General features: G+C 71.5%; 45 protein-coding genes and 1 tRNA gene (1 of these 46 running past the window's edge). 26 read left to right on the top strand and 20 right to left on the bottom strand.

Features of this window, described 5'->3' with window-relative positions:
- A protein-coding gene (gene mutS / locus ABZT49_RS33400) for a DNA mismatch repair protein MutS (RefSeq protein WP_407943628.1) crosses the window boundary here: on the bottom strand, window positions 1-1446 show its 5' portion. Its footprint begins 1338 nt before the window's first position; only the first 1446 of its 2784 coding nucleotides appear in the window; its start codon is at window positions 1444-1446; its stop codon lies beyond the left edge, outside the window.
- 245 nt (window positions 1447-1691) lie between these two features.
- Here mutS and ABZT49_RS33395 point away from each other — a divergent pair, with 245 nt between their 5' ends.
- Window positions 1692-3983 (top strand): NADP-dependent malic enzyme, encoded by a 2292-nt coding sequence (locus ABZT49_RS33395; RefSeq protein WP_355292798.1) that lies wholly within the window; start codon window positions 1692-1694, stop codon window positions 3981-3983.
- Window positions 3984-4181: 198 nt separating this feature from the next.
- Here ABZT49_RS33395 and ABZT49_RS33390 read toward each other — a convergent pair whose 3' ends face one another.
- Window positions 4182-4766, bottom strand: coding sequence for a metallophosphoesterase (locus ABZT49_RS33390; RefSeq protein WP_355292796.1), 585 nt, complete (start codon window positions 4764-4766; stop codon window positions 4182-4184).
- Between the two features lie 165 nt (window positions 4767-4931).
- Window positions 4932-5195: a hypothetical protein gene (locus ABZT49_RS33385; RefSeq protein ID WP_355292795.1), complete on the bottom strand. Its 264-nt coding sequence runs from the start codon at window positions 5193-5195 to the stop codon at window positions 4932-4934.
- A 224-nt stretch (window positions 5196-5419) separates the two neighbouring features.
- On the opposite strand from ABZT49_RS33385, the gene ABZT49_RS33380 reads away from it, so the two are divergent.
- The 4 genes from ABZT49_RS33380 (at window position 5420) to ABZT49_RS33365 (ending at window position 13676) form a co-directional block, all read left to right on the top strand.
- Window positions 5420-7429, top strand: a complete 2010-nt coding sequence (locus tag ABZT49_RS33380) for a putative bifunctional diguanylate cyclase/phosphodiesterase (RefSeq protein ID WP_407943627.1) — start codon at window positions 5420-5422, stop codon at window positions 7427-7429.
- Window positions 7430-7558: 129 nt separating this feature from the next.
- Window positions 7559-8791: a fumarylacetoacetate hydrolase family protein gene (locus ABZT49_RS33375; RefSeq protein WP_355292793.1), complete on the top strand. Its 1233-nt coding sequence runs from the start codon at window positions 7559-7561 to the stop codon at window positions 8789-8791.
- Window positions 8792-8868: 77 nt separating this feature from the next.
- Window positions 8869-11004: a carbohydrate porin gene (locus ABZT49_RS33370; protein WP_407943631.1), complete on the top strand. Its 2136-nt coding sequence runs from the start codon at window positions 8869-8871 to the stop codon at window positions 11002-11004.
- Window positions 11005-11723: 719 nt separating this feature from the next.
- A complete protein-coding gene (locus tag ABZT49_RS33365) occupies window positions 11724-13676 on the top strand; it encodes an acyltransferase family protein (RefSeq protein WP_355292789.1) in 1953 nt (650 codons plus the stop codon).
- Between the two features lie 7 nt (window positions 13677-13683).
- On the opposite strand, the gene ABZT49_RS33360 is transcribed toward ABZT49_RS33365, so the two are convergent.
- A complete protein-coding gene (locus ABZT49_RS33360) occupies window positions 13684-14733 on the bottom strand; it encodes a PAS domain-containing protein (protein WP_355292788.1) in 1050 nt (349 codons plus the stop codon).
- 340 nt (window positions 14734-15073) lie between these two features.
- Here ABZT49_RS33360 and ABZT49_RS33355 point away from each other — a divergent pair, with 340 nt between their 5' ends.
- Both ABZT49_RS33355 and ABZT49_RS33350 read left to right on the top strand, forming a co-directional pair.
- Window positions 15074-16237 carry an acyl-CoA dehydrogenase family protein gene (locus ABZT49_RS33355; protein ID WP_355292786.1) on the top strand — a complete coding sequence of 388 codons (1164 nt, stop codon included), beginning with the start codon at window positions 15074-15076 and terminating at the stop codon, window positions 16235-16237.
- Window positions 16238-16312: 75 nt separating this feature from the next.
- Window positions 16313-17014, top strand: a complete 702-nt coding sequence (locus ABZT49_RS33350; RefSeq protein WP_355292784.1) for an alpha/beta fold hydrolase — start codon at window positions 16313-16315, stop codon at window positions 17012-17014.
- Window positions 17015-17039: 25 nt separating this feature from the next.
- On the opposite strand, the gene ABZT49_RS33345 is transcribed toward ABZT49_RS33350, so the two are convergent.
- The 4 genes from ABZT49_RS33345 to ABZT49_RS33330 all read right to left on the bottom strand — a co-directional run bounded on the left by ABZT49_RS33345 (window position 17040) and on the right by ABZT49_RS33330 (window position 19760).
- Window positions 17040-17321, bottom strand: a complete 282-nt coding sequence (locus ABZT49_RS33345; RefSeq protein ID WP_355292782.1) for a hypothetical protein — start codon at window positions 17319-17321, stop codon at window positions 17040-17042.
- Window positions 17322-17382: 61 nt separating this feature from the next.
- On the bottom strand, window positions 17383-18273 hold the full coding sequence (locus ABZT49_RS33340; RefSeq protein WP_355292781.1) for an NAD(P)H-hydrate dehydratase: 891 nt from the start codon (window positions 18271-18273) through the stop codon (window positions 17383-17385).
- The gene (locus ABZT49_RS33335; RefSeq protein WP_355292779.1) at window positions 18270-19034 is read right to left on the bottom strand and encodes a histidine phosphatase family protein; all 765 of its coding nucleotides are present in this window, start codon (window positions 19032-19034) and stop codon (window positions 18270-18272) included. The genes ABZT49_RS33340 and ABZT49_RS33335 overlap by 4 nt, the downstream gene beginning before the upstream one ends.
- A gap of 174 nt (window positions 19035-19208) precedes the next feature.
- Window positions 19209-19760: a hypothetical protein gene (locus ABZT49_RS33330; RefSeq protein WP_355292778.1), complete on the bottom strand. Its 552-nt coding sequence runs from the start codon at window positions 19758-19760 to the stop codon at window positions 19209-19211.
- Window positions 19761-20317: 557 nt separating this feature from the next.
- Between ABZT49_RS33330 and ABZT49_RS33325 the strand changes: the two genes are divergently transcribed.
- Both ABZT49_RS33325 and ABZT49_RS33320 read left to right on the top strand, forming a co-directional pair.
- Entirely contained in the window at window positions 20318-20863 is a 546-nt protein-coding gene (locus ABZT49_RS33325) for a (2Fe-2S)-binding protein (protein WP_355292776.1), read from the top strand.
- Window positions 20860-24423: a molybdopterin cofactor-binding domain-containing protein gene (locus ABZT49_RS33320; protein ID WP_355292774.1), complete on the top strand. Its 3564-nt coding sequence runs from the start codon at window positions 20860-20862 to the stop codon at window positions 24421-24423. The genes ABZT49_RS33325 and ABZT49_RS33320 overlap by 4 nt, the downstream gene beginning before the upstream one ends.
- A 46-nt stretch (window positions 24424-24469) precedes the next feature.
- On the opposite strand, the gene ABZT49_RS33315 is transcribed toward ABZT49_RS33320, so the two are convergent.
- The 3 genes from ABZT49_RS33315 to ABZT49_RS33305 form a co-directional block, all read right to left on the bottom strand.
- On the bottom strand, window positions 24470-25555 hold the full coding sequence (locus tag ABZT49_RS33315; protein WP_355292772.1) for an NAD(P)/FAD-dependent oxidoreductase: 1086 nt from the start codon (window positions 25553-25555) through the stop codon (window positions 24470-24472).
- A gap of 99 nt (window positions 25556-25654) precedes the next feature.
- Window positions 25655-27265, bottom strand: coding sequence for a phosphoenolpyruvate carboxykinase (locus tag ABZT49_RS33310; RefSeq protein WP_355292770.1), 1611 nt, complete (start codon window positions 27263-27265; stop codon window positions 25655-25657).
- Window positions 27266-27492: 227 nt separating this feature from the next.
- Window positions 27493-28260 (bottom strand): DUF2470 domain-containing protein, encoded by a 768-nt coding sequence (locus tag ABZT49_RS33305; RefSeq protein ID WP_355292768.1) that lies wholly within the window; start codon window positions 28258-28260, stop codon window positions 27493-27495.
- Window positions 28261-28569: 309 nt separating this feature from the next.
- Here ABZT49_RS33305 and ABZT49_RS33300 point away from each other — a divergent pair, with 309 nt between their 5' ends.
- The 5 genes from ABZT49_RS33300 to ABZT49_RS33280 all read left to right on the top strand — a co-directional run bounded on the left by ABZT49_RS33300 (window position 28570) and on the right by ABZT49_RS33280 (window position 32605).
- Complete coding sequence (locus tag ABZT49_RS33300; protein ID WP_048430384.1) at window positions 28570-29286, top strand: response regulator transcription factor; 717 nt, start codon at window positions 28570-28572, stop codon at window positions 29284-29286.
- 133 nt (window positions 29287-29419) lie between these two features.
- Window positions 29420-31168 (top strand): stimulus-sensing domain-containing protein, encoded by a 1749-nt coding sequence (locus tag ABZT49_RS33295; RefSeq protein ID WP_407943630.1) that lies wholly within the window; start codon window positions 29420-29422, stop codon window positions 31166-31168.
- Window positions 31169-31618: an HPr kinase/phosphatase C-terminal domain-containing protein gene (locus ABZT49_RS33290; protein ID WP_355292766.1), complete on the top strand. Its 450-nt coding sequence runs from the start codon at window positions 31169-31171 to the stop codon at window positions 31616-31618. It begins immediately after the preceding gene.
- A gap of 88 nt (window positions 31619-31706) precedes the next feature.
- Complete coding sequence (locus ABZT49_RS33285) at window positions 31707-32108, top strand: PTS sugar transporter subunit IIA (RefSeq protein WP_355292823.1); 402 nt, start codon at window positions 31707-31709, stop codon at window positions 32106-32108.
- Window positions 32109-32275: 167 nt separating this feature from the next.
- The gene (locus tag ABZT49_RS33280; RefSeq protein ID WP_093570934.1) at window positions 32276-32605 is read left to right on the top strand and encodes an HPr family phosphocarrier protein; all 330 of its coding nucleotides are present in this window, start codon (window positions 32276-32278) and stop codon (window positions 32603-32605) included.
- A 22-nt stretch (window positions 32606-32627) separates the two neighbouring features.
- On the opposite strand, the gene ABZT49_RS33275 is transcribed toward ABZT49_RS33280, so the two are convergent.
- The 4 genes from ABZT49_RS33275 to ABZT49_RS33260 form a co-directional block, all read right to left on the bottom strand.
- A complete protein-coding gene (locus ABZT49_RS33275; protein WP_355292764.1) occupies window positions 32628-33584 on the bottom strand; it encodes a hypothetical protein in 957 nt (318 codons plus the stop codon).
- Between the two features lie 117 nt (window positions 33585-33701).
- On the bottom strand, window positions 33702-34829 hold the full coding sequence (locus ABZT49_RS33270; RefSeq protein ID WP_355292762.1) for a GTP-binding protein: 1128 nt from the start codon (window positions 34827-34829) through the stop codon (window positions 33702-33704).
- A gap of 53 nt (window positions 34830-34882) precedes the next feature.
- A complete protein-coding gene (locus tag ABZT49_RS33265; protein ID WP_355292760.1) occupies window positions 34883-35659 on the bottom strand; it encodes a hypothetical protein in 777 nt (258 codons plus the stop codon).
- A gap of 4 nt (window positions 35660-35663) precedes the next feature.
- Window positions 35664-37169 carry a serine hydrolase gene (locus ABZT49_RS33260; protein ID WP_355292758.1) on the bottom strand — a complete coding sequence of 502 codons (1506 nt, stop codon included), beginning with the start codon at window positions 37167-37169 and terminating at the stop codon, window positions 35664-35666.
- Between the two features lie 384 nt (window positions 37170-37553).
- Between ABZT49_RS33260 and queE the strand changes: the two genes are divergently transcribed.
- The 7 genes from queE (at window position 37554) to recF (ending at window position 44415) form a co-directional block, all read left to right on the top strand.
- Window positions 37554-38186 carry a 7-carboxy-7-deazaguanine synthase gene (queE, locus tag ABZT49_RS33255; protein ID WP_355292756.1) on the top strand — a complete coding sequence of 211 codons (633 nt, stop codon included), beginning with the start codon at window positions 37554-37556 and terminating at the stop codon, window positions 38184-38186.
- A gap of 207 nt (window positions 38187-38393) precedes the next feature.
- The gene (queD, locus tag ABZT49_RS33250) at window positions 38394-38750 is read left to right on the top strand and encodes a 6-carboxytetrahydropterin synthase QueD (RefSeq protein WP_355292754.1); all 357 of its coding nucleotides are present in this window, start codon (window positions 38394-38396) and stop codon (window positions 38748-38750) included.
- Between the two features lie 28 nt (window positions 38751-38778).
- On the top strand, window positions 38779-39459 hold the full coding sequence (locus ABZT49_RS33245) for a nucleotidyltransferase family protein (RefSeq protein ID WP_355292752.1): 681 nt from the start codon (window positions 38779-38781) through the stop codon (window positions 39457-39459).
- 503 nt (window positions 39460-39962) lie between these two features.
- Complete coding sequence (dnaA, locus tag ABZT49_RS33240) at window positions 39963-41459, top strand: chromosomal replication initiator protein DnaA (protein WP_355292750.1); 1497 nt, start codon at window positions 39963-39965, stop codon at window positions 41457-41459.
- A gap of 188 nt (window positions 41460-41647) precedes the next feature.
- On the top strand, window positions 41648-42769 hold the full coding sequence (gene dnaN, locus ABZT49_RS33235; RefSeq protein WP_093570941.1) for a DNA polymerase III subunit beta: 1122 nt from the start codon (window positions 41648-41650) through the stop codon (window positions 42767-42769).
- A gap of 208 nt (window positions 42770-42977) precedes the next feature.
- Window positions 42978-43214 (top strand): hypothetical protein, encoded by a 237-nt coding sequence (locus tag ABZT49_RS33230; RefSeq protein WP_355292749.1) that lies wholly within the window; start codon window positions 42978-42980, stop codon window positions 43212-43214.
- A 49-nt stretch (window positions 43215-43263) separates the two neighbouring features.
- Window positions 43264-44415: a DNA replication/repair protein RecF gene (gene recF / locus ABZT49_RS33225; protein WP_355292747.1), complete on the top strand. Its 1152-nt coding sequence runs from the start codon at window positions 43264-43266 to the stop codon at window positions 44413-44415.
- Between the two features lie 40 nt (window positions 44416-44455).
- On the opposite strand, the gene ABZT49_RS33220 is transcribed toward recF, so the two are convergent.
- Together ABZT49_RS33220 and ABZT49_RS33215 are read right to left on the bottom strand one after the other, a co-directional pair.
- Window positions 44456-44716: a helix-turn-helix domain-containing protein gene (locus ABZT49_RS33220; protein WP_355292745.1), complete on the bottom strand. Its 261-nt coding sequence runs from the start codon at window positions 44714-44716 to the stop codon at window positions 44456-44458.
- A gap of 455 nt (window positions 44717-45171) precedes the next feature.
- Window positions 45172-46203, bottom strand: a complete 1032-nt coding sequence (locus ABZT49_RS33215) for a cysteine synthase A (RefSeq protein WP_355292744.1) — start codon at window positions 46201-46203, stop codon at window positions 45172-45174.
- A 211-nt stretch (window positions 46204-46414) separates the two neighbouring features.
- Here ABZT49_RS33215 and ABZT49_RS33210 point away from each other — a divergent pair, with 211 nt between their 5' ends.
- Window positions 46415-49909 (top strand): indolepyruvate ferredoxin oxidoreductase family protein, encoded by a 3495-nt coding sequence (locus ABZT49_RS33210; protein WP_355292742.1) that lies wholly within the window; start codon window positions 46415-46417, stop codon window positions 49907-49909.
- A 376-nt stretch (window positions 49910-50285) separates the two neighbouring features.
- On the opposite strand, the gene ABZT49_RS33205 is transcribed toward ABZT49_RS33210, so the two are convergent.
- On the bottom strand, window positions 50286-50915 hold the full coding sequence (locus tag ABZT49_RS33205; RefSeq protein WP_355292740.1) for a TetR/AcrR family transcriptional regulator: 630 nt from the start codon (window positions 50913-50915) through the stop codon (window positions 50286-50288).
- Window positions 50916-50982: 67 nt separating this feature from the next.
- Between ABZT49_RS33205 and ABZT49_RS33200 the strand changes: the two genes are divergently transcribed.
- From ABZT49_RS33200 to ABZT49_RS33185, 4 genes are all read left to right on the top strand, one after another.
- On the top strand, window positions 50983-51237 hold the full coding sequence (locus ABZT49_RS33200) for a hypothetical protein (RefSeq protein WP_355292738.1): 255 nt from the start codon (window positions 50983-50985) through the stop codon (window positions 51235-51237).
- 199 nt (window positions 51238-51436) lie between these two features.
- Window positions 51437-52555, top strand: a complete 1119-nt coding sequence (locus ABZT49_RS33195) for an efflux RND transporter periplasmic adaptor subunit (RefSeq protein ID WP_355292736.1) — start codon at window positions 51437-51439, stop codon at window positions 52553-52555.
- Complete coding sequence (locus ABZT49_RS33190) at window positions 52552-53622, top strand: efflux RND transporter periplasmic adaptor subunit (RefSeq protein WP_355292735.1); 1071 nt, start codon at window positions 52552-52554, stop codon at window positions 53620-53622. The genes ABZT49_RS33195 and ABZT49_RS33190 overlap by 4 nt, the downstream gene beginning before the upstream one ends.
- Before the next feature lie 64 nt (window positions 53623-53686).
- The gene (locus ABZT49_RS33185; protein ID WP_355292733.1) at window positions 53687-56758 is read left to right on the top strand and encodes an efflux RND transporter permease subunit; all 3072 of its coding nucleotides are present in this window, start codon (window positions 53687-53689) and stop codon (window positions 56756-56758) included.
- Here the strand turns inward: ABZT49_RS33185 and ABZT49_RS33180 are convergent.
- Both ABZT49_RS33180 and ABZT49_RS33175 read right to left on the bottom strand, forming a co-directional pair.
- Window positions 56749-57555, bottom strand: coding sequence for a LysR family transcriptional regulator substrate-binding protein (locus tag ABZT49_RS33180; protein ID WP_355292732.1), 807 nt, complete (start codon window positions 57553-57555; stop codon window positions 56749-56751). The two genes, ABZT49_RS33185 and ABZT49_RS33180, sit on opposite strands and share 10 nt — an antisense overlap.
- Before the next feature lie 37 nt (window positions 57556-57592).
- Window positions 57593-57669, bottom strand: a tRNA-Met gene (locus ABZT49_RS33175).
- Window positions 57670-57671 lie beyond the last annotated feature (2 nt).

Raw genomic sequence — 57671 nt, 5'->3', positions numbered from 1 at the left:
CGCCCGGTAGCCCTCGCGCACGAAGCCGCCGTCGCGGCGCTGGAGCGGCAGGTCGTCGGCGAGCGCCCCGGCCAGTTCGTCGGCGAGCCCCTCGTCGAGCCCGGCGAGGATGCGGGCGGCCTTGCCGATCTCGCCCGGCAGCGCCCCGGCCCCAGCCAGCGCCGTCGCGATGCCGCGGGCGGCGAGCAACCCGTCGCGGAGCGCCGCGAGATCGCGGGGACCGGCGCGGCCGAGTCCGATCCGGGTCAGCGCCCGGGCCATGTCGGGCGCGCGGGCGAGCTCGGCCCGGAGCTCGGCCCGCAGGCCACCCTCGCCCACCAGGAACTCCACCGCGTCGTGGCGGCGCCGGATCAGCGCGAGGTCGGTCGAGGGACCGGCGAGCCGCTCGGCGAGCAGACGCGCGCCGGCCCCGCCCACCGTGCGGTCGATGGCGGCGAGCAGGCTGCCCGCCCGCTCGCCCGAGAGCGTGCGGGTGAGTTCGAGGTTCTGGCGCGTCGCCGCGTCGATCATCAGGCTCGCGCCGGCCGCCTGGCGGGCCGGCGGGCTTAAGGTCACCTTGGCGCCGAGCTGGGTGCGGGCGATGTAGTGCAGGACGGCGCCCGCCGCCGCGATCTCGACGCGGCTGAAGCTGCCGAACCCATCGAGGGTCTGGACGCCGAACTGCTCCTTCAACGCCCGCTCGGCGGAAGCCGGATCGACGTCGCCGCGGCCGACCGGCGTCACGGCGGCGCGGGTGTCGCGCCACAGGCGCGCGAGGTCGGGATCCTGGTGGATGGCGTCGGCCATCACGATCTCGCGCGGGTCGAGCCGGGCGATCTCGGCGGCAAGCCCCGCGCCCTCGACCTCGCCGAGGGAGAAGCGCCCGGTCGAGATGTCGACGGCGGCGAGCCCGTACGTCCAGGCCGAATCCGAGGCGCGCCGGCGCGAGAGCGCCAGGAGCACGTTGGCCCGGCCGGGATCGAGAAGGCGGTCCTCGGTGATGGTGCCCGGTGTCACGAGGCGCACCACCTCGCGCCGCACCACCGACTTTCCACCGCGCTTCTTCGCCTCGGCCGGATCCTCGGTCTGCTCGCAGACCGCGACGCGATGCCCGAGGCCGATCAGGCGCTGCAGGTAATCGTCGGAACGCTCCACCGGCACGCCGCACATCGGGATGTCGGCGCCGCCATGCTTGCCGCGGCGGGTGAGCACGATGCCGAGTGCCCGCGAGGCGATCTCGGCGTCCTCGAAGAACAGCTCGTAGAAGTCCCCCATGCGGTAGAACAGCAGGGAATCGGGATTGGCCGCTTTGATCTCGATGTACTGCGCCATCATCGGCGAGACCTTGGCCTCGTCGTCGGGCGCGGACGCGCGCCGGCCGCGAGCGGGCGGCGGCGGCGGCGCCGCCTCGGCGAGGTCGTAGGGCTCGTCGCGCAGGAGGCGGCCGGTGTCGCTGTCCATCGTCATGAGATCTCGGGCCGGTGACCTTGGGGCTGTCGTCGGATCCGCGGCGATCCTGGTCGGCAAGACTAACAGAGGCCGGCGCCCACGCTCCAGACCGGCATTGCGGGGAAGATGGGGATGGTCGTCCCCGCCGAAAATGGCGCCAGACTGCTCGTTGGCGCCGCAGCTCCGCTTGAGCCGGCCGGATCATGGCCCTAAGGGACGGGTCCCGCCGTCAGCGTGAACCGTCGTCGAAAGAAGAGCTTGGCATGAGCGAGTCCCGCCCCGTCACCCGCCGCAAGCGCCCGACCTTCACCGACCAGGAGGCGCTGCAGTTCCACCAGCACGGCCGCCCGGGCAAGCTGGAGGTGGTGGCGACGAAGCCGATGGCGACGCAGCGCGACCTGTCGCTCGCCTACTCGCCCGGCGTCGCCGTGCCGGTGCTCGCCATCGCCGACGATCCGGCGCTGGCCTACGACTACACCGCCAAGGGCAACCTCGTGGCGGTGATCTCGAACGGCACCGCGATCCTCGGCCTCGGCAACCGCGGCGCGCTCGCCTCGAAGCCGGTGATGGAGGGCAAGGCGGTCCTGTTCAAGCGCTTCGCCGACATCGATTCCTTCGACCTCGAGGTCGGGACGGAGGATGCCGAGGCGTTCATCAACTGCGTGCGCTACCTCGGCCCCACCTTCGGCGGCATCAACCTGGAGGACATCAAGGCCCCCGAGTGCTTCATCATCGAGGAGCGCCTGCGGGAACTGATGGACATCCCGGTCTTCCACGACGACCAGCACGGCACCGCGATCATCTCGTCGGCGGGCATCATTAACGCCCTGCACATCACGGGCCGCGACATCGCGGAGGCCAAGCTCGTCGTCAACGGCGCGGGGGCGGCCGGCATCGCCTGCATCGAGCTCGTCAAGGCGCTGGGCTTCCGCTCCGAGAACGTGATCCTGTGCGACACCAAGGGCGTGGTGTTCCAGGGCCGTACCGAGGGCATGAACCAGTGGAAGTCGGCCCACGCGGTCGCGACCTCGAAGCGCACGCTGGCCGAGGCGATGGACGGCGCCGACATCGTGTTCGGCCTGTCGGTCAAGGGCGCCTTCACGCCTGAGATGATCGCCTCGATGGCGCCGCAGCCGATCATCTTCGCGATGGCGAATCCCGATCCGGAGATCACCGTCGAGGAAGTCGGCCAGGTGCGCGACGACGCCATCGTGGCGACCGGGCGCTCGGATTACCCGAACCAGGTCAACAACGTCCTCGGCTTCCCCTATATCTTCCGCGGCGCGCTCGACGTGCACGCGACCACGATCAACATGGAGATGAAGATCGCGGCGGCGCAGGCGCTGGCGGCTTTGGCCCGCGAGGACGTGCCGGACGAGGTGGCGGCGGCCTATCAGGGCGCCCGGCCGCGCTTCGGGCGCGAGTACATCATCCCGGTGCCGTTCGATCCGCGCCTGATCCACACCGTGCCGCCGGCCGTCGCCAAGGCCGCGATGGAGACCGGCGTCGCCCGCAAGCCGATCGACAACATGGACCGCTACCGGGCCCAGCTCTCGGCGCGGCGCGACCCCGTCGCCGGCACCCTCAACCGGGTGTTCGAGCGGGTGCGCAAGTTCCCCAAGCGTGTCGTCTTCGCCGAGGGCGAGGAGGAGGTGGTGATCCGCGCCGCGGTCTCCTTCGTCAACCAGGGCCTCGGCACCGCGATCCTGGTCGGCCGCGAGGACCGGGTGATGGCCAATGCCGAGGCCGCCGGCATCGATCTCACCGGCCGCGACAACATCGAGATCCACAACGCCGCGAAGTCGCATCGCAACAGCGTCTATGCGCAGTTCCTCTACGCCCGGATGCAGCGCAAGGGCTACCTGTTCCGCGACTGCCAGCGCCTGATCAACCAGGACCGCAACCACTTCGCCGCCTCGATGGTGGCGCTCGGCGACGCCGACGCGATGGTGACCGGCACCACCCGCAACTACTCGATCGCCCTCGAGGACGTGCGCCGGGTCATCGACCACAAGCCCGGGCACCGGGTGATCGGCATCTCGCTCTGCCTCGCGAAGGGCCGCGTGGTGCTCGTCGCCGACACGGCGATCCACGAGATGCCGAGCGCCGAAGAGCTCGCCGGCATCGCCATCGAGGCGGCGGGCGTGGCGCGGCGCCTCGGCTACGAGCCACGGGTGGCGATGCTGTCCTTCTCGACCTTCGGCTTCCCCAAGGCCGAGCGCGCCGAGAAGGTGCAGGAGGCGGTCAAGATCCTCGACGGCATGCGGGTCGACTTCGAGTATGACGGCGAGATGGCGGCCGACGTGGCGCTGAACAAGGACCTGCTCGCGCAGTATCCGTTCAGCCGCCTCAAGCAGCCGGCCAACGTCCTGGTGATGCCGGCCTTCCACTCGGCCTCGATCTCCACCAAGATGCTGCAGGAGCTCGGCGGCGCCCAGGTTCTCGGGCCGCTGATCGTCGGCCTCGACAAGGCGGTGCAGATCGTCCCGCTCGGGGCGACCGATTCCGACCTCGTCAACATGGCGGCTCTGGCGGCGTACAACATCGGCGGGTGATCGCCGTCCCGGAGCCCGATGGGCTCCGTTTCCCCCCAACCACCCCCCTCATCCTGAGGTGTCAGTCGGTCTGCGATCGACTGACCTCGAAGGAGGCCTCCAGGGATCGCCGAGGTGTCTGGAGGCCTCCTTCGAGGCCGCTGCGCGGCACCTCAGGATGAGGGCGTGGGTGGGACAAAACTCTTTGTCTCGACGCTCTCAATCCCCGCCCGCCGCGCGGGCGGCCTCCTCCCGCGCCCGGTCCCGGGCCAGTTCCTCCGGCACCAGCGTCGCGGCGTCCTGGCGCGCGGCGAGCGCCGCCAGCCGCACCGGGCGGTACTCCCAGGCATCGACCCCGACGTCGCAGGAGCGGATGGTGTCGGGCAGCGTGCCGTGGGTATGGCCGTAGAGGTGGCGGGTGCCGCGCCACAGGCCCGGCCAGGCCCGGTGGGCGTAGTGCGCGAGGAACAGCCGCCACTCCCGGCCCTCCTCCCGCAGGGTGATCCGCGCGCTCTCGACCGGAGGGTCGGCCCAGGGCAGGTCGAGGACACGGTTGCTGTCGTGGTTGCCGCGCACCAGGCGCTTGACGCCGTTCAGCCGGGAAAAGACCGCGGCGCAATGCTCGCGCTCGGCATGGGCCGCGAAATCGCCGACGTGCCAGACCTCGTCCTCGGGTCCGACCACGGCGTTCCAGTTCGCCACCAGGGTCTCGTCGTGCGCCTCAAGCGAGGCGAAAAGCCGGCCGCGCTGGCGCAGGATGTGGGCATCGCCGAAATGCGTGTCGGCGGTGAAGTAGACGGCCATGCGTGTTCGCGTTCGCCCGCGTGACGGATGCGGGATCAGATGGGGCGAGCGGACGCGCCGGCACGGGACGGATCGCCGCGCCGGCGGATTCGCCGCTCGTCCATCGAGGGCTAGGCCTCCGGCGGTCGGGAGACCGCCGGACGCCGAGCCTCGGTAATCCTGGCCTCAGTAATTGTAGCCCCGGGCCTGGCCGTAGCCGTCGCGCGGGCGCACGCGGGCGCCGTAATCGACGTCGCGCTGGGCGCGGCGCTTGGCGAGCGCCCGGCCGGCGAGGCAGCCCGCCACCGCACCGACGACGCCGCGCTCGGCGAGGTAATGCCCGGCGATGCCGCCGATGATCGCGCCCTTGATGCAGCCCTTCGCCTCGGCCGCGCCGACGCCCATCAGCGTCACGACCGCCACTACAGCCGCCTTCGCCACGTTCCGCATGATGTCTCCTCGCGCTCTCGCGATGCAATTAACCGCCAGGCTCGGACACCGTTCCGCCACGGCAGCGCGCGACGGGGAGCGGCGGGAGCGGGCTGCGCTCGGGTACCACGACCATGGATGCCATGACCTTGGCCGTCTTGACCCCGGCCGGCTTGACCCGGACCGTGGTCAGCGATTCTTTACCATCCGCTGTTACGGCAGCAGGGCTGACCCGCCGAGGTGACATGTCAGGACCAGGCAGCCAGGGACCGGGCTCCGACATGCCGGGCGACGGCCCGGATCTGCGCGCCTCGATCCGGCGCGATCAGCTCGATGCAGTGCGCCGCAGCGTGCAGCACGCGATGCCGGTCAACGCGATCCTCGGCGCCACCAGCGCCCTCGTCGCCGCGCAGGCGGGACACGCCGCCGCCGGCCTCGCCTGGTTCGCGGCATCGTCGGTCGTCAACCTCACTCGCTTCGGCCTGTGCCGGGCATCGTGCGCCGGCCTCGCCGTCCCCGAGGACGCGCCGCCCGAGCAGGCCCGGGCCGGCGCCCGCGCGATCGACCGGCACCTGCGCCTCGCCACCCTGGCGGCCTTCCTGTCGGGTCTGGTCTGGTCCCTGGTGGCGCTCCTGTGCGACGGTTACACCGCGCCGCAGACCCTGTTCTACCTCGTGGTCGTGTGCGGCATCACCGCCGGCGCCGTCACCCACGGCATGGCCTATGCGGCGATTCCCGCGAGCTTCATCACGCCGCCGCTCCTGACGGTGGCGGGCTGCCTCGCCTATGCCGGCGGGATCGACCGGATCGGCCTCGCCTTCACGGTCCTGCTCTACCTGGCGGCGCTCCTGCGCAGCGCCGTCGAGACCGAGCGGGGCTTTCGCCGCACCTCCCGGTTGAAGAACGAGGCGACGGCGCTCGCCCGCGCCCGCCAGGAGGCGCACGCGGCGGCGAGCGCGCTGGCCGACGAGATGCGCCGGCGCGCCACCCACGACGCCCTCACCGGGCTGATGAACCGGGCCGGCTTCGCGCAGGGAGCGGAGGCGCGGATCCGGCATCCGGGGCCGGCGCCCTGCCTGATGCTGCTCGACCTCGACGGCTTCAAGTCGGTCAACGACGTCTACGGCCACTCGACCGGCGACCGGGTGCTGATCGAGGTGGCGCGGCGCCTGCGCCGGACCCTGCCGGCGGAGGCGCTGGCGGCCCGCTTCGGCGGCGACGAGTTCGCAATCCTGTACGATCCGGCCGCCGGCCAGGCGCCCGCAGACCTGGCATCGGCGCTGATCCAGGCGGTGGTCGAGCCGTTCGAGAGCTTCGATACCGGCCGCCTCGGCATCAGCATCGGCCTGTGCCACGCCCACGGGCCGAGCCTGACCGAGATGCTGACCTGCGCCGACGAGGCGCTCTACGCCGCCAAGGCCGCCGGGCGGAACCGCGTCCGGATCTTCGACGAGGGCCTGCGCGGGCGCCTGGAGATGCGGCGCGACAGCGAGCGCGACCTCTCCCACGCGCTCGCCGAGAACGGCCTGGCGGTCTGGTTCCAGCCGATCTTCGGCGAGGGCGGCGGCCGCGTCGCCGGCCTCGAGGCCCTGGTGCGCTGGAACCACCCGGTCCACGGCTGGATCCCGCCCGGCGAGATCGTCGCCGCCGCCGCCCGGGCCGGCCTGACCGAGTCGCTCTTGCGCTTCATCCTGGAGCAGGTCTGCGGCGCGATGCAGGCCCTGCGGGCCAGCGGCGTGCCCGACATCCGGGTGGCGATGAACGTCTCGCCGCGGGAGATGGCGCAGATCCCGGTCGACGAGATCGTGCTCGACCGCCTGCGGGCGCTGGGCTTAGGCCCCGCCCTCCTCGAGATCGAGATCACCGAGGAGACCGCCCTCGACATCGAGGCGGTGCAGGGCAAGCTCGCGGCCCTCTCCCGCGCCGGGATCCGGGTGGCGCTGGACGATTTCGGCATCGGCTACTCGTCGCTGGCGTCCTTGCGCCAGCTGCGGGCCGGCCGGGTCAAGATCGACCGCAGCCTCGTCACCGGCCTGTCGGAGTCCGACGACAAGCGCGGGCTGGTCCAGGCGGTGCTGGGCCTCGGCCGGGCGCTCGGCCTCGAAGTGGTGGCCGAGGGCGTCGAGACCGCCGAGGACCTCGCCACCCTGCGAACTCTCGGCTGCCCGTTCGTGCAGGGCTACCATCTCGGCCGCCCGGTCCCCGCCGAGCAGGCGCTCCGGCAGGCCCTGGCCTGCCGCCCGGACGCGGCCTGACCGCGAAGCGTCGATTCCATCGGGCGAAGCCGGCAGGATCCGCTTTCCCGCCGCACCCGATCGGCTTAGGTCTCAACCCGACGCCGCGCGCCCGCCGAACGGGCGCCGGCCCCGGGAGGAGACCAGACCATGCAGCCGATTCTCGACGCTTACGACGCCCGCGCCATCCTGCCGGAGGACGGCCTCGCCGGCGCGCTCGCCGGCCGCGTCTGGCGGCCGGAGCTGAACGGCCCGAGCACCGTCGCGGTGCGGCCGGGCGCCGACGGGCAGCCGGAACTCGTCGACATCACCCGCGCCTTCCCGACCATCCGCGACCTGTGCGAGACGCCCGACCCGGCGAGCGCCCTGCGGGGCGCGGCGGGCGAGACGATCGCTCCCCTCGACGCGGTGCTCGCCAACACGCCGCCGGACACCCGCGACGCCGCCAAGCCCTGGCTCCTGGCGCCGATCGACCTTCAGGCGGTCAAGGCCGCCGGTGTGACCTTCGCGGTCTCGATGCTGGAGCGGGTGATCGAGGAGCGGGCCCGCGGCAACCCGGACGCCGCGGCGGCGATCCGGGTCGAGGTCGGGCGCCTCGTCGGCAACGACCTGCGCCGGCTGAAGCCCGGCTCGCCCGAGGCGATGGCGCTGAAGAGCGTGCTGGTGGCGCAAGGCGCCTGGAGCCAGTACCTCGAGGTCGGCATCGGTCCCGACGCCGAGATCTTCACCAAGGCGCAGCCGCTCTCCTCCGTCGGCTGCGGCCAGGAGGCGGGCCTGCATCCGGGCTCGCAGTGGAACAACCCGGAGCCGGAAGTGGCTCTGGTGGTGGCCTCCGACCAGCGCATTGTCGGGGCGACCCTTGGCAACGACGTCAACCTGCGCGACTTCGAGGGCCGCTCGGCCCTGCTGCTCGGCAAGGCCAAGGACAACGCCGCCTCCTGCGCGCTCGGGCCGTTCGTGCGGCTGTTCGACGAGACGTTCAGCCTCGACCATGTCCGCCGCACGGTGGTGAGCCTGGAGGTGACGGGCGAGGACGGGTTCCGGCTCGCCGGCACCTCGCCGCTTTCCGAGATCAGCCGCGACCCGGCCGACCTGGTGGATGCGATGATGGGCGGGACCCACCAGTACCCGGACGGCGCGGTGCTCTTCCTCGGCACGATGTTCGCGCCGGTCGAGGATCGGGGCGCCCCGGGCCAGGGCTTCACCCACAAGGTCGGCGACCGGGTGGTGATCCGCTCTCCTAGCCTCGGGGCGCTGGTCAACCGCATGCGCCACTGCCAGGATTGCGAGCCCTGGACCTTCGGGGCGGCGGCGCTGATGCGCAACCTCGCCGCCCGCGGGCTGCTGAACGGTGAGAATCCGGTCATGACGGCGCGGCCGTGACATTACCGTCACGGAAACCGTAGACGCCATCCCCAGACAAGCGTGGCCGGTTGCCAGGAATATAGCATTGGCTATACCTGGCCCCGGAACGACGGGGGACGTGGGCGATGCGGCGGACGGGCGGAGCGGGAATCGGGGTGGCTCTCGGGTTGTGCGCGGGCCTCGCGCAGGCGGCCGACCTGCGCCCTCCCGCTCTCTCCACCCCGGCTGCTCCTGCCACCCCGACCTTCGTCGACTGGTCCGGTCCGTATCTCGGGATCGAGGGCAGCGCCGGCGCCTCGTTCGGCAATTACCGCTTCGGGCCGAGCACGATCGGCGGCCAGCCGATCCCGGCCTTCCAAAGCGGTGACTCGACGCGGCGCTCGGATACCGGCCGCACCGCCACCACGGCGGTCGGCGGGCTGTTCGGCGGCTATAACTGGCAGACGGGGCCGTATCTCTACGGCCTGGAGGCCGACCTCTACGGCGCCAACCTCAAGCGCCCGGTGCCCTCGAATGCGGTCGGCTTCGGTTACGAGGACGTCGATCCGCCCTTCAGCGTGATCCGGGGGAAGACCGACCTCTACGGCGCGCTGCGCGCCCGCCTCGGCTACTCGTTCGAGAGCTATCTCGTCTACGCCACCTTCGGGCTCGCCGGAGCCAATGCGCGGGTGCTCGCGACCTATCCGGACCTCGCCACGGGCGCGGTGGCGAGCGCGCGACGCGACCTGTCGTTCCTCGGCTTCACCCTGGGTGCGGGCGTGCAATACGCCATCACCCCGAACCTCGCGCTCGGCCTCGATTACCGCTACGTCGATCTCGGCCGCTCCGGCCGCTTCGACTTAGGGAACGTGCCGGGCCTCGGCCCGGTGACGACGCAGGCCGCCTTCTCCTCGCACCAGATGATGGCGCGGCTGTCCTGGTACCCCTACGGCCTGAAGCTGCCGGCGGAGGTGGCCGAGGACGCCCCGGCGAGCCGCGACACCGGCCGCTACTCCTTCCACGGCCAGACCACCTTCGTGATGCAGGGCGTGCCGGGCTTCCGCGCGCCCTATCGCGGCGAGAACAGCCTGGTGGGAAACCAGGTCCAGTCCACCACCACCGCGACCCTGTTCCTCGGCGTGAAGCTGACCGACAGCACCGAGCTCTACTACAACCCGGAGTTCTCCCAGGGATTCGGCCTGTCGCGCACCCTCGGCGTCGCCGGCTTCGTCAACGGCGAGGCCCAGAAGGCCGGCGCGCCGTTCCCGAAACTGCGCTCGAACCGCTACTTCATCCGCCAGACCTTCGGCCTCGGCGGCGCCACCGAGGACGTGCCGGACGGTGTCAACCAGGTGGCGATGACCCGCGACGTCGAGCGGATCTCGGTGGTGGCCGGCAAGTTCGCGCTCGGCGACTTCTTCGACGGCAACGTCTACGCCCACGACCCGCGGGTCGACTTCATGAACTGGTCGATCTGGGGCTCCTCGGCCTGGGACTTCCCGGCCAACCTCCCCGGATTCACCCAAGGCGTGATGGTCGAGTACAACCGGCCGGAATTCGCCATTCGCGCCGCCTACACCCAGGTGCCGAAGGAGCCCTCGAACGACGTGCTCGACCCGCGGGTGTTCGAGCGCGCCGGCACCAACATCGAGTTCGAGGAGCGCCACGTCCTCCCGGGGCTCGACCAGCCGGGCAAGCTGCGCATCGGCCTGTTCAGCAATGTCGGCAACACCGCCAATTACCGCCAGGTCGTCGGCCTGACCCAGAGCGGGATCTACGACGACATCAACGACGCGGCGGCCGCGACGCGCCGGCCCCGGCGCAAGACCGGCGCCTACATCAACCTGGAACAGGCGCTGACGCCGGATCTCGGCCTGTTCGCCCGGGCCAGCGTCTCCGACGGGCGCAACGAGAGCCTGTCCTTCACCGACGTCGACCGCAGCCTGTCGGGCGGGCTCTCGCTCAAGGGCACCGCCTGGGAGCGGCCGGGCGACACGCTCGGCATCGGCGCGGCGATCAACGGCCTGTCGCCGTCGCACCGGGCGTTCTTCGCCAATGGGGGCTTGGGCCTGCTGATCGGCGACGGGCGCCTGAACTACGGCACGGAACGCGCCCTCGAGACCTACTACGCGCTCAGCCTCACCAAGGCGGTGACGGTGTCGTTCAACTACCAGCTGGTGGTGAACCCCGCCTATAACCGCGACCGCGGCCCCGCCAACTTCTTCGGCACCCGCCTGCACGCCGATTTCTAAGCAGAGTTGCACAGGGCAACTCTGCTTAGTTCCTTATTTTTGCATCATTTTCGTCGCCGAACCGGTGACCACTTCGGCGAATGATGCTTAGAGGCCTTGCGCCTTTCGGGGGATGAGCGCGCGGGCGGCCGGTTCCGTCCGGCCGCCCCGCGCAATTCCGTCCCCGTCCGAGTCCGCCGCGGGACGCCGGACCGCTCAAGCTCGTCGATCGCGACGTGCCGCAAGATGTCCTCGTCTTAACCGAAGCGGGAAATCGGGAGCGAAGATCCCGCGCGGGGACCGCGACGGCCCGGACCAGACCTCGACCGGCGCGCGTCTGGCGCACCAACCTGAGCTTTACTGCACGAGGACCCGGCTCCCGGTCCCGAATGCCGCCGCGCGGACGAGAGCGGGCCTGTTTCGCTGCCAGGCCAGTACCGCCAGGAGTCCGAATACTCCGCCTCGTCGCAAGCGGAGAGACTCCCGACCGGCGCCTCCGGCCCCGCCTCAACGACGATCGACAGTCGCCGCAACCCCTACCCACAAAGGATGCACTGCATCCTGTCCGCGTTTTTTCTAAATTGTGACTGTCGAGGGATGGAAAAACGTCCGCACACGTCAGAAACCTGCTCGAACAACTTCGCTCGACCAGAGCGAGCGTCATCATCCATGGCAGGACGACGATCACGGGCCGTCATTCGGGGGCGCGAACCATGCAAACTGCTGTGAGCGGGCAGGCGATGGCCGCGGGCTATCGGCCCGACATCGACGGCCTGCGCGCCGTCGCCGTGCTGGCGGTGATCCTCTACCATGTCGGCGTGCCCTGGATGCCGGGCGGCTTCGTCGGGGTCGACGTGTTCTTCGTCATCTCCGGCTACGTCATCGCCCGCGGGCTGATGCGGGAGGCGGCCGGCGGCGGCATCCACCTCGCAGATTTCTACGCGCGGCGCATCCGGCGCATCCTGCCGGCCCTGGTCGCGACCCTCGCCCTGACCTCGCTGGCGGCGTACTGGCTCCTGCTGCCGCCGCAGCTCGAGGATTACGCCGGCAGCGCGGCGGCTTCGGCCTTGTCGGTGGCGAACCTCTATTTCTGGCGCGCCTCGGGCTATTTCGATGCCGCGGCACTGTACCGGCCGCTGCTGCACACCTGGTCGCTGTCGGTCGAGGAGCAGTTCTATTGCGTCCTGCCGGTGTCGCTGCTGCTGCTGGTGCGCCTGCGGATGCGGCCGCTCTGGCTGCCCTTCGCGGCGGTCGCCCTCCTGTCGTTCGGTCTGAGCCTCTATGCCGGCCGTTACGCGCCGACGGCGAATTTCTACCTGCTGCCGACCCGGGCCTGGGAGCTCCTCGTCGGCACCCTGCTGGCGATGGCGCCGCAGGGCACGGCGCGCCCGCTGCCGCCGCTCCTTGGCCATCCGGTCCTGCGTCAGCTCGCCGGCCTCGCCGGGCTCGCCGGCATCCTGGCGCCGTCGCTCCTCTACACCGACGCCACGCCCTTTCCCGGCGCCGGCGCCCTGCCCCCCTGCCTCGGCACCGCCCTGCTGATCCGCCTCGGCGAGACGCGGGGGTCCCGCCCCGCCGCAGCGTCCCGCCTGCTGGCGCTCCCGCCCCTCGTCGCCGTCGGGCTGATCTCCTACTCGGCCTACCTGGTGCACTGGCCGCTGATCGTGCTCGGCCGGATCGCCCTGATGCGCGACTTCACCACTCCCGAGACCACCGCGGTAATCGCCGCGACGCTCGCCCTCGCCGCCCTGTCGTACCGCTTCGTCGAGCAGCCCTTCCGGCGGCCGCACCGGCCGGTCCCGGCGCGGCCGCGGCGGCTCGGCCCGGTCTTCGCATCTAGCCTCCTCGCCACCCTGGCGATGGCGGGCCTCGGCTGGGCCGGGGTGACGAGCGGCGGCCTGCCCGGGCGCTTCCCGGATTTCCGCCTCCGGTCGATTCCCGGCACAGAGACCTGGAACCACCGCACCTGCTTCCTGTTCGCCGACCAGACCTGGCAGGCCTGGGACCCCGAGGGCTGCACCCGCACCGCGGGCGGGGACGGCATGGCGCTGAACGACCGCGTGCTGCTGTGGGGCGACAGCTTCGCGGCGCATTACGTGCCCGGCCTGATCCACCACGCCGACCGGCTGCCCGGCCGCCTCGTCCAGTACACGGCGGCGGGGTGCCAGCCGATTCTGGGCACCGCCTCGCACGTCGTGCCGCATTGCCGCGCCTTCAACGATAACGCCCTGGCGCTGATCCGCCGGCTCGGGATCCGCCACGTGGTGCTGGCGGCCCGCTGGGGGGCGCAGCGCGACCGCTCCGTGCCCGAGCGCCTGCGCGAGACGGTGGCGCAGGTCGCCGCCCTCGGGGCCCGCGTCCACGTCGTCGGGCATTCGCCGGAATTCCCCCTCGACCCGGCCTTCATGGCCTATCACCAGCGCCGCGACCCGCCGCACGCCGCCGGCCGCTGGCGCCCGGTCGAGACCGGCTCCCTGAACGACGCCCTGCGGGCGGCGCTGCCGGCGGGCGCGACCTTCGTCGATCCGCGCGCCGCCCTCTGCGCGGGCGACACCTGCCCCTTCGCCCAGGGCGACACGTTCCTCTATGCCGATACCGGCCATTTCTCCTCGGCCGGCGCAATGCTCGCGGTCGAGCGCCTCCTCGGGGCCGGGCTGCTCGCCCCGCCCCGCTCCGCCGCGGCCGCCCCCTGACGCGAGATCACGACCGCGCGACGGCGACCTCGCCGTCGTCGAGGACGACGAAGCGGATGCCGGCGCCGCGCAGGGCCGCGATCGCCTTGTGGCGGGAGCGGGCGCCGTTGCCCTCGGCGTCCTCCTCGAGGCGCCGCACCGTCGAGAGCGACAGGCCGCTCGCCTCCGCCAGCGCCGTCATCGACCAGTCGAGCAGCGCCCGGGCGGCGCGCAGGTGGTGGCCCGCCACCGCCTGTTCCAGGCCCCCGCGCAGGGGCTCGGGCGCCGTCAGGGGGGCGGCGAGGGCGGCGGGGTAGACGAGCCCGTGGCGCTCGACCAGGCGGCCGCGCTCGTCATGGACCGGGACGGACAGCACGCGGTACCGCTCGGGCTGCCGGTTGCGGTGGTGGAGCAGCGGCGCGGCCTGGAACACGCCTCCGGCGGCGCGGCGCGCGACGCTCTCGCGGAACGCCGCGCGCTCCTCCGGCACCACGTCGGCGAAGGGATCGGCGTCGAGCTCCTCGATCGGGCGTCCGGCGAATTGCGCCGCCTCGGGCGGGAAGCGGAAGCGCCCGTCGAGGTCGACGGGGACGAACAGCACGCGGGCCGCGGCGAACCAGGCGCTGCGCTGGCGCTGGTCGATCCGGCGCAGCCGCATGAGGGCCGCCGAGTCGGTCACGTCGAGGACGAGGCCGGCGGCCGCCCGCGGCCGACCCTCCGCGGTCAGGTGCAGCTCGGTGCGCATCGTGAGCGTGCGCAGGGTCCCGTCCGGCCGCACGATCCGGACCTGGTGCTCGGGCAGGGCGTGGCCCTGCACGAGGTCGGCGGCGCTCGCCAGGTTGGGGCGGTCGTCGGGATGGGCGAGCGCGGTGAGCAGGTCGTAGCTCGGCCGCGTCCGCGCGGGGTCGAGCCCGAGCAGGCGAAACAAGCCGGGCGACCAGCTCTGCCGGTCCGAGGCAAAGTGCCAGGCCCAGCTTCCGGTCAGGCCGGCCGTCTCGGTCAGCCGGAGGAAATCGGCCGGGGCGAAGAACGGATCGGCCGCCCGCATCGCCTGGTGCCGCATCGGGTCCTGCCGCATGGATCCTCGCCGGGTGGGTCCTCGTCCGATGGCTCGCCGCTTCGCCGCGCCGTGGCCCGCAGGAATAAATACAAGCCATGCCGCCCCGCGGGGCAAGGCCGCCCGGCATGGACTGTCGTCGCAGACTTGGTCGGTGACGGACTTGGCCGTCGACGGACTCGGCCGGTGGCAGACCTGGCCGGTGGCAGACTCGGCTGATGGTGGCAGGCTCGGCCCGTGATAGCAGACAGGCCCTCACGGCATGACACCCGCGGCCGCGGATTGTGTAAGCCTGATGGCGACGAACCGACGAGACGGCGCCCGCGCGAGCGCCGCGCCAGGATCAGGATGGAGACGCCCGATGACCGAGACCGACGCCCTCCGGCACCCCGAGATCCGCGAGGAGGTCGCCAAGCTCTGCGCCCGCTTCCCCGACGAGTACTGGCGCCGGCTCGACGCTGACCGCGCCTACCCGACCGACTTCGTGAACGCCCTGACCGAATCCGGCTACCTCTCGGTGCTGATCCCGGAGGAGTATGGCGGCTCCGGCCTGCCGCTCTCGGCCGCTGCCGCGATCCTGGAGGAGGTGCAGCGCTCCGGCTGCAACGGCGCGGCCTGCCACGCCCAGATGTACACGATGGGCACGGTGCTGCGGCACGGCACGGCGGCACAGAAGGAGCGCTACCTGCCCGAGATCGCCGCCGGACGCCTGCGGCTTCAGGCCTTCGGCGTCACCGAGCCGACAAGCGGCACCGACACCACGGCGCTCCGCACCACCGCGCGGCGCGAGGGCGACAAGTTCATCGTCAACGGCCAGAAGATCTGGACCAGCCGGGCCGAGCATTCCGACCTGATGCTGCTCTTGGCCCGCACCACGCCCCGCGACCAGGTGGCGAAGAAGACCGACGGGCTCTCCACCTTCATCGTCGACATGCGGCAGGTGCTCGGCCGCGGCCTGACCATCCGGCCGATCCGCACGATGATGAACCACAATTCCTGTGAGGTCTTTTTCGACAACATGGAGGTGCCGGCCGAGAACCTGGTCGGCGAGGAGGGCAAGGGCTTCCGCTACATCCTGTCGGGCATGAACGCCGAGCGGCTGCTCATCGCCGCCGAGTGCATCGGCGACGCCAAGTGGTTCATCGCCAAGGCGTCGGCCTACGCCCGCGAGCGCCAGGTGTTCGGCCGGCCGATCGGCCAGAACCAGGGCATCCAGTTCCCGATCGCCAAGGCCTACGCCAACATGCGCGCCGCCGAGCTGATGGTGCAGGAGGGGCTTCGCCTCTACGAGGCCGGGGCGAATCCCGGGGCGGAGGCCAACATGGCCAAGATGCTCGCCGCCGACGCCTCGTTCGAGGCGGCCAATGCCTGCATCCAGACCTTCGGCGGCTTCGGCTTCGCCGAGGAATACGACGTCGAGCGCAAGTTCCGCGAGACCCGGCTCTACCAGGTGGCGCCGATCTCCACCAACCTGATCCTGTCCTACATCGCCGAGCACGTGCTCGGCATGCCGCGGTCGTACTGATCGGGCGCCGCCGGGCTCGCTATCCGAGAAAAAGCCCGGTGGCGCCGAACCGGAGATCCGGCCATAGGGGCGAGCATGACCCCGGATCTCGCCCCGCTGCTGTTCCTGCCCGGCCTCCTCAACGACGCGGTTCTGTGGCGCGCCCAGATCGACGCGCTCGCCGACCGGGCCGCCGCCGCGGTGGCGGACCTGACCCTCGACGACAGCGTCGCGGCGATGGCGCGGCGGACCCTCGCCGCCGCGCCGCCGCGCTTCGGCCTCGTCGCCCTGTCGATGGGCGGCTACGTCGCCTTCGAGATCCTGCGCCAGGCGCCCGAGCGCGTCACCCGCCTCGCCCTGTTCGATACCGCCGCCGCGCCGGAGAACGAGGAGCGCGCCGCCACGCGGCGGCAGGGCATGGACCAGCTCAAGGTCGGCCGCTTCGCCGGGGTGACGACGCGCCTGCTGCCGCGGCTCGTCCACGCCTCGCACGTGCACGGGCCGGTGGGCGAGGCGGTGAAGGCGATGGCCGAGCGGGTCGGCGGCGCCGCCTTCCTGCGCCAGCAGCGCGCGATCCTCGACCGGCCCGACAGCCGCCCGGTCCTGGCGACGATCCGGGTGCCGACCCTGGTGGCGGTGGGCGCCGACGACGTGCTGACGCCCCCGGCGCTCGCCCGCGAGATCCATCAGGGTATTGCCGGCGCGCGCCTGCACGTCCTGCCGGAATGCGGGCATCTGCCGCCGCTGGAGCGGCCGGACGAGACGAGCGCGCTGCTGCGGGGGTGGTTGGAGGCCTGAGGCGCGGGGCCGTCGGTCTCCGGCCTCAGCGGTTCCCCGCCGCCGGCCCGCCCGCGGTGCCGCCCGATCCCGGCGGGCCCGCGGTCGGGCTGCCGCCGATCCACACGCCCGGATTGGTGCCGGGCACGGAATTGCCGCTCGGGTTGCCCGGCAGGTTGGTGGTCGGGCGCGAGGTGGGTGGCTTCGTCCCGATGCCGGGGCCCGGCGCGCCGACGGCGTCGCTCGCCGGCGGCACCCGGGCGGTCTGGGCCGCGGCGGCGCCGAGGGCACCCAGCGTGAGGGCGAGCGCGAGGGTGAGTCTGATCATCGGCCTGTCCGTGCGGAAGCGGTCGGCCGTCAACCCCCGGGCGGCGTCCCGGTTCACCCGCTCAGATCGCCCCCTCCGCCACGTCCCGCATCAGCCCGGGCACCTCGCCGGACAGCTCGCGGGCCAGGAAGCCGATCGGCCCGCCCCTCTGCGCTAGGCGCCGCCCCGCCTCGCCGTGGAGGAAGACGCCCCAGGCCGCGGCCTCGGCGGGCTTCGTGCCGCGGGCGAGCAGCCCGACGATGATCCCGGCGAGCACGTCGCCCGAGCCCGAGGTGGCGAGCCCGGCGCCGCCGCCGCGATAGTGCCGGACACCGCCCGCCGGATCGACGATCCAGGTCTCGGCCCCCTTCATCACCACGACGGCGCCGAGGAGGTCGACGGCCCGGCGCGCCGCCGCGAGCGGATCGGCCTCGACGGCGTCGCGCTCCCAGCCGAGGCAGCGGGCCATCTCGCCGGCATGCGGCGTGATCACCACCCGGCCGCCGCGGGCGCGCACCGCGTCGGCCTGCTCGCACAATCCGTCGATGCTCGCCGCGTCGAGGACGAAGGGTCCGTCCGCCGGACCGGTCAGGAGGGCGGCGGTCAGCGCCCGGGTCGGCTCGCCCGCGGCCATGCCGGCGCCGATCAGGATTGCGGCGGCCCGCTCGGTGCGCGGCAGCAGCACCTCGGCGGCCTGCGCGTGGTCGACATGGCCGCCCTCCCCCTCCGGCAGGCGCACCACCAGGGCCTCCGGCACCGCGAGCGCGGCGTGCGGCGCCGTGCTCGCGGCGATCGACATCTGCAGCTTGCCGGCGCCGGCCCGGAGCGCCGCGGTGCCGGCGAGGATCGCCGCTCCCGGCACCTCGACCGAGCCGGCGACGACGAGGGCGCTGCCGCGCGCCTCCTTGCTGCCACCCGACGGGTCCGGCAGGGGCAGGCCGCGCAGGACCTCGGCGGTGATCTCAATTGTCATCGGGCGGCTCCCGTGGCGTCGGGCTCCGCCGTCACCGGGGCGCCGGCCCGGGTCAGCGGCGCGACGAAGTTGTAGCGCTGCAGCACGAGCTTGCCGCTGCTGCCGCGGTTCGGGTCGAAGGCGTATTCGGTGACCGAGCAGTTCGCGACATCGCCCTCGCGGTCGATCTGGAGAATCTCGTCCTCCGTCATCCCCTCGAGCAGGTAGCGCAGGCACAGCACCACGACCTGATGGCCCACCACCAGCACGCGCCGCCCACCATAGTGCAGCGAAACCGTGTCGAGAGCGCTGCGCAGCCGCAGGATCACGTCGCACCAGCTCTCGCCGCCCGGCGGCCGGTGGTAGAACTTGCCGAGGAGGCGGCGCAACTCGGCCTGCTCGGGATGGAGCTGGGTGATGCCCTCCCGGGTGAGCCGGTCGAGAATGCCGAACTCCTTCTCGCGCAGGCGCTCGTCGGCGACGTAGTCGAGCAGGGGGTCGGCGACGCCGCCGGCATCGCGGATCAGCCGGGCGGTGGACTCGGCCCGGCGGTAGGGCGAGGTCAGCACCACGTCGGGCCGCTCCGACAGCGGCTTCTCGGAGAACCATCGCCCGACCGCCGCGGCCTGGCGCTCGCCGAGCGGACTCAGCGGCACGTCGACGTCGCGCTCGGCGATGTCGATATGGGTGTGTCCCGCCGCATCCGCGGCGTCCCGGGCGACGTTGCCGGCGCTCTCGCCGTGCCGCACGATCCAGATCCGGTCCGGCCAGCGTTGCTGCATCGACATACCCCCTCAAGTCTCGGGGAGGTAGCGGAGGCGGGGCGCTCCGCAAGCGCCCGCGGCCTGCGGCGTCTTTCGCCCGCGGCCTGCGGCATCGTCCTGCGCGGGGAGACCGTCGGCCGCGGCGGTCTCCCCGCTCCCCACCCCGGCGGGATCAGCGCCGGAGCGAGGGCATCAGGCGGTCTCGTCGGCCGCCAGGGTGACCTCGTCGCACAGGCAGACCTCCTCGTGCACCGGATCGAGGCCGTACCCCGTCCCGACCTCGGACGGATCGCCCGACCACATCGCCGCCCGGTCGCCGAACAGGTTGGTGCCGTCGGCCAGGACCTCCGTCGGCGCGAGGGCCGGCGTGCCGCCCTCCACCTCCGCGACGGGGCCCGTGGTGCCGGTGTCCTGCGGCTCCGACGGGCCAAGGATCAGGGCCTGGTCGGCCGCCGCGTCCGGCTCGGTGCAGGGCGCGGCCTCGTTGTCGACGGGCGCCACCGGCATCAGCGGCCGCGGCGCGACGGGCGTGCCGACCTCCGAGGCCGAGGCGCCGACGTCGCGCATGGTCGGGCGGAACATGCTCGGTGGCGCCGGGTCGGGGACGCTCTCGGCCTCCGCGACCGAGACCGCGACGCCATCCTCGCCGACGGCGATGCTGCCGGTCCCGGCATCGCCTGCATCGGGTGCAGCGACGTCGGACTCGCCTTCCGGCATACCGCTTTGGGTGAGTTCGCTGGACACTCTCTATCCTCCAATATCATGATGATTGATTGTTTTTATGAAATTTTACATTGATTTAACTGTAAATCATTAACAAATTTAAGTCGCAAATTGGGCTCAAGACTATGGTAAAATCAATTTTATATTTTTTAGATGTCAGAAGCTAATTTGATCGGCTGCGACAGGATGAATAATCTCAGGGTCATTCCGGTGCCGCGCAGCGGAGCCCGGAATCCAGAACCGCGGATGGCTCAGAATCATGCGGAGGACGTTCCGCGTCGTTCTGTTTCTCCTGCGTGTCTGGATGCTGGGCTTCGCTGCGCGGCCCGGAGTGTCCCGGAGGTGATCAATACTGTTGGGTGAACCACGCGGACTCGCAGCTTGCGAACGATTGCCTTTCGTACCAACGGGCCGCCGCGACGATCCGCCATCCCGCAGCCGTCGTCCCCTTGCTCGGCCCGTCTGGCCAAGCTCTTGCAAGCCGCGACGGGCGCGGCGGGGTTCCGGTCCCCGCCGAAATCTGTGAGAACAAGCGGCAGCCGGCGGGACAGCCGGGGCCGGGGCGGGACAGGCACCTCATGCAGGACGATCGGCGGCCGATCGCCAACGACGCGCGGCTGGCGGCGAGTCGCCACGCGCTCACCGTCAACGGCCGGAGCGTGACGGTGGAGGCCGCCCCCGGCACCCGCCTCCTCTACGTCCTGCGCAACGACCTCGCACTGAACGGCCCGAAATACGGCTGCGGCCTCGGCCAGTGCGGCAGCTGCACGGTGCTGGTTGACGGCCGGGCCCTGCGCTCCTGCGCGATCCCCTTACGCGCCGCCATCGGACGCCGGATCACCACCCTGGAAGGGCTGGCGCAAGGCGGACGGCTGCACCCGGTGCAGGAGGCCTTCATCGCCGAGAATGCCGCGCAATGCGGCTACTGCCTGAACGGCATGATCATGACGACGGTGGCGCTCCTGTCGGCCAACCCCGACCCGAGCGAGGCCGAGATCCGAGCTGGCCTCCAGAACAACCTGTGCCGCTGCGGCACCCATATCGAGATCCTGCGCGCCGTGCGGGCCGCAGCCTCGCGGATGCGAAACCACGCACGATCCGGATCCCAGGGAGACGAGGCATGACCCGGGATCCCGCAGCCGACCGTCGCCGCTGGCAGGAGGCGAACGACCTGCTGCTGGTCTACCGCGAGACGATGGGCCGCCCGCCCCGCCTCGGCGACGCGCCGGGTGCTGCGCTGGCCGTGGGACCGCAGCGTGCGCTCTACCTCGCGGTGGATGCCGAGGGCCGGGTCACCGCCTTCAACGGCCACGTCGATCTCGGCACCGGCATCCGCACGGCCCTGGCCCAGATCGTCGCCGAGGAGCTGGACGTGCCGCTGTCCTCCGTTGCGATGGAGCTCGGCAGCACCGCCACCGCTCCCGACCAGGGAGGCACCATCGCGAGCGAGACGATCCAGATCGCCGCCATTCCCCTGCGCCAGGCCGCCGCTACCGCCCGCCGCCACCTCGTCGAGGCGGCCTCGCGCCGGCTCAACCGCGGCGTCGCCGAACTCGTCGTCGAGGCCGGCACCGTCCGGGTCGCGGCGGAGCCGGACTTGAGCGTCGCTTACGGCGCGCTGGTGCGGGGGAACCGGACCGAGCTGACCCTCGATCCCGACGCGGCGGTGAAGCCGGTGGCCGACTACGCCATCGTCGGCCGGCCGGTGCCGCGGGTCGACATCCCGGAGAAGGCGGTCGGCGCCTGGACCTACGTCCACGACGTGCGGGTGCCCGGCATGGTCCATGGCCGCGTCGTCCGGCCGCCCTGTGCCGGCATCGAGACGGGTCTGGGCGGCATGCTCGTCTCGGTGGACGAGGCTTCGGTCGCCCACATCCCCGGCCTCGTCGCGGTGGTGGTCGTCGGCGACTTCGTCGGCGTGGTCGCCGCGCGCGAGGAGAACGCCGCGGAAGCGGCGCGCTGCCTGTCCGTGACCTGGCGGCCCGGAGAAGACCTCCCCGACCTCAACCGGCCCGAGGCGCCCTTGCGCGCCAACCCCGCCACGGCGCGCAGGCTCCTCGACCGCGGCGACGTCGAGCGGGCGCTGACCCACGCCGAGGCGCGGCTCGACCGGACCTACGTCTGGCCCTACCAGATGCACGGCTCGATCGGCCCGTCCTGCGCCGTGGCCGAGTTCCGTGACGGCGATCTCGTCGTGTGGTCCGGTACCCAGAACCCGCACGTCCTGCAGAGCGACCTCGCGCTCCTCCTCGACATGCCGGAAGAGCGGATCGCGATCGAGCGCCACGAGGCGGCGGGCTGCTACGGCCGCAACTGCGCCGACGACGTCGCGGCCGATGCCGCCCTCCTCGCCCGGGCGGTCGGCCGGCCGGTACGGGTGCAGCTCACCCGCGAGCAGGAGCATGCCTGGGAGCCGAAGGGCGCGGCGCAGGTGATGGACGTGCGCGGCGGCCTCGACGCCGAGGGCGGCCCGGCGGCCTACGATTTCGAGACCCGCTACCCCTCGAACGGCGCGCCGACCCTCGCGCTGATCCTCACCGGCAAGGTGTCGGCGACGCCCGCCGTGTACCCGATGGGCGACCGCACGGCGGTGCCGCCTTACGCCTTCGGCCACGCCCGGGTGACGGTGCACGACATGCCGCCGATCGCCCGCGCCTCCTGGATGCGCGGCGTCTCGGCCCTGCCCAACACCTTCGCGCACGAATCCTACATCGACGAACTCGCCACCGCCGCCGGCGTCGACCCGATCGCGTACCGCCTGCGCTACCTGCCCGATCCCCGGGCCGCCGACCTCGTGCGCGCCGTGGCCGAGCGGGCGGGATGGGTGCCGCACACGGTGCCCGGCAGCCATGGCGGGTCCGGCGACATCCTCTACGGGCGGGGCTTCGCCTACGCGGTCTACGTCCACGGGCCGTTCCCCGGAAAGGCCGCGGCCTGGGCCGCCTGGGTGGCGGATGTCGCGGTCAACCGGGTCACCGGCGAGGTCGCGGTGACCCGGGTGGTGGTGGGCCAGGATTCCGGGCTGATGATCAACCCGGACGGAGTGCGCCACCAGATCCACGGCAACGTCATCCAGTCGACGAGCCGGGTCCTCAAGGAATCGGTCGGCTTCGACGCCACCGGGGTGACGAGCCGCGAATGGGGCAGCTACCCGATCCTCGCCTTCCCGCAGGTGCCCGAGATCGACGTCCTGATGCTGCCGCGCCAGGACCAGCCGCCGCTCGGGGCCGGCGAATCCGCCTCGGTGCCGAGTGCGGCGGCGATCACCAACGCCCTGTTCGACGCCACCGGGATCCGGTTCCGCGAACTCCCGCTGACCGCGGAGACGGTCCGCGCCGCCCTCAACCCGCCGCGGATCGCCGGGCCCGACGATTCGCGCGAAGATTCTGCGGCACCGCGCCGCCGCCGCGGCTTCCTCGCTGGCCTGTTCGGGGCCGGCGCCGGGGCGCTGGCCCTTGCCACCACCCTCCTGCCCTGGCGCCCGGCTTATCCGTCGATCGAGCGGCCGGACCCTGCGGCCTATTCCGCCGCCACCATCGCGCAAGGCCGCCTCGTCGCGGCGGCGGGCGCCTGCCTCGTCTGTCATGTCGGGCCCGACGGCCGGTCCTTCGCCGGCGGGCGCGGGCTGGAGACGCCGTTCGGCCTCGTCTACGCCTCGAACATCACGCCGGATGTGGGCCTCGGCATCGGCGCCTGGTCCTACCCCGCCTTCGCGCGGGCGATGCGGGAGGGCGTGTCGCGGGACGGGCACCACCTCTACCCGGCCCATCCCTATACGAGCTTTTCGGGCATCTCGGAGCGCGACCTTCAGGCGCTCTACGCCTACCTGATGGCGCAAGCGCCGGTAGCGGCGGCGGTTCCCGAGACCGCCTTGCGGGCGCCGTTCAACCTCCGGCCGCTGATGGCGGGCTGGAACGCCCTGTTTCACCGTCCCCCGACCTTCGCCGATCCGGCCCGCGGCCCGGACTGGAATCGCGGCGCCTACCTCGTCGAGGCGCTCGGCCATTGCGGCGCCTGCCACACCCCGCGCAACGCGCTCGGGGCGGAGAGCCGGGGCGGGGCGCGCCTCACCGGCGGCTACGCCGATGGCTGGGAGGCGCCGGCGCTGGCGGGTCTGTCCCGCGCGCCCCTGCCCTGGACCGAGGACGACCTCTTCGCCTACCTGCGGACGGGCCGCTCGTCCCGCCACGGCAGTGCCGCCGGCCCGATGGCCGACGTGGTCGCCTCCTTGAGCCCCCTGCCGGATTCAGACATCCGCGCCATGGCGAGTTACCTCGCGAGCCTCGCCCGGGCGGCACCCGGCCCCATCGCGGCAGCCGCGACCGCACTGCCGGCCAGCGCCTCGTCCCTGTTCCAGGGCGCCTGCGCCTCCTGCCACGAGGGCGGGGTCGGCGGGGAGCTGGTGCCGCTCGGCCTCGTCACGGCGGTCCACAGCGCGCATCCGGACAACCTGATCCAGGCGGTGCTCAACGGCGTCGCGGCCGCCGCCGAGCGCTTCCCCACTCCCGACCCCTCGGCGGCGCCCGCCGCGATGCCGGCCTTCCGCGACACCCTCACCGACCGGCAGGTGGCGGAGGTCGTCGCCTATACCCGCGCCCGCTACGCGCCGGACGCGCCGGCATGGCCGGAGTTGGAGTTGGCGGTGGCGCGGGTGCGGGGGCTGAAGCCGCACGCCGCGTGGTGATTGCCTGCCGCGCCGCGGTGGCGGGCCGTCACCACGACAGGCCGCCTCACGCCCCCAGCCGGTCCGCCACGTCCTGCGCCAGCGACAGGCTCGAGGTCAGCCCCGGGCTCTCGATGCCGAAGAGATGCACCAGCCCCGGCAGCCCGTGCTCGGCCGGCCCGTCGATGAGGAAGTCGGCGGCCCCCTCCCCCGGGCCGGACAGTTTCGGGCGGATGCCCGCATAGTCGGGCACCAGGGCGCCATCGGGGAGCGCGGGCCAGTAGCGGCGGATCGCGGCGTAGAACAGGGCGCCGCGGCCGGGATCGACCTCGTAGTCCGGCGCGTCGATCCACTCGACGTCGGGGCCGAAGCGCATCCGGCCGGCGAGGTCCAGGGTGAGGTGGATGCCCAATCCCCCCTCGACCGGGGCGGGGTAGATCAGCCGCGAGAAGGCCGGGCGCCCGGTGCAGCCGAAGTAATTGCCCTTGGCGAGAACGAGGCGCGGCACCCGCGCCTCCGGGTAGCCCTCGGTCGCCCGGGCGAGGGTCTGCGCGCCGAAGCTCGCGGTGTTGACGACGGCATCGACCGCGAGGGCGTCGTCGCCGAAATGGGCGGTCCAGCCCCCGTCCGAGCGGGTCAGGCGGGAGATCGGGGTATTGAAGGCGAGCGCCCCGCCCGCATCCTCGATGTCGCCCTGCAAAGCCAGCATCAGGGCATGGCTGTCGACGATGCCGGTCTCGGTCGAGAGGAGCGCGGCGTTGCAGGTGAGGTTCGGTTCGAGGCGCCGCGCCTCAGTGCCGTCGAGGAGCGACAGGCCCTCGACCCCGTTCTCGACGCCCTGAGCGTGGATCGCCGCGATCTTGGCGCCCTCGGGCTCGGTCGCCGCGACGATCAGCTTGCCGATCTTCGCGTGCGGCACCCCGTGGCTCTGGCAGAAGGCGTAGAGCTGGCGCCGCCCCTCGACGCAGTGGCGCGCCCGGGACGAGCCGGTCGGATAGTACATCCCGGCATGGATCACCTCGGAATTGCGCGAGGACACGCCGGTCCCGATGCCGCCCTCCGCCTCCGCGACGATCACCTCGTGGCCGCGCAGGGCCAGTTCCCGACCGATCGCGAGGCCGACCACGCCGGCACCGACGACGAGCACCATCATCGGCCGCTCCTCCCTCTGGTTTCTTCGTTAGGGCTTATACGACGAAAAAGGGCCCCTCTCCGGGGGGAGAGGGGCCCTCGTGATGATCGCGCGGGTTTATTACGCCGCGATCGACATGGTCGGCTCGGCGGCGCGCACGTCGGCGTCGACATGGGCCTCGAAGCGCTTGAAGTTGTTCTGGAACATCTCGACCAGGCTCTTGGCCGTCTCGGCGAAGGCGGCCTTGTCCTGCCAGGTTTTCACCGGGTACAGGATGTGCGGCTCGACGCCCGGCACCGAGGTCGGGACCGCGAAGCCGAAATACGGGTCGCGGCGGAAATCCGCCTTGGCGAGCGAGCCGTCCAAAGCCGCGGTCAGCAGCCGGCGGGTGACCCGGATCGGCATGCGCCGCCCGGTGCCGACGCCGCCGCCGGTCCAGCCGGTATTGACCAGCCAGCAATCGACGTGGTGGCGGGCGATTAGGTCGCGCAGCAGGTTGCCGTAGACCGAGGGGTGACGCGGCATGAACGGCGCGCCGAAGCAGGTCGAGAAGGTCGCCTCCGGGCCCTTCAGCCCCTTCTCGGTGCCGGCCACCTTGGCGGTGTAGCCCGAGAGGAAGTGGTACATCGCCTCGGCGCCGGTCAGCTTGGCGATCGGGGGCAGCACCCCGAAGGCGTCGCAGGTCAGCATGACGATGTTCTTCGGGTGCCCGGCCTGGCCCGTGGCGCTCGAATTGCTGATGAAGGGCAGCGGGTAGGCGCAGCGGGTGTTCTCGGTGCGCGAGGCGTCGTCGAAGTCCGGCAGGCGGGTGACCGGATCGATGACGACGTTCTCCATCACGGTGCCGAAGCGCTCGGTGGTGGAGTAGATCTCGGGCTCGGCCTCCTTCGACAGGCGGATGGTCTTGGCGTAGCAGCCGCCCTCGAAGTTGAAGATGCCCTTCGGGCTCCAGCCGTGCTCGTCGTCGCCGAGCAGCACCCGGTTCGGGTCGGAGGACAGGGTGGTCTTGCCGGTGCCCGACAGGCCGAAGAACAGGGCCGAGTCGCCCTCGTGGCCCACGTTCGCCGAGCAGTGCATCGGCATCACGCCGGCCTTGGGCAGCACGTAGTTCAGGTAGGTGAAGACCGACTTCTTCATCTCGCCGGCGTAGGAAGTGCCGCCGATGAGCACGATCTTGCGCGAGAAATCGACCGCGATGACGGTCTCGGTGCGGCAGCCGTGCCGGGCCGGGTCGGCGCGGAAGCTCGGCAGGTCGATGATTGTCAGTTCCGGCTCGAAGGTCGCGAGGGTCTCGCGCTCCGGGCGGATCAGCAGGTTGCGGATGAACAGCGAGTGCCAGGCATATTCGGTGAACACCCGGGCGCGGACCCGATGTCCGACCTCGGCGCCGCCGACGAGATCCTGCGCGAACAGCTCACGCCCCTCGGCATGGGCCAGGAAGTCCTCCAGCAGGGTCTCGAACTGGGGCCGGGTGATGCCGCCGTTGTTCTCCCACCACACCTCGTTCTCGGTATCCGCGTCGCGGACCACGAACTTGTCCTTGGGCGAGCGGCCGGTATGGATGCCAGTCTCGGCGACCAGGGCACCGCCGGCGGCGAGCTGGGCCTCGCCGCGCTGCAGCGCGTGCTCGTAGAGGCTCGGGGCCTCCAGGTTCCAGTTGACGCGTTTGAGGTTGCGGAAGCCGATCTTGTCGGCGCCGAACGCCTCGTTGAATACGCCGATGTCGTTCACGCCTGTTCCTCCTGGCGCCGACCTTGGAAAACCCGGCGTCGCCGGTCCGGATCGGGCCGAATGACTTCACGCTCGCGTCCGGTGCGGTGACCGTGCCTGTCCTAGCAGGTCGCGCGCCTCCGCGCCGAGGCCGATCAAGGGGCCTCGATGGGCTGCTTTAGTAGGTGGCGAACCTTCACGGTTCAATCGAATTCGCCGTGAGCGCCCCTGACAGGCTCGACTTTGTGTCAGGAACCGGGAACGGCGCGCGCCTGCGCTGCCATCGCCACGAGGGTGGGGCGCAGGGCGGCGGGGCTCGCCAGGCGCTCCGGAAACGCGACCCGGGCGGTGCGGTCTCCGGCCATCAGGTCGAGCCCCTCCGGGTCGAACCCGGTCAGGCGCCACGGCCCGGGCTCCTCCCCGGCGAGTTGCGTGGCGTAGAGCGCGACGGCGTCGGCATGGTCCTCGTTCATGTGGGCGACGGCACCCGGCTCGGATTCGGCGAGCGCCTCCAGCCCGGACAGGTCCGTGAGCAGCTCCCCAGCCGTCAGCATCGCGGCCTTGGCAAAGCCCCCATTGAGGTGGCCGGCCCGGACCGCGAGGCGGAAGAACGCGAAATCCGGGAAGTCGGCGTAGAGCGCGGCCTTCGGATGGCGGGCGAGGAAGCGCGTCCGCACCCGCGTCTCGGCGCTCCGCTCCGCCAAACCCGTCACGGTCAGGCGCGGATGGGCGAGCGGGTCGCCCTTGCCGCCCGGGCTCAGCAGCAGCGAGCAGCGCGGATCGGCTTCCAGGTTGAGGGTGTGGGCCGAGAGGCGCGAGAGCAGCAGGAGCGGCGTCCCGTCGGCATCCGTCGCCACGGTGACGAGCGACGCGAAGGGGGCGCCGCCCTCCCGCTCCAGGGTCGCGAGGGCGCCCGAGCGCACTTTTCGCAGCAGGGACTTGGCGAGGCCGATCGCGTCGAACGGCGCCTCGGCGGCCGGCAGCGGCGCGGCCTGCTTCCTCTCTCCCTCCGCCATACCGTCCCTCTCGCCCCGCTTACCTCGTGCCCTACCTTGGCGTCGGCGGACGGGCCCGTCCAGGCCGCGCGACGCCGCGGCCCGCGAGGCTGGAATCTGCCCTGCCTGTGGCCGCCTCGCCACGGGTGCTCGCTTTTTCGGCGGGATGGCCTTAAGGGAGTCCGAATCGTGGCGTCGCGGCCACTGTCCAGCCTTTTTCCCGGACGGGGGCCGCGCACGCGAGATCTGCCCCGGAACCGGTTTCAGTCGGGTGGCGTTCAGCAGGGCCGGTATGTCCTGCGGGCGACGCCCGCGCCCCAGGAAATGCCCATGCCGACCATCGCCCTCGTCGATGACGACCGCAACATCCTGACCTCCGTGTCGATCGCCCTGGAGACCGAGGGCTACCGGATCCAGACCTACACCGACGGGGCCTCCGCCCTCGACGGGCTGAAGCATTCGCCGCCTGACCTCGCGATCTTCGACATCAAGATGCCGCGGATGGACGGGATGGAGCTCCTGCGTCGCCTGCGCCAGAAATCCGACCTGCCGGTGATCTTCCTGACCTCGAAGGACGAGGAGATCGACGAACTGTTCGGCCTGAAGATGGGCGCCGACGACTTCATCCGGAAGCCGTTCTCGCAGCGCCTGCTGGTCGAGCGCGTCAAGGCGGTTCTGCGCCGCTTCGCCGCCAAGGAGGCCGGGCCCGGCGCCTCGGCCCGCGAGGCGGAGGCCGCCGCCGCCCGCTCGCTGGAGCGCGGCCAGCTGATGATGGACCCGGAGCGCCACACCTGCACCTGGAAAGGCGAGCCGGTGACGCTGACCGTGACCGAATTCCTGATCCTGCAGGCTCTGGCCCAGCGCCCCGGCGTCGTGAAGAGCCGCAACGCCCTGATGGACGCCGCCTACGACGACCAGGTCTACGTCGACGACCGCACCATCGACAGCCACATCAAGCGCCTGCGCAAGAAGTTCAAGGTGACCGACAACAGCTTCGACATGATCGAGACGCTGTACGGCGTCGGCTACCGTTTCAAGGAAATGTGAGTCGCTTGACCAGCAGAGATGTGACCGCGTGAGCGACGGATCGGCTCTCGGCGCCGTGCGCCGCCTGCTCGCCAACAAGGGATTGTCCCGGGGCCGCCTCCTCGGCGGTTCGGGTCCGAGGCCGTCGAGCGAGATCGACCCCGACGCCGAGGCCGCGCGCGAGCCGTTCGGCCTGCGGACGGTCCGGCGCTGGATCGCCCAGCGCTTCGCCTCGAGCCTGACCCGGCGCATCGTGGTGCTGAACCTCGCCGGGCTGATCGCGCTGCTCCTCGGCTTCCTCTACCTCAACCAGTTCCGCCAGGGCCTGATCGAGGCGCGGGTGCAGAGCCTGCTCACGCAGGGAGACATCATCGCCGGCGCCATCGCGGCCTCGGCCACCGTCGACACCGACGCGATCACCATCGACCCCGACCGCCTGCTCCAGCTCCAGGCCGGCGAGGCCGGGGCCTACGGCGACGAGGCGCCGTCGGGCCTCGAATTCTCCCTCAACCCGGAGCGGGTCGCCCCGCTCCTGCGCCGCCTGATCACGCCGACCGGCACCCGCGCCCGGGTCTACGACCGCGACGGCACGATGCTGATCGATTCGCGCGGCCTCTACATCCGCGGCGACCTCAGCCGCGACCCGCCGCCGGCCCGCAAGGACAGCCCGAACCTGATCGAGCAGGCCTGGAACACGGTGCGCACCCACGTGCCGGGCCTCGGCCGCCCCTCCACCGCCGACGAGCCGGGGCCCGCCGACGGGCGCACCCTGCCGGAGGTGCAGCGGGCGCTGACTGGGGCCCGCGGCACGCTGGTGCGCCGCAACGGCCCGGGCGAGACCATCGTGTCGGTAGCGGTGCCGATCCAGCGCGGCCGCACGGTGCGAGGCGCCCTGCTGCTCTCGACCCAGGAAGGCGACATCGACAAGATCATCGCCGCCGAGCGCTTCTCGCTGCTGCAGGTCTTCATCATCGCGGCTTTGGTGATGGTGGTGCTGTCGATGCTGGTCGCCGGCCAGATCGTCGGCCCGGTCGGGCGCCTCGCTGAGGCCGCGGAACGGGTGCGCACCGGCATCAAGTCGCGCCAGGAGATCCCCGACTTCACCCGGCGCACCGACGAGATCGGCCACCTCTCGGGGGCTTTGCGCGACATGACCCAGGCGCTCTACCGCCGCCTCGACGCGATCGAGAACTTCGCGGCGGACGTCTCGCACGAATTGAAGAACCCGCTGACCTCGCTGCGCAGCGCCGTCGAGACCCTGCCGCTCGCCAAGACCGATGAATCGCGCGGCCGGCTGCTGCAGGTGATCCAGCACGACGTGAAGCGCCTCGACCGGCTGATCAGCGACATCGCCGACGCCTCGCGTCTCGACGCCGAACTCGCCCGGGCCGAGGCCGGCCGGGTCGACCTGAAGAAGCTGATCACCACGGTGGTGTCGGTCGCCAACGAGCGCCGGCGCCGGGGCGACGCGGCGATCGACCTCACGGTCGAGCCGGCCCCGGCCGGCCTCGACGACCCGTTCGCGATCCTCGGCCACGACAGCCGGCTCGGCCAGGTGGTCAACAACCTGCTCGACAATGCCCGCTCGTTCTCGCCGAAGGGCGCGAGCGTCCGGGTCGCCCTGCGGCGCCGGCGCAACGCCGTCGAACTGACCGTGGAGGATGACGGGCCGGGCATCCCGCCCCACGCCCTGGAGCGGATCTTCGAGCGCTTCTACACCGACCGGCCGGAGCAGGGTTTCGGCCAGAATTCAGGCCTCGGCCTCTCGATCTCGCGCCAGATCGTCCAGGCGCACCGCGGCACGATCCGGGCCGAGAACCGCCTCGGGCCGCTCGGGGAGGACGGCGAGCCTGCCCTGCTCGGCGCCCGCTTCATCGTCCGCATCCCGGCCCAGAGCCGCTGAGTGGGCACCGTTCACGCCAGCTGCGTGGTGCTGGGCGAGGACGGGATCCTGATCCGGGGGGCGGCGGGGAGCGGCAAATCGACCCTGGTGCGTGACCTGTTAGGGCTCGGCGCTATCTCTGGCGTCTTCGCCGCCCTCGTCGGCGACGACCGCGTGACCCTGACCCAGCGGCACGGGCGCCTCGTCGCCGCCCCGCACCCGGCGCTCGCGGGGCTCCTGGAGATCCGCGGCCTCGGCCTGCAACCCGTTGACGCCACGATGCCTTCCGCGGTCCTGCGCCTCGTCGTCGACCTCGAGGGGAGCGCCCCGCGGATGCCCGAGGAGGGGGCGGAGACGATTCGTCTCCAGGGGGCGGCCCTGCCGAGAATGGTCCTGTCGCCGGACCCCGGCCGGGCCGCAACGGTGATGTGGCGTTGGCGCCGCCTCCGTGTCATGATGATGACCGATTGATGCGGATTTCGCCGCATTGCTCTTGCGCTCGCCTTTGCGCTGCACAAAATGGCGGCTCGGCTCCAACGGGGCGTCGGAACTCGTGTCGATGATTGGAATGGTGCTCGTCACCCACGGCCTGCTCGCGACGGAATTCAAGGCCGCGCTGGAGCACGTCGTGGGGCCGCAGGATCAGCTCGAGACCATCACCATCGGCCCCGAGGACGACATGGAGGTCCGGCGCAAGGACATCATGTCGGCGGTGTGCCGGGTGAATACCGGAGACGGCGTCGTCGTGCTGACCGACATGTTCGGGGGCACGCCCTCGAACCTCGCGCTCTCCTGCATGAACGGCGGCTCGGTCGAGGTGGTCGCCGGCATCAACCTGCCGATGCTGATCAAGCTCGCCAGCGTCCGCGACGAAGAATCCCTGGGCGAGGCGGTGCTCCACGCCCAGGAGGCGGGGCGCAAGTACATCAACGTCGCCTCGCGGGTGCTCGCCGGCAAGTAGGCTGGGCGAGCGTCCGAGCGCTCGACGAAGCGCTCGATTCCCGCGCCATCCGCTCTAGCTTTCTGCAAACGTCCGGTTACCGTAACCGGCCGTTTCCCGATGATGCGCGCGAGAGCCGGACGACCGCCAGGCAGGTCCGAACCGGGTCCGAGCAGGTGCCCCCCACGATGACGCCCTTTGCCGACACAGACGACGAGGACGGCGAGCTGCCGCCGATCCCCGAGGGCGCCAGCGCCCGCGACCTGCCGATCATCAACCGCCGCGGCCTGCACGCTCGCGCCTCCGCCAAGTTCGTGCAGACGGTCGAGAAATTCGGCTCGGAGGTCACGGTGAGCCGGGGCGGCGAGACGGTGGGCGGGCGCTCGATCATGGGCCTGCTCACCCTCGGCGCGGCGCAGGGCACCAGCATCCGGGTCACGGCGCTCGGGCCGGACCAGGATTCCTGCATGGAGGCGATCGCCGCCCTCCTCGCCAACCGCTTCGGCGAGGACGAGTAGGCGAGCAGCCGGTCCGGCCTGCTCAGGCCCGCAGGCGCATCAGGCGGCTCAAGGCCGTCGGCTTCGGCCGGGCAGCTGCCAGCGCCTCCACCGTCACCACGGCCTCGACGCGTGCGGGCGCCTTCATCGGCGCCGGGCCCCGCGCCAGGCACAGGCCCGCCTGGCGCCAGATCGTGTCATGCCGCCCGGTCGCGAGGTGCACGGCCGCCGCCACCACCTCCCCATCCCGCCGCACCAGATCGACGCAGGCTTGCCGGCGGTGGGCGAAGCGCCGGGTCACCACCCGGAACGCCGTCGCGGCCGCGGGCTCGGCGAGCAGGCTGCCGGCGCCGCGCCGCGCGTCGAGCACCAGGAAATGCTCGACCGCGTCACGCAGGCGCACCGGATCGCGCACCCGCTCCAGCGAGGTCCGGCCGGCCGGCAGGGTCAGGGGGGCCGGCTCGGGCAAGGGCGCCTCTGTCTGGTCGGCGATCGCGAGGCGCCGTCCGGTCGCGCCCGCGGCCTCGCCGAGGGCGACCGCCAGCCCCGAATCCGGCCGCAGGTCCGGCCAGTGCAGGTCGACGAGGCGCAGCCGCGACCCGCGCAGGTGATCGAGGGCGGCGCGCAGCACCGCGGCGGCGTGGCCGGCATCCACCGCCGCCTCGGCGGTGCCGGCGAGCGGCAGGCGCCAGAGCCGGGCGCTTCCGGCGAGGCCCTGGCGCGCCGGCAACCGCAGCGGCAGCACGCCGCGCAGGACCGGGGCGCGCAGGCCGTCCTGCCAGACCATCAGCAGGGCCAGGGTCTGCCCGTCGGCGAGGTGCTGCGCCATCGTCAGGGTGAAGTCGGGATCGGCGTAGACGCTCGGCTCGAGGGCCCGGGCCATCAGGCTGCGCCACGCCTCGACCTCGGTCTCGCGCAGGGAGGCGGGGTGGCGCAGCTCCGCCCGCAGGCCCACCGCATCGGCCAGCCCGCCCTCGATCAGCGTCAAGGAAGTGCCCATCGCAGCCTCGTTCCGGGTCACCCGTCCCGGAACGGGACGGTTAAGCGGCCCCTGCGGCCGCGCCGGGCGGGACGCTTCAAGCGCCATGCCGGCTCGGGGCGGGATCAGCCTCCTCGGTCAGCCGCCCGGAATCGCCAGGGGGTTGCCGGTCAGCGCCGCGGCGTCCGGCGCGTCGACGCTTGGCCGGCCCAGGAAGGCGTCCCAGAGCCGGCGCACGAAGGCGGGATCGAGGTCGCGCACGATCAAGACCAGCCGCGAGCGGGTGTCGCCGTCGGGCCAGGCCGGCAGGGTGGCGGGCGTGTGGACGACGTGCTGCACCCCGTGCACCACCACCGGGCGGCCGGGATCGTCGGCGAGCGCCACCAGGCCCTTCAGGCGCAGGAGCTTGGGCCCGTGGGCCGACCGCAGCAGGTCGAGGAACATCTCGAACGCCACCCGCGGCACCGGCTCGTCGCTGACCAGATGGAAGGCCCGGATCGCCGCGTCGTGCCGGTTGACGTCGTGATGGTGGTGGCCGTGATGATGGTCGTGACCGTGGTGATCGTGGCCATGATGATGGTGATGGTCGTGGTGCTTGTCCTCAGCCCCGAGCCAGGCCCGCACGTCGGCCACCTTGCCGTCGAGATCGAAGAGGCCGCCGAGCAGCGCGTCCGCCGGCGCGTCCGGCGCCAGGATCGTGGCGCCCGGGTTGATCCGGGCGAGGCGCGCGCGCAGGGCGTCGGTGCGCTCGCCCGCCAGATCGGCCTTGGTCACGACCAGCCGGTCCGCCACCGCGGCCTGGCGCAGGGCCTCGGGATGGGCGTCGAGGGTGCCGTCGCCGTTGACCGCATCCACCACCGTGACCACGCCCTGGAGCGCGTACCGCATCGCCACGTAGGGGTGGTAGAGCAGCGCGTGCAGGATCGGCGCCGGATCGGCGAGGCCGGTGGTCTCGATCACCACCCGGCGAAAAAGCTGGATGCGGCCGTTGTCGCGCTTGCGCAGCAGGTCTTCCAGCGTCGCGATCAGGTCGCCCCGCACGGTGCAGCACAGGCAACCGGCGCCGAGCAGCATCATCCCCTCGTCCACCGTCTCGATCAGCAAGTGGTCGAGCCCGACCTCGCCGAACTCGTTGACGATCACCACCGTGTCGGCGAGCTCCGGCGCGCGCAGCAGCCGGTTGAGCAGGGTGGTCTTCCCCGCACCGAGGAAGCCGGTGAGGATCGTGAGCGGGATCGGGGCCGGGCGGCCGGGAGCGTCGGTCATGGGTGGTCTCGTCGGACTGTGACTCCGCGAACTGCGCATCCGGCCGCGGAACGTCAATCCCGGTCCGCGGTACCGGTGAGCGGCACCCACTCCAGCACCCCACCATCGAGGACCTGGTCGTCCGTGGCCCACAGCAGCCACAGGGCGTCGAGCGTCAGACGCAGGATCGGCCGGTCCCACCAGCGATCGATGAGCGCGGCGAGGCTCGCGGCCTCTCGCGGGTCGAGGTCGTCGGTCAGGGCGTGCAGGCCGACGACGTAGAGACCGTTCGGCGGGCGGCCCATGATCCGCTGGATCTCCGCCAGCTGGTCCGTCCCGTCGCGGCATTCGGGATAGGCCCGCAGGTAGAGCCGCCCGACATTGATATGACCCGAGAACAGGCCGCGTAGCTCGACCGTCACCGGGCCGAAGCCGGCGAGCGCCGCCCGCTGCGCCGGCGTGAGCACCGGCTCCGCTTCGGGACCGACGGCGAGCGAGCCGCACAGGGTCGCATGCAGGCGATCGGCACGGCGCGCGGCGACCTCCCAGGCGATCTTGTGGGCGAAGGGCGCGGCGCGCAGTTCCCGCTCCAATTCGGCATGGGCCGGGGCGGCGGCGAGGGAGGCCTGCGGCACCGGCAGCACCAGGGACACGACCCGGGGATGGCGCCCGCGCGTGTAGTATCGGCCCTCTCGCGCCGGGATCACGGCCGGGTGGTCGGGGGCAACCAGGGGCAGGTGCGCGAGGCGGTAGGCCTCGTCGAGGACGAGGCCCTCGCCCGGCACGAACCGGGTCCGGCTGCGGCGATAGGCCAGGGCGTCGTCGGAGCAGAAGACCGGCGCCGCGGCCACCGGCTCAGTCGTCCTTCTTGCGGGCCGATTTCACAGTCTGCTTGGCCGCCTTGGCCTCGGGCTTCGCCGCCGGCTTCGCGTCCTTGGCGGCCGGCTTCGCCGCGGGCTTCGCGGCGGCCTTGTGGGCGGGCTTCGGCTCGGCGATCACCGAGGTCGCCGGGCCGGTGGAGGCGAAGGCGGAAGCCGAGGCCGGCGCGGCGCCCTTCTGGCGAGCGAGGAGCTTGGGCTGCGGCACGGTGGCGCCGGTCGCCGCGATGCTGCGGCTCGGGGCGGGCTTGTGGGGCGCGGGCTTTTGGAGAACAGGCTTGGCCACCTTCACCCGCGGGGTCGCGGGCTTGGCCGGCGCCGCCTCGTCGGTCGCCGCGATGGCGCTCTCGGCCGGGTCGCGGCCGGTCCAGACCAGCACCGGCTGCAAGGGCGCCCGGGGCGGCAGGGCGCGGTTGCGCAGGGCCGCGCTGTTCATGGTGGCGAAGGCCAGGGCCGAGGAGGGCTGCGCGCCCACCGCCATCAGCTGGGCGTTGGCGTTGTCGGCGTTGCCCCCGGCGGCGGCGCCCGCGGTCACGGCGGAGGAATCCGAATCCGCCGGCATCGGCCGGCGCTTGTCGCAGATGTAGGGCCGCATGTCGGGCGGGCTCGCGATGCTCGACGTCGGCATCTCGTTGAGCGTCTGGCCACCCCAGCCGAAAGTCGATTGGCCGAAGCCGTAATCGAACAGGTCGGCGGCCTTCAGGTCGCGCTCGCGGGCGCTCGCCTGGCCCATCACCACCGTGAGGATGCGCCGGCCGTTGCGGTTGGCGCTCGCCACCACGTTGAAGCCGCCCGAGCAGATGAAGCCGGTCTTCATCCCGTCGACGCCGGCGTAGCGGCCGAGCAGGCCGTTGTGGTTCGGCATCACCGCGCGGCCGAACTGGATCGCCGAGATCGAGAACAGGTCGCGGTTCTCGGGGAAGTCGCGCAGGAGCGCCCGGCCGAGGACCGCCATATCCCGGGCCGAGGTCCATTGCCGCGGGTCGGGCAGGCCGTTGGGGTTGTACCAGTGGCTGTCGCGCATGCCGAGGCGCTGCGCGGTCTCGTTCATCCGGTCGGCGAAGCCCTCGATCGAGCCGCCGAGATTCTCGCCGATCGCCCAGGCGACGTCGTTGGCCGACTTCACCATGATGATCTTGAGGGCGTTGTCGAGGGTGAGCTGGGTGCCGGGCTTGAAGCCCATCTTGGAGGGCGGCTCGGCCGCAGCGGCCTCCGAGATGGTGAGCAGCTGGTCCATCGAGGCGCGGCCCTGGCGCACCATGTCGAGGGCGACGTAGGTCGTCATCAGCTTGGTGATCGAGGCCGGGAACCATGGGTCGGTGGCGCCCTGGCTGAAGATCACCTTGCCGGAATCGACGTCGACGACCAGCATCGGCGCGGTGACCGCCCCCGCCGTTCCGGCGGCAAAGGATCCGGCCGCCACGAGGGCGCCGAGGCCGAGGAGGCGTCCGGCGAGGCGCGGCAGCAGCGCAGCTGTGAACATTCCGATGGGTTCCCGTCGTGCCGGTGCCGTCCCGCAGCGCCTCTCGCGACCGTCCGGCCTCGGCTTATGAGACCGTCCGGTCACGCCGCCCCGGGCACCGCATGGCGGACCGACCGTGATTGTAGGGCAACGGCACAGCTTTTGACAGCGCCGCGCGACGCCCCCATGAACGCACCATCCGTGGCGGGAGCATGGCGGCGCTGCCATCCCGTGCCCGTCAACAGGCCCGTCCACAGCGGTGTGGGGACCTTGTTTCATGCGGAGGAGGCTTGCGCCCGGTGCCCTTGCTGGCGCGATCCCCATCTGACACGGCAGGACGACAGCAGGCACCGACAGGGAGCACCGCGCCCGCCACCGACCGGTGCCGCGCGACGACACGACATCATGAGCTACGCCGTCAAGGAGATCTTCCACACCCTCCAGGGCGAGGGCGCCCAGGCCGGGCGCGCCTCGGTGTTCTGCCGCTTCGCCGGCTGCAACCTGTGGAGCGGGCGCGAGGCCGACCGGGCGGAGGCCGTCTGCCGCTTCTGCGACACCGATTTCATCGGCACCGACGGCATCGGAGGCGGCCGCTTCCCCGACGCGGAGGCGCTGGCCGAGGCGATCGAGCGGACCTGGAACGGGGCCCGCGGCCGGCGCTACGTGGTGTTCACGGGCGGCGAGCCGCTGTTGCAGCTCGACGAGGCGCTTCTCGCGGCCGTGCATGCCCGGGGCTTCGAGGCGGCGGTGGAGACCAACGGCACCCAGGTGCCGCCGGTGGGGATCGACTGGGTCTGCGTCAGCCCCAAGGCCGGCGCGCCCCTGCACCTCACCCGCGGCGACGAGCTGAAGCTCGTCTTCCCCCAGGCCGGCCTCGACCCTGATGCCCTCGCCGAACTCGATTTCCGCCACCTCTGGCTCCAGCCGATGGACGGGCCGGACCGGGTCGCCAACACGCAGGCCGCGGTGGCCCATTGCCTGCGCGACGCCCGCTGGCGCCTGAGCCTGCAGACCCACAAGCTGATCGGGATCCCGTAAGGCCCGCGTTTCCTGTCGGGCTCATCCCACCCGCGACCTCAGGATGAGGTCGCGGGTGGGATGGTTTCAGAAAAAAAGCATCCTCAGCCGCTCTCGATCGCCGACTTTGCTTCAGGACGCCGCCGCGCACCCGTCGCACGAGGGTTCGCCCGCCGGGCCATCGGTGCTAAGGGGCGACTCGACCCTAATCCCCAGAACCCTGCACAGATGAAGATCACCCAGGCCTTCACGTTCGAGGCGGCGCACCGGCTGCCGAACGTGCCCCCGACCCATCGCTGCCACCGCATGCACGGCCATTCCTACCGGGTGGAGCTGACCCTCGACGGGCCGGTCGATCCGGAAACCGGCTGGGTCGTGGATTTCTTCGACGTCGAGGCCGCCTTCGGGCCGGTGCTCGAGCGCCTCGACCATTACTGCCTCAACGAGGTGCCGGGCCTCGAGAATCCCACCGCCGAGCACATCGCGGTCTGGATCTGGGGGAAGACCCGGCCGGCCCTGCCGCTCCTGTCCTCGGTCAAGGTGTTCGAGACGCCGATGTCCTGGGCCGAGTACACCGGCGCATGAGCGCCGGGCGGGCCGAAGATACCGGCGCGTGACCGACGCGGACGCGGAACACCACCGGCGGCTCGCGGCGATCATCCGGGCCGATCCGGACCTGATGCGGCTGCTCGACGCCGCCCGCTTCCTCGCCCTGCCGCAATGGCGCCTCGTCGCCGGCTGCCTCTACCAGACGGTCTGGAACGTCCTGACCGGCCGGCCGCGCGGGCACGGCATCCGCGACTACGACCTGATCTACTTCGACGACGCCGACCTGTCCTGGGAGGCCGAGGACGCAGTGCTGCGCCGCGCCGCCCCCGTCCTCGCGCCCTGCGTCGGCCCGGTCGAGATCCGCAACCAGGCCCGGGTCCATCTCTGGTTCGAGGGCCGCTTCGGCTCGCCCTACCCTCCCCTGCCGTCGGCCGACGCGGCGCTCTCCCGCTACGCGGCGATCGTCCACGCGGTCGGGGTGCGGCTGGAGGCGGATGACGGCCTCTCGATCGCCGCACCCTTCGGCCTCGCCGACCTGTTCGGCCTGGTGCTGCGCCCCAACCCCGTGCTGGCCAACGCGCCAGCCTACGACGCCAAGGCCGCGCGGATGCAGGCGCTCTGGCCCGAGCTGACGGTGCTGCCCTGGCCTGGGGCAGACGGCGCCCCTGTCAAGTGCGCGCACGACACGGCGGCGGTTTCCACCGGCCTGTCCCCGGCGCCCTCCCCATTCTCGACAAGCCGTTGAACTCGCTGGCGTCTTTCGCAGGCTGAACGCGCACTTCAACGAAACGGTCACGATTCCAGGATCTTGTCGCCGGACAGGCTGTGGACCGAGCGTGGGCGGGGGAACGGCGTAACGATCGCTTTACCGTGCCGCCGATCGTTCCTGTTGCGAAGCTTCCCCCGAAGGCCATACTTTTCCTCATGCCCGCCGCTCGCGCGGGTCTCGTCCCGCTCTCGATCGACGAACCGGCTCGGCTTCTCGGCGCACCCGCCGCGGAGACGGCCGCGACCTGCCGCCAACCCGCGGCGGCGCCTCGCGGATTTCGCAAAGCCCGGGGGTCCTTAAGAGAAACGAGACCAGTTGTTGATAGACCGGGACGAACCACGGGGAAAACGGCCGGGACGGAGTTGACTTCCCGGGCCTTCGACCCGGCCGCCGACCCCTCGTCCGGGGTCATGGCGGCAAGCGTATCTGCGTACGGGCCGGGAGCGGGCAGCCGCCACCGGGCCGAGAAGGGACCAGTCATGCGTGTGGACGGCAGCTTGGCGGAAGGGGTCGGCTCCGGCCGTGGCGGCAACGGCGATGACGGCCGGGGCGAAATCACGGGAGCCTGGCAACGGGTGAAGCGCCGCCTGCGGGCGGAACTCGGCGAGGACGTGTTCGCGAGCTGGTTCGCCCGGCTCGAATTGCAGGAGGTCTCCGGCGGCGTCGCCCGCCTGACGGTGCCGACGCGGTTCCTGAAGAGCTGGATCGAGTCGCACTACCTCGACCGGGTGCTCGCCACCTTCCGCAGCGAGGCCGACGGCATCGAGAGCCTGGAGGTCGGGGTGCGCGGCGCGATGGCGCCGGCCCGTCCCGGCGCCGCGGCGCTGACGAAGCCCGTCCCGAGCCCGCGCCCGGCCGCGAGCCCCGCCAGCCCGACTACCGAGGCCTCCGAGCCCGAGCGCGTCGCCCGCGGCGCAAGCGCACCCGAGGGCGATCTCGGCGGCGCGCCCCTCGACGCGCGCCTGACCTTCGAGAGCTTCGTGGTCGGCCGCTCGAACGCGCTGGCGCATGCCGCCGCCGAGCGGGTCGCCCGGCACGACGGTGGGCCGGCGCTCTACAACCCGCTCTACTTCCATGCCGGCGTGGGCCTCGGGAAGACACACCTTCTCCACGGCATCGGCCACGCGGTGAAGAATGCCGGCCGCCGGGTGATCTACCTCACCGCCGACCGCTTCATGTACGGCTTCGTCAACGCGCTGAAGACCCAGAGCGCGCTGGCCTTCAAGGAGAAGCTGCGGGCGATCGACGTCCTGATCCTCGACGACGTGCAGTTCATCCAGGGCCGCTCGATCCAGGCCGAGTTCGGCCACACCCTCAACGCCCTCATCGATGCCGGGCGCCAGGTGGTGGTGGCGGCCGACCGGCCGCCGACCGAGCTCGAAGCCCTCGACGAGCGGGTGCGCTCGCGCCTCGCCGGCGGCCTCGTGGTCGAGATCGGCACGCTCGACGAGGCCCTGCGCGCCTCGATCCTGCAATCGCGCCTGGAGGCGGTGCGGGCCTCCCACCCGGCCTTCGAGGTCGGCCCGGCGGTGGCCGAGTACGTCGCGAAAGCTATCACCGCCAATGGCCGCGACCTCGAAGGCGCGGTCAACCGGCTGCTCGCCCACGCCACCCTCACCGGGGCGCCCGTCACCCTCGACACCGCCGAGACGGCGATCCGCGACCTCGTGAAGAACCGCGAGCCGAAGCGGGTCAAGATCGAGGACATTCAGAAGCTGGTGGCGAGCCGCTACAACGTCTCGCGCTCCGACATCCTCTCCGAGCGCCGCACCGCCGCGGTGGTCAAGCCGCGCCAGATCGCCATGTACCTCTCGAAGGTGCTGACGCTCCGCTCGCTGCCGGAGATCGGCCGCCGCTTCGGCGGGCGCGACCACACCACGGTGCTGCACGCGGTGCGCAAGATCGAGAAGGCGATCGGCGAGGACACGGCGCTCTGCGACGAGGTCGAGCTCCTGAAGCGCATGCTCCAGGATTGAGCACGCGGGCTCGGCCTCACCCTTGAGTCTTGCACAGGCGGCGGAGGAGCGCACGACCGCGCCGTCCGCCGCCGGCTTGCCTTCGGGATGCGCCTTCGCCAAAGTTCCGGTCCCGTGCGTGCACGGGGCAACGTTTGCCTTTGCCGGCCTTCGCGGGAGGCCGGCCGTACGAGACACGGATCACCCTGATGAAAGTCACCGTCGAGCGCGCGGCCCTTCTTCGGTCGCTCGGCCACGTGCACCGCGTCGTGGAGCGGCGCAACACGATACCGATCCTGTCGAACGTGCTGCTGCGCTCCGGGCCGGACGGCCTCCAGCTCAAGGCCACCGACCTCGACATCGAGGTGACCGAGACGATTCCCGCCGACGTGGTCGATGGCGGCGCCATCACGGTGCCGGCCCACGTCATCTACGACATCGTGCGCAAGCTGCCCGACGGCGCCCAGGTCTCGCTCGAGACCAGCGGCGAGACCGGCCAGATGCTGATCCGCTCCGGCCGCTCGCGCTTCACCCTCGGCGCCCTGCCCGAGGCCGATTTCCCCGATCTCGCCGCCGGCGAGTTGCCGCACCGCTTCGAGCTGCCGGCCGTCGACCTCAAGCGCCTGATCGACAAGACCCAGTTCGCGATCTCCACCGAGGAGACGCGCTACTACCTCAACGGCATCTTCTTCCACACTATCGAGGCGGAAGGCTCGCTCAAGCTGCGGGCTGTAGCCACCGACGGCCACCGCCTCGCCCGCGTCCAGATGGAGGCGCCGGAGGGCAGCGGCGGCATGCCGGGCATCATCGTGCCGCGCAAGGCCGTGGCCGAGATCCAGAAGCTCGTCGAGGATGGCGGCGAGACCGTCGGCGTCGAGATTTCCTCCGCCAAGGTGCGGTTCAGCTTCTCGTCGGGCGTCACCCTGATCTCGAAGCTCATCGACGGCACCTTCCCGGACTACCAGCGCGTCATCCCGACCGGCAACGACAAGCGCCTGACGGTCGAGCGCGACCAGTTCGCCAAGGCGGTCGACCGCGTATCGACCATCTCCTCCGAGCGCGGCCGGGCGGTGAAGCTCGCCATGACCGACGGGCGCCTGTCGCTCTCCGTCAACAACCCGGATTCGGGCTCGGCGACCGAGGAGCTCGACGTCGATTACGAGTCCGGCCCGCTCGATATTGGCTTCAACGCCCGCTACCTCCTCGACATCACGGCCCAGCTCGACGGCGACACCGCGCTCTTCCGCCTCGCCGATCCGGGCTCGCCGACGGTGATCCAGGACCGCGAGGGCGCGCCGGCGCTCTACGTGCTGATGCCGATGCGGGTGTGAGGGGTGGTGCACATCACGGCCGATGACGAATCGGCCGACGTCACCGACAACACTCCACGTCATCCCGGGGCCGCGCAGCGGAACCCGGGATCCATAACCGCTGACGTTGGAGATCATAGCGGCCCGCGTTCCGCTGCTTTCTGAAGCGTCAGCGGATATGGATCCCGGGTTCCGCTTTCGCGGCCCCGGGATGACGTGGAGGGTGACAATGCCGGACGATCCATCGAAGCCTCCCTTCCACGCTCCGTCGGCCGATACTCCCGTTGCTCGCGGCGATGACCTGGGATGGGATCGTCCTCATTCGAGCGGCGATGACTCGATCCCGGACATCCAGCGCCTCCGCCGAGCGTGGCGCGAAGGCGTCGAGAGCGGCGACTACCAACCGGCCGAGGCCGTCTTCGCCCGTCTGCAAGCCCGCTACGAGACGTCACAGAACGACGCGTGAGGCGCGCACCACCGCCGGCCAGCGCCCCGACCTGTGATATGGCCCGGGGATGACCGAGCCCACCGCCTTACGCGTCACCCGCCTGATCGCCCGCGACTTCCGCAACCACGCCGACCTCGACCTCGCGGTCGGGCGCCGCTTCGTCGCGCTGGTGGGCGAGAACGGGGCCGGCAAGACCAACATCCTGGAGGCCCTGTCGCTGTTCGCCCCCGGTCGGGGCCTGCGCCGGGCCGACTTTTCGGGGATGGCGCGCGAAGGCGGGGCGGGCGGCTTCGCGGTCTCCCTGACGGTGGAGGGCCCGAGCGGCGACCACCGCATCGGCACCGCCTGGGAGCCGCCGCGGGGGCGCGACGAGCGCGGCGGCCGGCTCTGCCGCATCGACGGGGCCACCGCCCCCTCCCCCACCGCCTTCGCCGAGCAGGTGCGGGTGGTCTGGCTCACCCCAGACCTCGACGCACTGTTCCGCGGCCCCGCCGGCGACCGGCGCCGCTTCCTCGACCGGCTGGTGCTCGCCGTCGATGCCGGCCACGGCGCCCGGGTGAGCGCGATGGAACGGGCCTTGCGCTCGCGCAACCGCCTGCTGGAGGAGCGGCCCGACGACGGGCCCTGGCTCGATGCCGTCGAGCGCGAGGTGGCGGAACTGGCCGTCGCCGTGGCGCTCGCGCGCCGCGAGACAGTCGAGCGCCTCGACAGCCTGATCCTATCGACCCGCGACGAGGCCTCGCCCTTCCCCTGGGCCGGGGTGCGGCTCGAGGGCGACATCGACGACCTCGTGGCGGTCTGGCCCGCGGTCGATGCCGAGGACCGCTACCGCGCCACCCTGCGCCAGAACCGGTTTCGCGACCGCGCCGCCGGCCGGACGCTCGCCGGCCCCCAGGCCTCCGACCTCGTGGTGCGCCACGGCCCGAAGGACGTACCCGCCGCCACCGCCTCGACCGGCGAGCAGAAGGCGCTGCTGATCGGCCTGGTGCTGGCCCATGCCCGCCTCGTCACCGGGATGAGCGGCCTTGCCCCCCTGGTGCTCCTCGACGAGGTCGCGGCCCATCTCGATCCCCGCCGCCGCGCCGGCCTGTTCGACGCGCTCGAAGCCCTGCCCGGCCAGGTCTGGATGACCGGGGCCGACCCGGTGCTGTTCGGCGAATTGGGCGAACGGGCCGACCTGGTGCAGGTGGCGGACGGGAGCGTGCACGGCGCGGCCTGAGGCGGAACGGCCGGCCGCGCGAGCGCCGGGTGAGGCCTCTTCAGGCCCCCAGCTCGACCGGCGCCGTGAGCAGACCGGCCTCCTCCGGCGAGTAATCCCCCTCCGGCCAGTCGGACCAGACGACGTCGCGGTAGATCGGCAGGCAGACGCCGATCCTCCGGTACTCCGCGATCCGGTTGCGTACCGTGCGGACCGAGATGCCGAGCATCTTGGCGGCGTGGGTGCGGTTGCCGCGGCAACGGATGAGGGTCTCGATGACGAGCTTGCGCTCGGCCTCCGCGAGTGTGGTCGCTGGCGCCATGCTGCTGTTCCTCCTGGTGACGAGGTCCCCTGGGCGTATTTGTTCTTGCGACAGGGAAAAGCTGGACAATCAGGGTTAACAAGTGGTTAACGGCGCGATCGACAGGGTCGCGGATGGGCCTGTGCTTGGCTCATCCCATGACAATGGGCAGGCAATACAGTTCTGACGCCATGGATGAACCGGAGTTGTCGGCAGGAGGAACGGCCTCCCGGGCCGGCATTCGACGGCGGCCGGCCGGCGTTATGGAATGCTGTTCGGCCGGGCGCCCAGGATCAGGCGGGCTCAAATCCGCGCATCATCGCCGGGTCGGATCGCCGAAACCGCGACGCGGCCCGGCGGTGAAGGCCGATCCGGCGCGGGGGGACGACGACGGCGCCCGCTCTGCGCCGTCTCACCTCGGTCACACCGGCCGGGAATCTTGGCCGTGCCGGCTCGGAAAAATTTTCGTGATGCGCTCAGGCCACGAGCCCCGGATCGATCGTCCGCGGGCTCGCGAGCCAGTGCGGCACCGGCAGGTCGCGGGCGCGCAGGAAGCCCGGGTCGAACAGCTTCGAGGCGTAGCGGGTGCCGTAATCGCACAGGATCGTCACGATCGTGTGGCCGGGGCCGAGATGGCGGGCGAGGCGGATCGCCCCCGCCACGTTGATGCCCGACGAGCCGCCGAGGCACAGGCCCTCCTCCTCCAGGAGGCCGAAGACCAGCGGCAGCGCTTCCGCATCGGGGATGGCGTAGGAGATGTCCGGCCTGAAACCGTCGAGGTTGCCGGTGATGCGGCCCTGGCCGATGCCCTCGGTGATCGAGGTCCCCGAGGCCTTCAGCTCGCCGGTGGCGTAGAAGGGATGGAGCGCCGAGCCGTCGGGATCGGCGAGCCCGATTGTCACGCCCGGGTTGCGGGCGCGGAGCGCGGCGGCCGTGCCGGCGAGCGTGCCGCCGGTGCCGGCCGCGCAGATGAAGCCGTCGATGTGTCCCCCGGTCGCCTCCCAGATCTCCGGGCCGGTCGTCGCGATATGGGCCTCGCGGTTGGCGAGGTTGTCGAACTGGTCGGCGAAGAAGGCGCCCCCGGGCTCGGTCTCGGCGAGGCGCGCGGCGAGGCGGCCGGCCACCTTCACGTAGTTGTTGGGATTGGAAAACGGCACCGCCGGCACCTCGACGAGGTCGGCCCCGGCCAGCCGCAGGGCCTGCTTCTTCTCCGCCGACTGGGTCTCCGGGATCACGATCACGGTGCGGTAGCCGCGCGCCGCGCCGACGAGGGCGAGCCCGATGCCGGTATTGCCCGCCGTGCCCTCGACGATGGTGCCGCCGGGCCGCAGGGTGCCGGCGCGCTCCGCGGCCTCGACCATGAACAGGGCGGCGCGGTCCTTCACCGACTGGCCCGGATTCATGAACTCGGCCTTGCCCAGGATGGTGCAGCCGGTCTCCTCCGAGGCGCGCTTGAGGCGGATCAAGGGCGTGCCGCCGATCGCGGCGAGGATGTCGGGGCGGATCATCGCGGGGTCGTCCGTGCGGGGCGGGCGGGATGCCCGCCGAGGTGAGCGGTGATGCCGCGAAAGCGGGAGGCCGGCAAGGCAGGGCTGCCTGGAATGCCTCCAGGGCGCGTTGACGGGGCCGGCCGGAAATGTCAGCATTCCTGACGTAATCTGCGTGGTCCCGAGAGGCCGGAGGAACCGGCCCCCACCGCGCGAGGAGGAGGAACACGCGATGGGCTCGCCCGCGACCACCCCGTCCCTTCGGTCGGTCAGCCTCGACGACAAGTACGACCTCTCCCGCGACCAGGTCTTCGTCACCGGCACGCAAGCCGTGATCCGGATGCTCCTGATGCAGCAGGCCCGCGACCGGGCGGCGGGGCTCAACACCGCGGGCTTCGTCTCCGGCTATCGCGGCTCGCCGATCGGCGGGCTCGACCAGAACCTGGTCCGCGCCAAGAAGGTGCTGGACCAGGCCGGCATCGTCTTTCAGCCCGGCCTCAACGAGGAGCTGGCCGCGACCGCGATCTGGGGCGCGCAGCAGGCCGAGATGCGGGGCGAGGGCCGCTACGACGGCGTGTTCGGCCTCTGGTACGGCAAGGGCCCCGGCGTCGACCGCTCCGGCGACGTGTTTCGCCACGCCAACATGGCCGGCACCGCGCGCCACGGCGGCGTGCTGGCGCTGATGGGCGACGACCACACGGCGGAATCCTCCACCGTCGCGCACCAGTCCGAGTTCCACTTCGTCGACGTGATGTCGCCGATCCTGAACCCGGCGGGCGTGCAGGAGATCCTGGATTACGGCCTCTACGGCTACGCGATGAGCCGCTATTGCGGCACGTGGGTGGCCTTCAAGTGCGTGAAGGAGAACATCGAGTCGACCGCGAGCGTGGATGCGCGCCTCGACCGGGTGAAGATCGTCCTCCCCGACGATTTCCTGATGCCGCCGGGCGGGCTCAACATCCGCACGCCGGACGGCATCCTGGAGCAGGAGGCCCGCCTCCAGGACTTCAAGCGCGACGCGATGCTGGCCTTCGTGCGCGCCAACAACCTCAACCGGATCGTGCTCTCGGGCGGGCGCCAGCCGAAGGTCGGCATCATCACCGTCGGCAAGTCCTATCTCGACGTGCGCCAGGCGATGGACGATCTCGGCCTCGACGAGGTCAAGGCCAACGACATGGGGTTGCGGCTCTACAAGGTCGCCTGCCCCTGGCCGCTGTCGCGCCGGGAACTGGCCGACTTCGCGGACGGCCTCGACCTCGTGATGGTGGTGGAGGAGAAGCGCTCGCTGATCGAGGTGCAGCTACGCGAGGAGCTATACGGCTCGCGCCATCAGCCCGTCTGCATCGGCAAGCGCGATGAGGCGGGGAACTGGCTCTTCCCGGTGAAGGGCGCGCTCGACCCGAACGACATCGCGGTGGCCCTCGGCGAGCGCCTGCTGCGCTACCACCGCAACGACGATCTCGCGGGCCGCGTCGCGCGGCTCAAAGGCGCGCAGGAGCGGCTGGCGGCGACCGCCGACATCGCGGCCCGGATCCCGCATTTCTGCGCCGGCTGCCCGCACAATTCCTCGACCAAGGTGCCGGAGGGCATGCGCGCCTATGCGGGCATCGGCTGCCACTACATGGCGCAGTGGATGGATCGCAGCACCGACGGCTTCACCCAGATGGGCGGCGAGGGCGCGAACTGGATCGGCGAGAACGCCTTCTCGAAGCGCGGCCACGTCTTCCAGAATCTCGGCGACGGCACCTACAACCACTCGGGCTCGCTGGCGCTCCGCTGGGCGGTCGATACCGGCACCACCATCACCTACAAGATCCTGTTCAACGACGCCGTCGCGATGACCGGCGGCCAGCCGCACGAGGGCGGGCTCACGGTCGACCGCATCGCCGCGCAGGTCCGGGCGGAAGGCGTCGAGCGCATCGCCCTCGTCACCGACGAGCCGGACAAGTACCCCTCGACGGTGGCTTGGCCGCACGGGCTGACGATCCATCACCGCGACGAGCTGGACGCAGTGCAGCGGGAGCTGGCCGGGGTGCCGGGCGTCTCGGTGATGATCTACGACCAGACCTGCGCCTCCGAGAAGCGCCGCCGGCGCAAGCGCAACGCGTTCCCGGACCCCGACAAGCGGGTGATCATCAACGAGCTGGTCTGCGAGGGCTGCGGCGATTGCTCGGTGCAGTCGAACTGCGTCGCGGTGCAGCCGGTCGAGACCGAGTTCGGCCGCAAGCGCCGCATCGACCAGTCCGGCTGCAACAAGGACTTTTCCTGCGTGAAGGGCTTCTGCCCGTCCTTCGTGACGGTGCATGGCGCGAAACCCCGCAGCAAGCCGGTCGGTGTTCCTGTTGCGGCGAGCGACGCGGCGCCGGATGCCGGCCTGCCCGAGCCGACGATCCCCGGGATCGTCGGCACCTACAACCTGATCGTCACCGGCGTCGGCGGCACCGGCGTGGTGACGATCGGGGCGATCCTCGGCATGGCGGCGCATCTCGAGGGCAAGGGCCTCGGGATGATCGACATGGCCGGCCTCGCCCAGAAGGGCGGCGCGGTGTTCAGCCACGTGCGCCTCGCCAACCGGCAGGAGGACATCCACGCGATCCGGGTCGGGGCGGGCGCCGCCGACCTGGTGCTGGGCTGCGACCTCGTGGTCAGCGGCAACCGCAAGGTGCTGTCGGCGATCACGAAGGGCCGCACCCACCTCGTCGTCAACACCGCCGAGGTGATGCCGGGCGAGTTCACCCGCCGGCCCGACTTCTCGCTGCCGGCCGAGCGGATCAAGCGGGCGATCCGGGAGGCGGCGGGCGCGGAGCACGCCGACTTCACCGACGCCACGAGCCTCGCGGTCTCGGTGCTCGGCAATGCGCTCGCCGCCAACATGTTCATGCTGGGCTATGCCTGGCAGCGCGGGCGGGTGCCGCTCTCGCGAGAATCCCTCCTCAAGGCGATCGAGCTCAACCGCGAGGCGGTGGCGATGAACCTCGCGGCCTTCGCCTGGGGCCGCCGCGCCGCGGCTCTCCCTGAGACGATGCGGGCGGTCGAGGCCCCGGCCCCGGACCTGGCGCCGGACCTCGACGGGGTGATCGCCAAGCGCGTCGCCTTCCTCACCGCCTACCAGGACGCCGCTTACGCCGATCGCTACGCGCGGGCCGTCGCGGCCCTGCGGGCGCGGGAGGCGGCCCTCATCCCCGGCCAGTCGGCCCTGGCTGAGGCCGCTGCCCGCTCGCTGTTCCGGCTGATGGCCTACAAGGACGAGTACGAGGTCGCCCGGCTCTACACCGACGGTACGTTCCAGGCTCAAGTTCAGCGCACCTTCGAGGGCGAGAACCTCCGCTACGAGTTCCACCTCGCGCCGCCGCTGCTCGCCCGCCGCGACCCGGCGACCGGCCGCCCGCGCAAGATGACCTTCGGGCCATGGATGATGAAGGCGTTCGGGGTCCTCGCCCGGATGAAATCCCTGCGGGGCACCGCCTTTGACCCGTTCGGCTACACCCAGGAGCGGCACGAGGAGCGGCGCCTGGTGCAGGACTTCGAGGCTAGGCTGGCCGAGATCGCCCGCGACCTCACGCCGGCGAACCACGCCGCGGCGGTCGGCCTCGCCGGCCTGCCCCAGCGCATCCGCGGCTACGGCCCGGTGAAGGCGAAGAACCTGGCGACGGTGCAGGCGGAGGAGGCGGCGTTGCTCGCCCGGTTCCGCGACCCGGAGGCGGCGATGGCGAATGCGGCGGAGTGAGGCAGAGGCTCTTCGCTTGAGTGGACGGAACTGAAACCCTCCGTGTCATCCCGGGACCGCGTAGCGGGACCCGGGATCCATAACCGCCGAGGCTTCAGGACATGTCGGAACGCGGACCGACTCTTTCGGCCACGTCGGCGGTTATGAATCCCGGGTTCTCGCCTGGCGGCGAGCCCCGGGATGACGTAGAGGCTTATTGTCGATGTAGCGTGTCTTGGCGCAATTCAACAACCAAAATATCGATCATTTTATATAAAACCAATGTTTTTATCCGCTCTCAAGGGTGGATCGCGCGAAAAATTTACTAAATCATCAATTTGATCACGAAATGAACAACGATGCTGGCTGCTGAAATGCAGAGCATGAGTGCCTGCACTCACGCCCCCTCCCCCCGCGCCAGCCCCCGCTCCATCAGATCGAGGTGCCCGGCCAGATACGCCGCACCGTCGAGCGCATGGCCGTCGCCGAACATCAGCCGCCAGGTGCAGGCCATGATGACCGGGGCGAAGAGCAGGTGGGGAAACTCCTCGGCCGCCGTGGGGCGGAACTCACCCCGCTCAATCCCGTAGCGCACCACGCGGCGCAGGTTGTCCACCGCCGGGCCGATCACCTCGGCGCGCCAGCGGTCGGCGAGGTCGGGAAAGCGGCTCACCTCGGCGAGCAGCATCCGCATGATCTCGCGGGCGCGCCGGTCCTCGACCATGTGCTTGTACACGAAGGCGAAATGGGTCCGCAGGATCGCCATCGCGGAGCCCTGCGGGGCGGCGGTGAGCGCGGCGAGGTTCTCCGCCGCCGGCCGATTCATCTCCCGCACCGTGGCGAGGAACAGGTCCTCCTTGCTCGGGAAGTACAGGTAGATCGTGCCCTTGGTGATCCCGGCCCGGGCCGCCACATCGTCGAGCTTGGTTGCGGCGAAGCCGGCACGGGCGAATTCCTCGAACGCCGCTTCCACGATCTCGCCGGGCCGCTCCTCCTTGCGCCGCCGGCGCTGTCCTGCCACTGCCATCTCGCACCTTATTGACTGCCTGGTCAGTTATTAGTACGAAGCAGGCGTCGCCTTCAAGGAGCGCGCCATGGCCCGCACGGTGATGTGCCTGTCCCACCAAACCGCGCCGCGCCGGCCCGGGTTCACCCGCCTGCCGAACGGCCTCGCCCTGCACGCGCCGCCGGTGGAGACCGCCCGCCCACTGCTGCCGCGGCAGGTGCCGCTGTCCGCGATCGCGCTCCTGCTCTTCGCGCTCGCCGGCTGGGCCGGCCTGCTGGCCTGGACCCGGCCGGAGCCGGCGGCGTCATGCGCCACCTGCCTCTCCGCGCCGGGCCAGCTCTGACGCGACACGTCTTTCCCCGGTTCGCCCCGGCGCTGCGCCGGGGCGTCCCCACAGATGCGGGATGCTCTCCCACGGAGAACGCCCGCATCTGGAAGGAGCGGCCGCATCCGCCCCCTCGCGGCCGCTCCTTCACGTTGTTTCTGCTCGCCCTTCCTCTACGATATCGTGACTGCAGGCCCGATCGGTGCGCGCGACCCTCATGAGACCCACCCCGATCCCGCGGGGCGCCGCCTGCCTGGCCGCCCTGCTCCTCGCGAGCCCGGCGCTCGCCGAGGCGCCCTTTCCGGCCAAGGACGAGGCACCGAGAGAAGCGTCGACGTCCGCCCTGGCCCAGGTCCGGGTGGTCACCGCCGCGCTCGTGCCGGTCGCCGAGCAGGTCGTGCTGACCGGTGACGTCCAGGCCAAGTTCCTGAGCAACATCGCGTTCCGGGTCAGCGGCAAGATCCAGGAGCGTCTGGTCGAGGTCGGCGAGCACGTCACCGCCGATCAGGTGCTGGCCCGGCTCGAGCCGCAGGAGCAGCAGGTCAACGTCGACACCGCACAGGCCGCCCTCGCCTCGGCCGAGGCCCTGCTGACCCAGGCGAAGGTGAGCTTCGAGCGCCAGCAATCGCTGATGCGCAGCGGCTACACCACCCGCACCGCCTACGACCAGGCCGAGCAGACCCTCCGCACAACCCAGGCCTCGGTCGAGTCGGCCAAGGCGGCTCTGGGCAATGCCCGCGAGCAATTCTCCTACACCGAGCTGAAGACCGGGGTCGCCGGCATCATCACGGCGCGCAACGCCGAGGCCGGCCAGGTCGTGCAGTCGGGCCAGACCGTGTTCACCCTGGCCCAGGACGGGCCGCGGGACGCGGTGTTCATCGTCTCCGAGACCCTGCTCGCCGAGCCGCCGGAGGGCAAGACCGTCGAGATCATCCTCCTGTCCGATCCGCGGGTGCGCACCACCGGCACGGTGCGAGAAATCTCGCCGGCGGTCGATCCGTCCTCCGGCGGCGTGCGGGTGAAGATCGGCCTCGCCAAGGTGCCGCCGGAGATGTCGCTCGGCGCCACGGTGGCGGGCCTCGGCCGCTTCCGGGCCAAGCCCTCGGTGAGCCTGCCCTGGAGCGCGCTGTTCCGCTGGCAGGACAAGCCGGCAGTCTGGGTGCTCGATCCGGGACGCGGCACCGTGGCGCCCAAGACCGTCGCGATCGAGCGCTACGCCGGCTCGGCCATCGTGCTGGCGGACGGCATCGCGCCGGGCGAGCGGGTGGTGGTGGCCGGCATCCAGCTCCTGCGCCCCGGCCAGAAGGTCGCGGTGGTCGGGGGGGACGCTCCATGAGGCACGTTCCCGCTCTCGTCGTCCTCGTCGCCCTGGCGGCCTGCCAGGCGAAGGAGGCCGAGGCGCCGCCCCCCGTACGCCCGGTCCTCACCACCAAGGTCGAGATCCGCACCGCCGAGACTTTCGGCCCCTTCGCCGGCACGGTCGAGCCGCGCTACCAAACGCAGGCCGGATTCCGGGTGCCGGGGCGGATGGTGGCCCGCGACGTTTATGTCGGCGACCTCGTGCCGAAGGGCGCGCGGCTCGCGGCCCTCGATCCCACGGTGCTGCAATTCGCCGTCACCCGGGCGCGGGCCGACGTCACCGACGCTGAGGCGCAGCTCGCCAATGCCAGCGCCGTCGAGACCCGCCAGCGCACCCTGTTCGAGGGCGGCAACGTCACGCAAGCCGCCCTCGACAGCGCGGTGGCGAGCCGCGACACCGCGGCGGCGCGCCTGGCCCAGGCCAGGGCCGCCCTGCAGAAGGCGACCGACGAGCTCGGCTACGCCACCCTGAAGGCCGATGTCGACGGGGTGGTGACGGCCTGGAACGCCGAGATCGGCCAGGTGGTGAGCGCCGGCCAGGCCGTGGTGACGGTGGCCCGCCCCGACATCCGCGAGGCGGTGGTCGACATCCCGGACGGGCTGATGGCCGGCATCACGGCCGGCACTACCTTCACCGTGACGTTGCAGGCCGCCCCGACCATCACCACCACCGGCAAGGTGCGGGAGATCGGGCCGCTCGCCGACCCGGCGACCCGCACCCGCCGGGTGCGCATGACCCTCGTCGACCCGCCCGAGGCGTTCCGGCTCGGCACCACCATCACGGTCGCCCTCGAACGGCCCACGCGACCGCGCATCACCCTGCCGGCGACCGCTCTGCTCGAGGCCGAGAACCGCACCAGCGTCTGGGTGGTCGCGCCCGACGGCAAGACGGTCTCGCGCCGCGACGTGGCGGTGGTCGCGCGCGACGACGACGCGGTGACGCTCGCCGACGGTCTGAAGGCCGGGGAGACCGTGGTGACCGCGGGCGTCCACAGCCTCAAGGACGGCCAGGCGGTGCGCCTCGCGGCCTCCGGTCTGCTCTGAATTTCCGACGCGCGGCCCGACGCGGCCCGCCGATCCACTCCGTTCCAGCGCGAGGCCGCGCCCGATGAAGTCGTTCAACCTCTCCGAATGGGCGCTGTCGCACCGCTCCTTCGTCTGGTTCCTGATGGTCGTGGCGATCGTCGCCGGCGCGATGTCCTACCGCAAGCTCGGCCGCGAGGAGGACCCGGCCTTCGCGATCAAGACCATGGTGGTGCAGGCGAGCTGGCCCGGCGCCACCATCGCCGACACCCTCGACCAGGTCACCGACCGGATCGAGAAGGAGCTGCAGCAGATCAACGCGGTCGACTACACGCGGAGCTACACGACGCCCGGCCAGGCGACGGTGTTCGTCAACCTGCGCGAGACGACGCCGCCGAAGACGATCCCGTGGCTGTTCTACCAGGTGCGCAAGCGGCTCGGCGACATCAAGGGCACCTTCCCGCAGGGCATGCAGGGCCCGTTCTTCAACGACGAGTTCGGCGACGTGTTCGGCAACGTCTACGCCTTCACGGCCGACGGGCTGTCGATGCGACAGTTGCGCGACTACGTCGAGACGGTGCGCACCCGCATCATCAAGGTGCCGAGCATCGGCAAGACCCAGATCATCGGCGCCCAGGACGAGGTGATCTCCCTCGACTTCTCGACCCGCAAGCTCGCCGGCCTCGGCGTCGACGTGCAGTCGCTGATCAAGAGCCTGCAGGCGCAGAACGCGGTGGCGCCGTCCGGCGTGATCCAGGCCGGGCCGGAGCGGGTCTCGGTCCGCGTCGGCGGCCAGTTCACCGACGAGAACAGCCTGAAGGCCATCAACCTGCGGGTCAACGACCGCTTTTTCCGCCTCTCCGACGTCGCCGAGATCGAGCGCGGCTACGCCGACCCGCCCCAGTCGCTCTTTCGCTACAACGGCAAGCCGGCGATCGGGCTCGCCATCGCCATGCAGCAGAGCGGCAACCTGCTCGAATTTGGCGAGGCGCTGAAGACGCGGATGCGCCAGGTCGAGGCCGAATTGCCGGTCGGCGTCGGCATCCACCTCGTCTCGGATCAGCCGCGCATCGTCGAGGAGGCGGTCGGCGGCTTCACCAAGGCCCTCGTCGAGGCGGTGGTGATCGTGCTCGTCGTGTCGTTCCTGAGCCTCGGGGTGCGGGCTGGCCTCGTCGTCTCGTTCTCGATCCCGCTGGTGCTGGCCATCGTCTTCGTCGTCATGGACGTGATGGGGGTCACGCTGCAGCGCATCTCCCTCGGCGCCCTCATCATCGCGCTGGGCCTCCTCGTCGACGACGCGATGATCACCGTCGAGATGATGGTTGCGCGGCTGGAGGCCGGCGACAGCCTGCACAAGGCCGCGACCTTCGCCTACACCTCGACCGCCTTCCCGATGCTCACCGGCACGCTCGTCACCGTCGCGGGCTTCCTGCCGATCGGCTTCAACGGCTCGGCGGCGGGCGAGTACACATACTCGCTGTTCGTGGTGATCGCGGCCTCGCTCCTCGTGTCCTGGGTCGTGGCGGTGCTGTTCGCGCCGCTCATCGGCGTAAAAATCCTGCCGAAGACCATGAAGGGCCACCACGACCGCCCAAGCCGCCTGCTCGCCGCCTTCCGGGCCCTGCTGCTGCCGGCGATGCGCTTCCGCTGGATCACGGTCGCGGTCTGCATCGGCATGCTGGCGCTCGCGGTCGTCGGCATGGGCCACGTGCAGCAGCAGTTCTTCCCCTCCTCCGACCGGCCCGAGGTGCTGGTCGACCTGACGCTGCCGCAGAACGCGAGCATCGCCGAGACGCGGGCGCAGATGGACACGTTCGAGGCCGCGCTGAAGGGCGACCCCGAGATCAAGCGCTGGAGCTCCTATGTCGGCCAGGGCGCGATCCGCTTCTACCTGCCGCTCGACCAGCAGCTCCAGAACGCGTTCTTCGGCCAGATCGTGATCGAGACCGTGTCGCTCGAGGCCCGCGACCGCACCATGGCGCGGCTGAACGAGCTCGCCCGGCGCGACTTCGTCGGCACCGACGTGTTCGTCCATCCCCTCGACCTCGGCCCCCCGGTCGGCCGGCCGATCCAGTACCGGATCAGCGGCCCCGACCTGCAGGTGGTGCGGGCTCAGGCCCTCAAGCTCGCCAACGTGGTGGCGCAGAACCCGCATGTCGGCCTGCCGACCTTCGACTGGAACGAGCCCGGCAAGGTGCTGCGGGTCGAGATCCTGCAGGACAAGGCGCGCCAGCTCGGCGTGACCTCGCAGGACATCGCCGGCATCCTCAACGGGGTCGTCGGCGGCACCACGATCACCCAGGTCCGCGACGCGATCTACCTCGTCGACGTGATCGGCCGGGCGCAGGGGCCGGAGCGCCGCTCGGTCGACACGCTCCAGAGCCTGCAGGTGCCGACCGCGGGCGGCGCGACGGTGCCGCTGCTGGCCTTCGCGAAGATCCACTACGACCTCGAACAGCCGATCGTCTGGCGCCGCGACCGGATGCCGACCATCACGGTGCGCGCCGCCATCACCGACGCGACCCAGCCGCCGACGGTCGTCTCGGCGCTCGAACCCGCCATGGCGCAGTTCCGCTCGGAGCTTCCCGCCGGCTACGACCTCGCGACCGGCGGCGCGGTGGAGGAGAGCGCCAAGGGCCAGGGCCCGATCGCCGCGGTGGTGCCGGTGATGCTGCTGGTGATGGCGTTCTTCCTGATGGTGCAGCTCCAGAGCATCCAGAAGCTCTTCCTGGTCTCGAGCGTGGCGCCGCTCGGCCTGATCGGCGTCGTCGCGGCCCTGCTGCCCTCGGGCGCGCCGATGGGCTTCGTGGCGATCCTCGGCATCCTGGCGCTGATCGGCATCATCATCCGCAACGCCGTGATCCTCGTCAGCCAGATCGACGAGTTCGAGGCCGAGGGGATGAGCCCGTGGGACGCGGTGGTGGAGGCGACCTGCCACCGCATGCGCCCGATCCTGCTCACCGCCGCCGCCGCGAGCCTCGGCATGGTGCCGATCGCCCGCGAGGTGTTTTGGGGACCGATGGCCTACGCGATGATCGGCGGCATCATCGCGGCGACCTTCCTGACCCTGTTCTTCCTGCCGGCGCTCTATGTCGGCTGGTACCGGATCCAGCCGCAGAAGAAGGCCGACAGCTCGGCGGCCGTCACTCACGCCTGACGCGCCAGATCGAGAAACAGCGTCGCGGCGCGCGACGGGCTCCGGGTGGGTGACGCCAGGAGCCCGAAGCCGCGCGAGATCGTGGGCGCCAAGGCGACGGCCTTCAATCCCTTCCGGCTCTCGGGCAGCATCGATTCCGGAACGATGCCGACGCCGGTGCCCTCCCGCACCAGCGCGATGGCGCTGGCCCAGTCGCGGACCTCGATGCAGATATCGGCGAGCGATAGGCCGGAGGCGCGCATCAGCGCCCCGGCATGGAGGTGGCACCCTCCCGTCGCGAGCACGAACGGCTCGGCGGCAAGGCGATCGAGCGTCATCTCACGGTGCCGCGCGAGAGGACGAGCCGCGGGCAGCAGCGCGATCCAGGCATCCTGCCCGAGAGGAATCGCGTCGCTGTCGGCTGCCGGGTTGAGGACGACGCCGAGATCGACCGACCCTTCGGCCAACCACGTTTCCACCTCGCGATCGTCGGTTTCGAGCACCACCAGCGCGACCTCGGGGTAGCGGCTCCGGAACCGCCGCAGGAGCGGCAGCAGCACCGTCGCGAACACGCTGGGGAAGGCGGCGAAGCGCAGCGATCCGGCCTTCTCGCTGCCCGACGCGCGCCTCCCGGCGGATCGCGTGCAAGTGGCCCGCGCGCTCGCCGAGGTGCCGGCGTCTCGATCGTGCTCGACCGGTGGCCCGCCCTGCCCTCCTACGTCGAGCGGATCAGGGCACGCCCCTCCGTAATGCAGGCTCTGACACACGAGCGAGAGATCGCACTCATCGAGGGGTGACGTCGGCCTGAACGCGAACAAGCCCGCCAGCTATCGCTGACGGGCTTTCTCGTCGTGTTGGTTGCGGGGACAGGATTTGAACCTGTGACCTTCAGGTTATGAGCCTGACGAGCTACCGGGCTGCTCCACCCCGCGCC

The sequence above is a fragment of the Methylobacterium sp. EM32 genome, from assembly GCF_040593685.1.
GTDB lineage: Bacteria > Pseudomonadota > Alphaproteobacteria > Rhizobiales > Beijerinckiaceae > Methylobacterium.
Note: the sequence above shows the minus strand (reverse complement) of the source record. Positions and strands in the feature narration are given on the sequence as shown.

Coding starts and splice junctions, on each gene's coding strand:
- ABZT49_RS33375 (WP_355292793.1), top strand. CDS start 7,559: ATGCAGCCGATTCTCGACGCTTACGACGCCCGCGCCATCCTGCCGGAG.
- dnaA (WP_355292750.1), top strand. CDS start 39,963: ATGCGTGTGGACGGCAGCTTGGCGGAAGGGGTCGGCTCCGGCCGTGGC.
- ABZT49_RS33300 (WP_048430384.1), top strand. CDS start 28,570: ATGCCGACCATCGCCCTCGTCGATGACGACCGCAACATCCTGACCTCC.
- ABZT49_RS33350 (WP_355292784.1), top strand. CDS start 16,313: ATGACCCCGGATCTCGCCCCGCTGCTGTTCCTGCCCGGCCTCCTCAAC.
- ABZT49_RS33260 (WP_355292758.1), bottom strand. CDS start 37,169: ATGTTCACAGCTGCGCTGCTGCCGCGCCTCGCCGGACGCCTCCTCGGC.
- ABZT49_RS33275 (WP_355292764.1), bottom strand. CDS start 33,584: ATGGGCACTTCCTTGACGCTGATCGAGGGCGGGCTGGCCGATGCGGTG.
- ABZT49_RS33390 (WP_355292796.1), bottom strand. CDS start 4,766: ATGGCCGTCTACTTCACCGCCGACACGCATTTCGGCGATGCCCACATC.
- ABZT49_RS33205 (WP_355292740.1), bottom strand. CDS start 50,915: ATGGCAGTGGCAGGACAGCGCCGGCGGCGCAAGGAGGAGCGGCCCGGC.
- ABZT49_RS33270 (WP_355292762.1), bottom strand. CDS start 34,829: ATGACCGACGCTCCCGGCCGCCCGGCCCCGATCCCGCTCACGATCCTC.
- ABZT49_RS33320 (WP_355292774.1), top strand. CDS start 20,860: ATGACCCGGGATCCCGCAGCCGACCGTCGCCGCTGGCAGGAGGCGAAC.
- ABZT49_RS33190 (WP_355292735.1), top strand. CDS start 52,552: ATGAGGCACGTTCCCGCTCTCGTCGTCCTCGTCGCCCTGGCGGCCTGC.
- ABZT49_RS33395 (WP_355292798.1), top strand. CDS start 1,692: ATGAGCGAGTCCCGCCCCGTCACCCGCCGCAAGCGCCCGACCTTCACC.
- ABZT49_RS33325 (WP_355292776.1), top strand. CDS start 20,318: ATGCAGGACGATCGGCGGCCGATCGCCAACGACGCGCGGCTGGCGGCG.
- ABZT49_RS33335 (WP_355292779.1), bottom strand. CDS start 19,034: ATGCAGCAACGCTGGCCGGACCGGATCTGGATCGTGCGGCACGGCGAG.
- ABZT49_RS33365 (WP_355292789.1), top strand. CDS start 11,724: ATGGCCGCGGGCTATCGGCCCGACATCGACGGCCTGCGCGCCGTCGCC.
- ABZT49_RS33220 (WP_355292745.1), bottom strand. CDS start 44,716: ATGGCGCCAGCGACCACACTCGCGGAGGCCGAGCGCAAGCTCGTCATC.
- ABZT49_RS33360 (WP_355292788.1), bottom strand. CDS start 14,733: ATGCGGCAGGACCCGATGCGGCACCAGGCGATGCGGGCGGCCGATCCG.
- ABZT49_RS33280 (WP_093570934.1), top strand. CDS start 32,276: ATGACGCCCTTTGCCGACACAGACGACGAGGACGGCGAGCTGCCGCCG.
- recF (WP_355292747.1), top strand. CDS start 43,264: ATGACCGAGCCCACCGCCTTACGCGTCACCCGCCTGATCGCCCGCGAC.
- ABZT49_RS33215 (WP_355292744.1), bottom strand. CDS start 46,203: ATGATCCGCCCCGACATCCTCGCCGCGATCGGCGGCACGCCCTTGATC.
- ABZT49_RS33210 (WP_355292742.1), top strand. CDS start 46,415: ATGGGCTCGCCCGCGACCACCCCGTCCCTTCGGTCGGTCAGCCTCGAC.
- ABZT49_RS33385 (WP_355292795.1), bottom strand. CDS start 5,195: ATGCGGAACGTGGCGAAGGCGGCTGTAGTGGCGGTCGTGACGCTGATG.
- ABZT49_RS33185 (WP_355292733.1), top strand. CDS start 53,687: ATGAAGTCGTTCAACCTCTCCGAATGGGCGCTGTCGCACCGCTCCTTC.
- ABZT49_RS33200 (WP_355292738.1), top strand. CDS start 50,983: ATGGCCCGCACGGTGATGTGCCTGTCCCACCAAACCGCGCCGCGCCGG.
- queD (WP_355292754.1), top strand. CDS start 38,394: ATGAAGATCACCCAGGCCTTCACGTTCGAGGCGGCGCACCGGCTGCCG.
- ABZT49_RS33340 (WP_355292781.1), bottom strand. CDS start 18,273: ATGACAATTGAGATCACCGCCGAGGTCCTGCGCGGCCTGCCCCTGCCG.
- ABZT49_RS33230 (WP_355292749.1), top strand. CDS start 42,978: ATGCCGGACGATCCATCGAAGCCTCCCTTCCACGCTCCGTCGGCCGAT.
- ABZT49_RS33380 (WP_407943627.1), top strand. CDS start 5,420: ATGTCAGGACCAGGCAGCCAGGGACCGGGCTCCGACATGCCGGGCGAC.
- dnaN (WP_093570941.1), top strand. CDS start 41,648: ATGAAAGTCACCGTCGAGCGCGCGGCCCTTCTTCGGTCGCTCGGCCAC.
- ABZT49_RS33345 (WP_355292782.1), bottom strand. CDS start 17,321: ATGATCAGACTCACCCTCGCGCTCGCCCTCACGCTGGGTGCCCTCGGC.
- queE (WP_355292756.1), top strand. CDS start 37,554: ATGAGCTACGCCGTCAAGGAGATCTTCCACACCCTCCAGGGCGAGGGC.
- ABZT49_RS33195 (WP_355292736.1), top strand. CDS start 51,437: ATGAGACCCACCCCGATCCCGCGGGGCGCCGCCTGCCTGGCCGCCCTG.
- ABZT49_RS33355 (WP_355292786.1), top strand. CDS start 15,074: ATGACCGAGACCGACGCCCTCCGGCACCCCGAGATCCGCGAGGAGGTC.
- ABZT49_RS33305 (WP_355292768.1), bottom strand. CDS start 28,260: ATGGCGGAGGGAGAGAGGAAGCAGGCCGCGCCGCTGCCGGCCGCCGAG.
- ABZT49_RS33285 (WP_355292823.1), top strand. CDS start 31,707: ATGATTGGAATGGTGCTCGTCACCCACGGCCTGCTCGCGACGGAATTC.
- ABZT49_RS33315 (WP_355292772.1), bottom strand. CDS start 25,555: ATGATGGTGCTCGTCGTCGGTGCCGGCGTGGTCGGCCTCGCGATCGGT.